Annotated in this window: 59 protein-coding genes, 9 tRNA genes, 1 pseudogene and 2 riboswitches; of the genes and pseudogenes, 47 read left to right on the top strand and 22 right to left on the bottom strand. The window is 42.3% G+C overall.

Annotated features, from left to right (window positions below):
• Positions 1–99: 99 nt before the first annotated feature.
• The 4 genes from EO126_RS09275 to EO126_RS09260 all read right to left on the bottom strand — a co-directional run bounded on the left by EO126_RS09275 (position 100) and on the right by EO126_RS09260 (position 2203).
• Positions 100–190 (bottom strand) — tRNA-Ser (locus tag EO126_RS09275).
• 158 nt (positions 191–348) lie between these two features.
• Positions 349–843, bottom strand: coding sequence for a helix-turn-helix domain-containing protein (locus tag EO126_RS09270; RefSeq protein WP_051018257.1), 495 nt, complete (start codon positions 841–843; stop codon positions 349–351).
• A gap of 235 nt (positions 844–1078) precedes the next feature.
• A complete protein-coding gene (locus tag EO126_RS10985; RefSeq protein ID WP_330939615.1) occupies positions 1079–1165 on the bottom strand; it encodes an Ada metal-binding domain-containing protein in 87 nt (28 codons plus the stop codon).
• 252 nt (positions 1166–1417) lie between these two features.
• Positions 1418–2203, bottom strand: a complete 786-nt coding sequence (locus EO126_RS09260; RefSeq protein WP_127008603.1) for a carbon-nitrogen family hydrolase — start codon at positions 2201–2203, stop codon at positions 1418–1420.
• 200 nt (positions 2204–2403) lie between these two features.
• On the opposite strand from EO126_RS09260, the gene EO126_RS09255 reads away from it, so the two are divergent.
• From EO126_RS09255 to EO126_RS09235, 5 genes are all read left to right on the top strand, one after another.
• Positions 2404–3216 (top strand): polysaccharide deacetylase family protein, encoded by an 813-nt coding sequence (locus EO126_RS09255; protein ID WP_006556224.1) that lies wholly within the window; start codon positions 2404–2406, stop codon positions 3214–3216.
• 16 nt (positions 3217–3232) lie between these two features.
• Positions 3233–4180 (top strand): phosphodiester glycosidase family protein, encoded by a 948-nt coding sequence (locus EO126_RS09250; RefSeq protein ID WP_006556225.1) that lies wholly within the window; start codon positions 3233–3235, stop codon positions 4178–4180.
• Positions 4181–4188: 8 nt separating this feature from the next.
• On the top strand, positions 4189–5097 hold the full coding sequence (locus tag EO126_RS09245; protein ID WP_006556226.1) for a hypothetical protein: 909 nt from the start codon (positions 4189–4191) through the stop codon (positions 5095–5097).
• 114 nt (positions 5098–5211) lie between these two features.
• Positions 5212–5532: a hypothetical protein gene (locus EO126_RS09240; RefSeq protein WP_006556227.1), complete on the top strand. Its 321-nt coding sequence runs from the start codon at positions 5212–5214 to the stop codon at positions 5530–5532.
• 233 nt (positions 5533–5765) lie between these two features.
• Entirely contained in the window at positions 5766–7172 is a 1407-nt protein-coding gene (locus tag EO126_RS09235; RefSeq protein ID WP_006556228.1) for a pyruvate carboxylase subunit B, read from the top strand.
• A 210-nt stretch (positions 7173–7382) separates the two neighbouring features.
• Here EO126_RS09235 and EO126_RS09230 read toward each other — a convergent pair whose 3' ends face one another.
• Entirely contained in the window at positions 7383–8090 is a 708-nt protein-coding gene (locus EO126_RS09230) for a class I SAM-dependent methyltransferase (protein WP_164726735.1), read from the bottom strand.
• Positions 8091–8413: 323 nt separating this feature from the next.
• On the opposite strand from EO126_RS09230, the gene EO126_RS09225 reads away from it, so the two are divergent.
• The 6 genes from EO126_RS09225 (at position 8414) to EO126_RS09200 (ending at position 14517) form a co-directional block, all read left to right on the top strand.
• Positions 8414–9427 carry an ABC transporter permease gene (locus EO126_RS09225; protein WP_127008601.1) on the top strand — a complete coding sequence of 338 codons (1014 nt, stop codon included), beginning with the start codon at positions 8414–8416 and terminating at the stop codon, positions 9425–9427.
• Complete coding sequence (locus EO126_RS09220) at positions 9417–10214, top strand: ABC transporter permease (RefSeq protein WP_127008600.1); 798 nt, start codon at positions 9417–9419, stop codon at positions 10212–10214. Before EO126_RS09225 ends, EO126_RS09220 begins: the two co-directional genes overlap by 11 nt.
• Positions 10215–10293: 79 nt before the next feature.
• Complete coding sequence (locus EO126_RS09215; protein WP_127008599.1) at positions 10294–11856, top strand: ABC transporter substrate-binding protein; 1563 nt, start codon at positions 10294–10296, stop codon at positions 11854–11856.
• A gap of 23 nt (positions 11857–11879) precedes the next feature.
• Positions 11880–13508, top strand: a complete 1629-nt coding sequence (locus EO126_RS09210; RefSeq protein ID WP_164726734.1) for an ABC transporter ATP-binding protein — start codon at positions 11880–11882, stop codon at positions 13506–13508.
• Between the two features lie 149 nt (positions 13509–13657).
• Entirely contained in the window at positions 13658–14044 is a 387-nt protein-coding gene (locus EO126_RS09205; RefSeq protein ID WP_006556234.1) for a metal-sensing transcriptional repressor, read from the top strand.
• A 68-nt stretch (positions 14045–14112) separates the two neighbouring features.
• Positions 14113–14517: an OsmC family protein gene (locus EO126_RS09200; protein WP_127008595.1), complete on the top strand. Its 405-nt coding sequence runs from the start codon at positions 14113–14115 to the stop codon at positions 14515–14517.
• Positions 14518–14608: 91 nt separating this feature from the next.
• Here the strand turns inward: EO126_RS09200 and pyrE are convergent, their stop codons facing one another.
• The gene (pyrE, locus tag EO126_RS09195; protein ID WP_006556236.1) at positions 14609–15196 is read right to left on the bottom strand and encodes an orotate phosphoribosyltransferase; all 588 of its coding nucleotides are present in this window, start codon (positions 15194–15196) and stop codon (positions 14609–14611) included.
• 2 nt (positions 15197–15198) lie between these two features.
• Complete coding sequence (pyrF, locus tag EO126_RS09190; protein ID WP_006556237.1) at positions 15199–15912, bottom strand: orotidine-5'-phosphate decarboxylase; 714 nt, start codon at positions 15910–15912, stop codon at positions 15199–15201.
• A gap of 199 nt (positions 15913–16111) precedes the next feature.
• Here pyrF and EO126_RS09185 point away from each other — a divergent pair, with 199 nt between their 5' ends.
• Positions 16112–16807, top strand: a complete 696-nt coding sequence (locus tag EO126_RS09185; protein WP_127008593.1) for an RraA family protein — start codon at positions 16112–16114, stop codon at positions 16805–16807.
• A 174-nt stretch (positions 16808–16981) separates the two neighbouring features.
• Here EO126_RS09185 and EO126_RS09180 read toward each other — a convergent pair whose 3' ends face one another.
• Complete coding sequence (locus EO126_RS09180; protein ID WP_006556239.1) at positions 16982–17932, bottom strand: 2-hydroxyacid dehydrogenase; 951 nt, start codon at positions 17930–17932, stop codon at positions 16982–16984.
• 498 nt (positions 17933–18430) lie between these two features.
• Between EO126_RS09180 and EO126_RS09175 the strand changes: the two genes are divergently transcribed.
• The 6 genes from EO126_RS09175 to kduI all read left to right on the top strand — a co-directional run bounded on the left by EO126_RS09175 (position 18431) and on the right by kduI (position 25155).
• Positions 18431–19873: a [FeFe] hydrogenase, group A gene (locus tag EO126_RS09175; protein ID WP_006556240.1), complete on the top strand. Its 1443-nt coding sequence runs from the start codon at positions 18431–18433 to the stop codon at positions 19871–19873.
• 169 nt (positions 19874–20042) lie between these two features.
• Positions 20043–20153: riboswitch (SAM riboswitch) on the top strand.
• Between the two features lie 69 nt (positions 20154–20222).
• On the top strand, positions 20223–21368 hold the full coding sequence (locus tag EO126_RS09170) for a 5-methyltetrahydropteroyltriglutamate--homocysteine S-methyltransferase (RefSeq protein ID WP_127008591.1): 1146 nt from the start codon (positions 20223–20225) through the stop codon (positions 21366–21368).
• Complete coding sequence (locus EO126_RS09165) at positions 21358–22077, top strand: AzlC family ABC transporter permease (protein ID WP_127008589.1); 720 nt, start codon at positions 21358–21360, stop codon at positions 22075–22077. Before EO126_RS09170 ends, EO126_RS09165 begins: the two co-directional genes overlap by 11 nt.
• Positions 22074–22400, top strand: coding sequence for a branched-chain amino acid transporter permease (locus EO126_RS09160; protein ID WP_127008587.1), 327 nt, complete (start codon positions 22074–22076; stop codon positions 22398–22400). The genes EO126_RS09165 and EO126_RS09160 overlap by 4 nt, the downstream gene beginning before the upstream one ends.
• Before the next feature lie 451 nt (positions 22401–22851).
• Positions 22852–23880 (top strand): LacI family DNA-binding transcriptional regulator, encoded by a 1029-nt coding sequence (locus tag EO126_RS09155; protein ID WP_164726733.1) that lies wholly within the window; start codon positions 22852–22854, stop codon positions 23878–23880.
• A 102-nt stretch (positions 23881–23982) separates the two neighbouring features.
• Positions 23983–25155: a 5-dehydro-4-deoxy-D-glucuronate isomerase gene (gene kduI / locus EO126_RS09150; protein WP_127008583.1), complete on the top strand. Its 1173-nt coding sequence runs from the start codon at positions 23983–23985 to the stop codon at positions 25153–25155.
• A gap of 169 nt (positions 25156–25324) precedes the next feature.
• Here kduI and EO126_RS09145 read toward each other — a convergent pair whose 3' ends face one another.
• Both EO126_RS09145 and EO126_RS09140 read right to left on the bottom strand, forming a co-directional pair.
• On the bottom strand, positions 25325–25807 hold the full coding sequence (locus EO126_RS09145; RefSeq protein ID WP_127008581.1) for a low molecular weight protein-tyrosine-phosphatase: 483 nt from the start codon (positions 25805–25807) through the stop codon (positions 25325–25327).
• Between the two features lie 64 nt (positions 25808–25871).
• On the bottom strand, positions 25872–26495 hold the full coding sequence (locus EO126_RS09140; RefSeq protein ID WP_006556246.1) for a site-2 protease family protein: 624 nt from the start codon (positions 26493–26495) through the stop codon (positions 25872–25874).
• A gap of 321 nt (positions 26496–26816) precedes the next feature.
• Between EO126_RS09140 and EO126_RS09135 the strand changes: the two genes are divergently transcribed.
• Positions 26817–27560, top strand: a complete 744-nt coding sequence (locus EO126_RS09135) for a helix-turn-helix domain-containing protein (protein ID WP_127008579.1) — start codon at positions 26817–26819, stop codon at positions 27558–27560.
• A 168-nt stretch (positions 27561–27728) separates the two neighbouring features.
• Positions 27729–28664, top strand: a complete 936-nt coding sequence (locus EO126_RS09130) for a hypothetical protein (RefSeq protein WP_127008577.1) — start codon at positions 27729–27731, stop codon at positions 28662–28664.
• Between the two features lie 124 nt (positions 28665–28788).
• On the opposite strand, the gene EO126_RS09125 is transcribed toward EO126_RS09130, so the two are convergent.
• Positions 28789–29031: a hypothetical protein gene (locus tag EO126_RS09125; protein ID WP_006556249.1), complete on the bottom strand. Its 243-nt coding sequence runs from the start codon at positions 29029–29031 to the stop codon at positions 28789–28791.
• A 118-nt stretch (positions 29032–29149) separates the two neighbouring features.
• Entirely contained in the window at positions 29150–29578 is a 429-nt protein-coding gene (locus tag EO126_RS09120; protein ID WP_006556250.1) for a PPC domain-containing DNA-binding protein, read from the bottom strand.
• 815 nt (positions 29579–30393) lie between these two features.
• Between EO126_RS09120 and EO126_RS09115 the strand changes: the two genes are divergently transcribed.
• From EO126_RS09115 to EO126_RS09105, 3 genes are all read left to right on the top strand, one after another.
• Positions 30394–30469 (top strand) — tRNA-Asp (locus tag EO126_RS09115).
• A gap of 27 nt (positions 30470–30496) precedes the next feature.
• A tRNA-Phe gene (locus EO126_RS09110) sits at positions 30497–30572 on the top strand.
• Positions 30573–30589: 17 nt separating this feature from the next.
• Positions 30590–30675 (top strand) — tRNA-Leu (locus EO126_RS09105).
• A 131-nt stretch (positions 30676–30806) separates the two neighbouring features.
• Here the strand turns inward: EO126_RS09105 and EO126_RS09100 are convergent.
• Complete coding sequence (locus tag EO126_RS09100; protein WP_127008575.1) at positions 30807–31136, bottom strand: hypothetical protein; 330 nt, start codon at positions 31134–31136, stop codon at positions 30807–30809.
• A 568-nt stretch (positions 31137–31704) separates the two neighbouring features.
• Positions 31705–31995 (bottom strand): hypothetical protein, encoded by a 291-nt coding sequence (locus EO126_RS09095; RefSeq protein ID WP_127008573.1) that lies wholly within the window; start codon positions 31993–31995, stop codon positions 31705–31707.
• A 259-nt stretch (positions 31996–32254) separates the two neighbouring features.
• On the opposite strand from EO126_RS09095, the gene EO126_RS09090 reads away from it, so the two are divergent.
• From EO126_RS09090 to EO126_RS09025, 14 genes are all read left to right on the top strand, one after another.
• Positions 32255–32632, top strand: coding sequence for a winged helix-turn-helix transcriptional regulator (locus EO126_RS09090; protein WP_127008571.1), 378 nt, complete (start codon positions 32255–32257; stop codon positions 32630–32632).
• A gap of 265 nt (positions 32633–32897) precedes the next feature.
• Complete coding sequence (locus EO126_RS09085; RefSeq protein ID WP_127008569.1) at positions 32898–33524, top strand: trimeric intracellular cation channel family protein; 627 nt, start codon at positions 32898–32900, stop codon at positions 33522–33524.
• A 216-nt stretch (positions 33525–33740) separates the two neighbouring features.
• Positions 33741–35468 (top strand): DUF4127 family protein, encoded by a 1728-nt coding sequence (locus EO126_RS09080; protein WP_127008567.1) that lies wholly within the window; start codon positions 33741–33743, stop codon positions 35466–35468.
• Positions 35469–35613: 145 nt separating this feature from the next.
• The gene (locus EO126_RS09075; RefSeq protein WP_127008565.1) at positions 35614–36717 is read left to right on the top strand and encodes an acyltransferase; all 1104 of its coding nucleotides are present in this window, start codon (positions 35614–35616) and stop codon (positions 36715–36717) included.
• A gap of 222 nt (positions 36718–36939) precedes the next feature.
• Positions 36940–37794, top strand: a complete 855-nt coding sequence (gene dat, locus EO126_RS09070; RefSeq protein ID WP_127008563.1) for a D-amino-acid transaminase — start codon at positions 36940–36942, stop codon at positions 37792–37794.
• 7 nt (positions 37795–37801) lie between these two features.
• Positions 37802–38314 carry a hypothetical protein gene (locus EO126_RS09065; protein ID WP_127008561.1) on the top strand — a complete coding sequence of 171 codons (513 nt, stop codon included), beginning with the start codon at positions 37802–37804 and terminating at the stop codon, positions 38312–38314.
• Positions 38315–38469: 155 nt separating this feature from the next.
• Positions 38470–38573, top strand: a riboswitch (SAM riboswitch).
• Between the two features lie 88 nt (positions 38574–38661).
• The gene (locus EO126_RS09060) at positions 38662–39708 is read left to right on the top strand and encodes a methionine ABC transporter ATP-binding protein (protein ID WP_127008559.1); all 1047 of its coding nucleotides are present in this window, start codon (positions 38662–38664) and stop codon (positions 39706–39708) included.
• Complete coding sequence (locus EO126_RS09055) at positions 39689–40342, top strand: methionine ABC transporter permease (protein WP_127008557.1); 654 nt, start codon at positions 39689–39691, stop codon at positions 40340–40342. Before EO126_RS09060 ends, EO126_RS09055 begins: the two co-directional genes overlap by 20 nt.
• Before the next feature lie 122 nt (positions 40343–40464).
• A complete protein-coding gene (locus EO126_RS09050) occupies positions 40465–41280 on the top strand; it encodes a MetQ/NlpA family ABC transporter substrate-binding protein (protein ID WP_127008555.1) in 816 nt (271 codons plus the stop codon).
• A 103-nt stretch (positions 41281–41383) separates the two neighbouring features.
• On the top strand, positions 41384–41674 hold the full coding sequence (locus EO126_RS09045; RefSeq protein WP_006556263.1) for a YerC/YecD family TrpR-related protein: 291 nt from the start codon (positions 41384–41386) through the stop codon (positions 41672–41674).
• Positions 41675–41681: 7 nt separating this feature from the next.
• Positions 41682–42467: a TSUP family transporter gene (locus tag EO126_RS09040; protein WP_127008553.1), complete on the top strand. Its 786-nt coding sequence runs from the start codon at positions 41682–41684 to the stop codon at positions 42465–42467.
• 19 nt (positions 42468–42486) lie between these two features.
• Positions 42487–43254: an SDR family NAD(P)-dependent oxidoreductase gene (locus EO126_RS09035; RefSeq protein WP_127008551.1), complete on the top strand. Its 768-nt coding sequence runs from the start codon at positions 42487–42489 to the stop codon at positions 43252–43254.
• Between the two features lie 141 nt (positions 43255–43395).
• Positions 43396–44385 (top strand): hypothetical protein, encoded by a 990-nt coding sequence (locus EO126_RS09030; protein WP_006556266.1) that lies wholly within the window; start codon positions 43396–43398, stop codon positions 44383–44385.
• 53 nt (positions 44386–44438) lie between these two features.
• On the top strand, positions 44439–44783 hold the full coding sequence (locus tag EO126_RS09025; RefSeq protein ID WP_006556267.1) for a YkvA family protein: 345 nt from the start codon (positions 44439–44441) through the stop codon (positions 44781–44783).
• Between the two features lie 113 nt (positions 44784–44896).
• Here EO126_RS09025 and EO126_RS09020 read toward each other — a convergent pair whose 3' ends face one another.
• From EO126_RS09020 to EO126_RS09010, 3 genes are all read right to left on the bottom strand, one after another.
• On the bottom strand, positions 44897–45127 hold the full coding sequence (locus EO126_RS09020) for a hypothetical protein (RefSeq protein ID WP_006556268.1): 231 nt from the start codon (positions 45125–45127) through the stop codon (positions 44897–44899).
• A gap of 121 nt (positions 45128–45248) precedes the next feature.
• Positions 45249–45977, bottom strand: a complete 729-nt coding sequence (locus tag EO126_RS09015) for a metallophosphoesterase (protein ID WP_006556269.1) — start codon at positions 45975–45977, stop codon at positions 45249–45251.
• A 74-nt stretch (positions 45978–46051) separates the two neighbouring features.
• Positions 46052–46822, bottom strand: coding sequence for a DUF4931 domain-containing protein (locus EO126_RS09010; protein WP_006556270.1), 771 nt, complete (start codon positions 46820–46822; stop codon positions 46052–46054).
• Between the two features lie 171 nt (positions 46823–46993).
• Here EO126_RS09010 and EO126_RS09005 point away from each other — a divergent pair, with 171 nt between their 5' ends.
• From EO126_RS09005 to EO126_RS08990, 4 genes are all read left to right on the top strand, one after another.
• Positions 46994–47515 (top strand): 8-oxo-dGTP diphosphatase, encoded by a 522-nt coding sequence (locus EO126_RS09005; RefSeq protein ID WP_127008549.1) that lies wholly within the window; start codon positions 46994–46996, stop codon positions 47513–47515.
• Between the two features lie 68 nt (positions 47516–47583).
• A complete protein-coding gene (gene mutY, locus EO126_RS09000; RefSeq protein WP_127008616.1) occupies positions 47584–48708 on the top strand; it encodes an A/G-specific adenine glycosylase in 1125 nt (374 codons plus the stop codon).
• 60 nt (positions 48709–48768) lie between these two features.
• On the top strand, positions 48769–49962 hold the full coding sequence (locus EO126_RS08995) for a metallophosphoesterase (RefSeq protein WP_164726732.1): 1194 nt from the start codon (positions 48769–48771) through the stop codon (positions 49960–49962).
• 194 nt (positions 49963–50156) lie between these two features.
• On the top strand, positions 50157–50954 hold the full coding sequence (locus EO126_RS08990; protein ID WP_006556274.1) for an undecaprenyl-diphosphate phosphatase: 798 nt from the start codon (positions 50157–50159) through the stop codon (positions 50952–50954).
• A gap of 105 nt (positions 50955–51059) precedes the next feature.
• Here the strand turns inward: EO126_RS08990 and EO126_RS08985 are convergent, their stop codons facing one another.
• From EO126_RS08985 to EO126_RS08965, 5 genes and pseudogenes are all read right to left on the bottom strand, one after another.
• Complete coding sequence (locus EO126_RS08985) at positions 51060–51473, bottom strand: arsenate reductase ArsC (protein ID WP_127008545.1); 414 nt, start codon at positions 51471–51473, stop codon at positions 51060–51062.
• Positions 51474–51488: 15 nt separating this feature from the next.
• Positions 51489–53225 (bottom strand): annotated as a pseudogene (gene arsA, locus EO126_RS08980) (arsenical pump-driving ATPase).
• Positions 53225–53623 carry an arsenite efflux transporter metallochaperone ArsD gene (gene arsD, locus EO126_RS08975; RefSeq protein WP_127008543.1) on the bottom strand — a complete coding sequence of 133 codons (399 nt, stop codon included), beginning with the start codon at positions 53621–53623 and terminating at the stop codon, positions 53225–53227. Before arsD ends, arsA begins: the two are co-directional and overlap by 1 nt.
• 102 nt (positions 53624–53725) lie before the next feature.
• Positions 53726–54715: an ACR3 family arsenite efflux transporter gene (gene arsB / locus EO126_RS08970; protein ID WP_127008541.1), complete on the bottom strand. Its 990-nt coding sequence runs from the start codon at positions 54713–54715 to the stop codon at positions 53726–53728.
• A 194-nt stretch (positions 54716–54909) separates the two neighbouring features.
• Positions 54910–55227 carry an ArsR/SmtB family transcription factor gene (locus tag EO126_RS08965; protein WP_127008539.1) on the bottom strand — a complete coding sequence of 106 codons (318 nt, stop codon included), beginning with the start codon at positions 55225–55227 and terminating at the stop codon, positions 54910–54912.
• A 373-nt stretch (positions 55228–55600) separates the two neighbouring features.
• Here EO126_RS08965 and EO126_RS08960 point away from each other — a divergent pair.
• The 6 genes from EO126_RS08960 to EO126_RS08935 all read left to right on the top strand — a co-directional run bounded on the left by EO126_RS08960 (position 55601) and on the right by EO126_RS08935 (position 57467).
• Positions 55601–55676: transfer RNA gene (locus EO126_RS08960), tRNA-Thr, on the top strand.
• Between the two features lie 8 nt (positions 55677–55684).
• Positions 55685–55769, top strand: a tRNA-Tyr gene (locus tag EO126_RS08955).
• A 5-nt stretch (positions 55770–55774) separates the two neighbouring features.
• Positions 55775–55850: transfer RNA gene (locus EO126_RS08950), tRNA-Met, on the top strand.
• 12 nt (positions 55851–55862) lie between these two features.
• Positions 55863–55938: transfer RNA gene (locus EO126_RS08945), tRNA-Thr, on the top strand.
• A 9-nt stretch (positions 55939–55947) separates the two neighbouring features.
• Positions 55948–56024: transfer RNA gene (locus EO126_RS08940), tRNA-Met, on the top strand.
• An 81-nt stretch (positions 56025–56105) separates the two neighbouring features.
• Positions 56106–57467: an amino acid permease gene (locus tag EO126_RS08935; protein WP_127008537.1), complete on the top strand. Its 1362-nt coding sequence runs from the start codon at positions 56106–56108 to the stop codon at positions 57465–57467.
• Positions 57468–57671 lie beyond the last annotated feature (204 nt).

The following is a 57671-nucleotide window of genomic DNA, read 5'->3' as shown; positions in this document are numbered from 1 at the left end:
GAAAAAGTAAGGAGTATGTAAAATAGTAGAGTAAATAATGAAGTTAAAAGCAGACATGAAAAAAGAGCTATCTGATTAATCAGATAGCTCTTCTAGACCTGGCGGAGAGAGAGGGATTTGAACCCTCGGTACGGTATCACCGCACACATGATTTCCAATCATGCTCCTTAAGCCGCTCGGACACCTCTCCATGTCGTGTAACGTACTTTAATAGTATAAGGGAAAGTAAATAACTTGTCAATCACGAAATTATAAATTTACGAAGATTTTGGTGTCGAAAAGATTTTATATTTATATTAAACGGATATTATGTGAACTTGTTGCGTTTTAATCCGGGGCAGGACCGGGTTACGAGTAGTTTTGCAGTTCCAGCTGATAGTAGGCTAAGGTAATTTCTTCTTTTGAAAAATCGAATAACTCTTTAATGGTTACGTCGAGAATATTGGCAAGGGTAATTAATATATCCAGCGTTACACCCTCGATGCGGTAGCCCCGTTCGAGTTTCGAGATGTAACTGACACTAATACCTGTTTCTCTGGCTAAGTCTTTTTGCAACCAACCTTTGCTTTTGCGTAAATGTGAAATCTTACAGCCCAGGCAATGATATAGGGCATCACCGTGCGGATCTCCGTCGCCGGGAACCTTCACGTCAATTCTTGGAGTCCAAAGTTTTGAGAATGCCAGCACACTGTCGTCTTCGTTTAACAGTTTGAAGTGGGCTCGTCGGGCAATCATTCGGCGTGCTGTGCGTTGAGCCAATCTTGAAGATTCAGTGGCTTCAGCAACATGAGGACTTCTTAATTCAGGAGTAACATACTTTTTTTCTTTGTCTTTAGGATTCACCACATACGCCTCCCCGTTGTGGTATATTCTATGCAATAGAGAAGGATAGCCGCAGGATGATGACTGACTCCTACATTGAACATTACAAAGAATATAAACATTTCAAAATTATGTATAATTTATAATAATGTCTATATCATACGCCTTAATTACTGCTTTGTCTAACAGTTTTTGGTTCTAATGGGGAGGTAATTATGCTTATTATGTCTGTGACTGTCATGTTTTCAGCAATTAATTAAGGACGACATACTTTACAAGGTACGTAGCCACTGTTGACTGCCGCATCACGACTATCAAAATACACATGGTTTGCCGGGCTTATTTTTTGAGCTTACTTGCAGCCGTCATAGTGGAATTTTGCCGTTCGTGAATTCCCCGTGTACGCAAAGGCCGGTAAAGCCATAGTGATTAACAATGTCGCTACAGTTACAGATTTAAGAAATAAATTCATACCGGTCACAACCTTTCTTTGTTGTCTATAAAAGAATAGTCAGCCAAATGGGCTGCTATTTAAAACCAAGCATAAGTTGAATGTGAAGGGCAGTATATTTGGTGCAAAGCCGATAAGCTGATTTTAATATAATTCCGGCCGTCTGTCTCTAAACACATTAATCTTATTCCGAATTTCCTGAATGACACTCAAATTAATGGTGCCGATGGCAATTTCTTCGTCTTTACCGAGGTGGAGAATTTCTTCACCCCACGGATCGAGGAGTAAAGAATTACCGGCTGCTTCCACTTTGCCGATGTGACCGGACGAGTTCACGGCACATAAGAACACCTGGTTTTCAATGGCGCGGACTGTGTTCAAAAGTTCCCAATGACGAAGACGTAAGGTTGGCCATTCGGCCGGTACGAAGAATAAATCGACACCTTCCACGGTTGTCTTGCGGATGATTTCCGGGAAGCGAATATCATAGCAAATGACGCTGGAACAAGGAATTTCGTCTAAGAAGAAACGATGTGTATGGTCACCGCTTTGGAAGTACTGATCTTCTTTGGCCGGTGAGAATCCGTGAAGCTTGTCGAATTCTGAGATTACAGTGCCTTTACGGTCAACGATGAAGGTGGTGTTATATACTTTATTATTACGTAAGGTGGCGACTGAGCCGCCCACGATATTGATGTCATGCTTTTTTGCCAGTTCACTGAGCATGGTTTTAGTGCGCTCACCATTTGCATCGGCTTCTTGCGGTAGCTTTTCCGTCATTTTAAAGCCGGTGTTCCAGGTTTCGGGAAGCACGATGATGTCCGGTTTGGATTCTGCTGCAGTATTGATTAATTCTGCCGCGTGGGCGTAGTTTCGTTCAACTTCGCCGGCTGCGATATTCATTTGCAAAAGGGCGATTTTCTTTTCCATAAGATAAAAACTCCTTTCTGATTTTTTACAAATAACTTCATCTGAGTTTATTGCTTTAATGTTATATTTATTATTCGAATATACTTAGAGTATAGGAGCCGATTTGATTCGCTGTCAATAGGCATAGCGCATTTCTTTGTGATATAATATAGAGTGTATAAATGTTTTTAGAAGACAATTGAATAAGTAGGAGGCTTATTATGAAACGTTTCATATTGGTCTTGGGCTTAATGTGGGGGCTTATGATGCTAATCGCCGGCTGTGCGGCCGATACAAAAGAGCCGGCTCCCGATGCGGCAAAACCGGCTGCAGTTAAGACAGAGACTACAGTGGCTACAGCGGTACCTAAAGGGATTCCGGTACTCATGTATCACAAAGTGGGACCCGATGCAGACAATGATGCGGTAATTCGAGAAGACTTATTCCGAGCGCAAATGAAGTTATTGCATGACAAAGGCTTCAATCCGATTACGATGGAACAATTAAATGATTATGTTCGTCATGGTAAAGCAGTACCGGTAAAGCCGGTCGTACTTACCTTTGATGACGGTTATGCCGATACGTACAGTATCGTATATCCGGTGCTTAAAGAATACGGATTTGCCGCTACGGTGTATGTAAATCCGGGTGATGTAGGCACACGGTTGACTTGGGATCAGATTAAAGAAATGCAAAAAGGCGGCGTGACGATTGCCAGCCATGGCTATGATCATGTGCGTATGAACGAATTGTCGGATAAAGAACAGTTGGCTAATATTGTGAAAGCGCAAACGGCTCTTAAAGAGCAGTTGGGTATCGACAATAAATGGTTCTGTTATCCATATGGTCGTCAAGATGATTATACGCAAAAAGTAGCCGAAGAAAATGGTATTTTGCTTGCTGTAACCATGAATCCGGGTTGGGTTCACCAAGGTGATAATCCGTATGCTTTACATCGTATTTGGATAGGTAATGCGGTAGATTTGGCTCATTTTGAAGAGCGTATTACGACTGAGGATTATACCGATTTATAGAAGATAGGAGTAAAGGATGAAACGATTTTTTAGCAGAGGGTGGGTAAAATTTATACTCGTAATGTTTATTTTTACCGCAGTAACATCACCGATTGTTGTGTTGTTCGGCCCTTTTGATAATCTGAAACGAACCGTTGTGGGGGCGATTATGCGTTCGCGTCATCCACAGTATATAACTTGGTTGTTTAATCAAGACGAAATCAATATGATTCTGGGCACCGTAGGTACGGTACGGAGTCAGGACTTATTCAAATTTAAAGCTCGTGAGGATACGACGCTTAAATTGCGTAAGATTGAATCCACTCGTTATGTGGGGTATGTATTGGAGATTCCGGATCCTCGTCGTGTTAAAGTAGCTACGGCTAAAAACATTCAGGAAAAAGGGGAAACAGTAAGTAATATTGCCAAGGATAATGATGCGGTAGCGGCTATTAACGCCGGCGGCTTCCATGATCCGAACGGTACCGGTACGGGTCGTTTGCCATATGGTTTCATTATGCAGGACGGCAATTATGTTATCGGTAAAGATGTAGGACCTGATGAAGCGGTTGATTTTGTCGGCTTTACGAAACAGGGCAACTTGATTGCCGGTACGTATACTAAGATGGAATTGTCCGATATGGATGCGGTTGAAGGGATTACATTCGGACCGCCGCTTATTGTTGACGGCAAAAAGATGATTACCGACGGTGACGGCGGTTGGGGCATCGGCCCGCGTACGGCTATCGGTCAGAAAAAAGACGGTACGGTTATTTTCGTTGTTATCGACGGACGTCAACCGGGCTATTCTACGGGGGCCACGCTTCGTGACGTACAGGATGTACTCTATGAAGAAGGCGCTTACATTGCGGCCAACTTGGATGGCGGATCCAGTACGACCTTGTATTATAACGGCAAAGTTGTGAATAAGCCGGCAGATTTATTGGGTGAGCGGATGATTCCGACTGCCTTTATTGTTGAATAGGAGGGGCTATGGCATCGTTTGGTAAAATAATGACAGCTTTTGCACTGGGCTTGGCCTTGCAGGGCGGCATCTATTACTACTTAGATCAAGTTTACTTCGCCCCGACTACGGATTTTGAAGTAACGGCCAGTGACGGTCAGGAAAAAGACGGTAATTTCCCTGATGTAGGGGACGGTAATAAATATTACTCCGAAGGTCATAAGTATATGGCCGTGGTAACTCAGGATTCCGTTAAAGTTTATAAGTCCGGTGATAAAACACCGACCAATATTGATTTAAAAGGACGTCAGGTAAGCTATTTCGAATGGTTGCCGGATCGTGACTTGGCTATTATGGGCCTTTATGGCGGTACATCGGGCAATGTGGTACTCGCTCGATTTGACCCGGAAAGTCCGGAACATGAAGTGGATACGACCATGGAAGATTTGCCGTCTGACAGCAAAATCGTGGATGCTGCGTTCTCCACAGCGACTAACGTGGTGTACATGAAAATTAAAGTGGCTGATAATGCGTACCGTATTTACCGTACGGATGCGAACTATGATACGCGCCGCGTTTATATGCAGGCATCCAATATCGGTCGTATTGCCGTTTTCTATGATGAAGATATTTTCTTCTATGATAATGTGCGTACCGGTGATGTGTTTATGTTTAACGGCACCGAAGGGGGCTGGCGTGTTATTAATCCGCCGGGCCGTTATCGTTTGATCGGTGTAGATAAAGACAAGGATATTTATATCGCTAAAGTAGATGAGGACGACAAAGCATTATCGGTAATGCAGGGCCGTCTCGGCGTAGGTTTTGAAACGGTAGATACGTTTGCTACACCACAGGATTTAAAAGACATTACGGTTGCTTCCATTCAGAAAACGATTGAAGACAAACGTTCGAGTACCGGCGGTGACAATAAAAAGTAATAAATAGAGCATAAACAGACTTTTGGTGTTAATTATGAGGTTTATGCATAGGTAAGAGAAAAAGGTCTGCTGTAGCAGGCCTTTTCTCGTTTTATAGTTGAAAGGAAGAGTATTATGGCTAAATTTAAAATTCAAAAAGGCTTGAGTGATGCCGATATGTTCAAAAATGTAAAGGAAGAAGAAACCTTTGAGACCGCCATGCTTAAAGGGGAAGCGGCTGCCCGTCGTCCGGCACCGTTAAGAAAGTCGCCGGCAAACAGTCAGGAAGCCTTTTATCGTGAGTTTTTGACGGAAAAAGTGGAAACGCAAATCGGTAAACTTTTATTGGATATCAAGATGGAATATTATAAAGACGGTTACGGTGATTTTTCTATTCAAGTTAAGAAAGATGGTCGCAATATTCTAATTGAAACAGCTCCTAAAAAAAATAAATAATAAATATAAATATATATTTATGAGTAATCCGTATTGTAAATATGTTGACAAAGAAAGTCATTAGTAGTCTAATAGATATGTGAGACGAATACAGAGACTGCCTTTGAGGCAGACAGCAGGTATCCGTCATAAGCGTAATTTAAGAGGATATGAATTGTAAACATCTGTAAAATGTGGAAGGTTTTATGGAGTGGCAGTGAACAATTCATCTCGACAGTGAAGGAGAAGGAGTTATGAAAGCGAAAAAAGTAAGAATCATGGAAACCGTCCTCCGCGATGGTCATCAATCCATTTTGGCAACTCGTATGCGTACCAGCCAGATGTTGCCTGTATTGGAAAAATTGGATGCGGTAGGTTATGAAGCATTGGAATGTTGGGGCGGCGCAACATTTGACAGCTGCCTTCGTTTCTTGGACGAAGATCCATGGCAACGTCTTCGCACGTTAAAAGCTCATCTTAAAAATACTCCATTGCAGATGTTGTTACGTGGTCAGAACTTATTGGGCTACAAACACTACGCTGATGATGTAGTAGAAGCATTCGTTAAAAAAGCTAAAGAAAACGGTATCGATCGTATCCGTATTTTCGACGCTTTGAACGACCCTCGCAACATGGAAGCTGCTATTAAAGCAGGTAAAAAAGCAGGCGTTCATGTACAAGGTACTATGGTTTACACTATCAGCCCTGTACACACCAACCAGATGTTCGTTGATGTAGCCAAAGAATTAAAAGAAATGGGCATGGATTCTTTATGTATTAAAGATATGTCCGGTTTGTTGGCTCCATACGATGCAGTATCCTTGATTCAGGATCTTAAAAAAGCATTGGGCGAAGACATGATGATCGACTTACACAGTCACTTCACTTGCGGTCTTGCCAGCGCTACTTACTTAAAAGCAGTTGAAGCCGGTGTTGACGTAATCGATACAGCTTTAAGCCCATTCGGTCATGCAACTTCCCAGCCTGCAACTGAAAGTATCGTTGAAATGTTCCGCGGTACTGAATATGATACCGGTTTGGATTTAGCCGCTCTTCGTGAATTGGCTGAATACTTCCGTGGCGTTCGCAAAGAAATCGCTGATGAATTCGGCATTACTCCTGCACATGAAGTATTACCTGAAGTTCGTCATTACCAGATTCCTGGCGGCATGTTGTCCAACACTCAGAACCAGCTTCGTGAAATGGGCATGGCTGACAAATTCTTTGATGTTATGAACGAAATGCCTAAAGTTCGTGCTGAACTCGGTTACCCTCCATTGGTAACTCCTACCAGCCAGATCGTTGGTACTATGGCTATGATGAACGTTAACTTCATGGCAAACGGAATGGAACGTTACACTATGACTCCTAGCGAAGTTAAAGATTTGGTACGCGGTAAATATGGTCGTTTACCTGCACCTATCAGCGAAGATATTCGTAAGAAAATCATCGGCGACGAAGAACCTATTACTTGCCGTCCTGCTGACCTTATCCAACCTGAATTGGAAATGTATCGTCAGAAATTGGGCGAACTTGGTTACCAGAATTTCACTGATGAAGACGTATTGTCCTATGCTATGTTCCCTGAAGTAGCTTTACAGTTCTTCGAAAAACACAGCAAACAAGTTATTCTTAAAGAAATCGACCTTCCACGCGAATAATTTGTAACAAATGAACTTAGCTGACAGATTGTCAGTCTAAATAAATAACCATGTTGCTCTAAAGCCTGTACTGTTTGTACGGAACCTTGAGTAACATGGTTATTTTTATATTGGTATTTAATAGTATTTGCCTCATTTGAGGCATAATAGAACGGTTCTCCCGGTTGCAGTTAATACTGCAGCTTAGAGAACCGTTTTTTCCTATAATCCCTATTTCACGACGCGCATCATGAAAATAGGGATTTCTTCGTATTGTAAATTTGTATCTTGTTGTACATAAGGACGCACATCGGGAACAAGACTTACTTCGTGAGCACCCAGTTGTTTACAGGTTTTTAAATCCCAGGCCGGGCGTGTTTCTTGACTAATGGCCAAACTGTTTTTGATGGCCGTACATTCATCGAGAATATGACCGTCTACATTGGCGTGAACATGACCTTCGTTACGGGCAAAGGTTGTTTTGCCGTAGTCGGAATCAAAGTTTAAAATAACACCGCTTGGTTTTAGAACGCGAAGCCATTCCGTATACGCTGCTTTCGGATCCGGCAAAGTCCAGGTGAGATTGCGGCTCAAGACGGCATCGAAGGTGCCGTCCTCATAGGCGAGCTTCGTGGCATCCATTTTTTCAAAGGTAGCCGTGCTATGAAAGGTGGAGGCATTTTGTCGGGCATGATTGACCATTTGCTGAGACATATCAATCCCGGTTACGGTATGTCCGTGATGGCACAGCAAAAATGTGAAGAACCCTGTGCCGGTTCCTACATCTAAGATTCTAAGGGGCCTGTCGAGGGGGATATGCTGAGCCAATAAGGCGTGCCACGCTTTGGCGTTAGGGCTTTTTAATTCTTGTAGACGCAGTTCATTAAAGGCTTCGCTGCGTTTATCCCAATAAGATTCTATTCGTTGATTTATATCCATGACAGACTCCTGTTCGTACAATCTTGTTATTTTGCTGATTAACCGGAACAGTATCCGGTTCATATTATGACATAAAATATTTCTATAGAATAGTATAGAGGAAATTCAAGAGTAAAAAAAGCGGGGGTGGGGGTTATTTTTGAAAAAAGTATCCCCTAGGGTGGCTTTTCAAAGTAGTCGATAGTGGGTACACTAATATAAAGAAGATGAATTTAGCTTGCAATTAAATTTTTTAAATAAAAGTCATATAGGATTTTACACAAGTCGATTTAAAGCTTAGTGATACATATAAAGTTTGACTTATAGATTTAGGGGGTGTGACGGTGCCAGACAAAGAAAATATTGACGTGCATGAATTCAGTCCATCCCATACTAAAAATACGTTACGGCATATAGTTGCTAATCGCTTGCAGCCACTGTGGCAGATATTGGGCATACTTTGGCTCGTAGCCACCATTACTTTTGGTTTAATGCAACTAACCAATGATGATGTAGTTGACCGGGTGTTTACGCAACAGCAAAGCTTATCGCTTGAAGCGCAAGCCGATAAGCGAGCAGAATTAGGTCTTACGGCACCGGTGTGGTTACAATATAGCCGTTGGCTGGGGAGAGGTTTACAGGGCGATTTCGGGCAGTCTATGGTAACCGGGGAGGCGGTAAGCTCCATATTATGGTTAAAGTTGCCGGCCACCTTACTCCTTATGTGCAGTGCCGTGGGAATTACGTTATTGGTAGCTATCCCGTTGGGGCTGTGGACGGCTCATAAAGCCGGTAGCATGGGCGATAAATTCGTGCGAAGCCTTACGCTTTTTGGCAATACTATGCCCAATTTCTTTACAGCCTTATTGCTCCTGTATGTGGTAGCTTTGAAGTTAAATTGGTTGCCCGTTATAGCACGCCATAATGATCCGGCCGCGTTAATCTTGCCTACGTTAACATTAGTTTGGTCCATGAGTGCCAAATATATTCAGCAAGTGAGAGCCCTTGCCTTAGATGAATTGGCTAAACCGTATATTATAGGCCTTCGAACCCGCGGTTTAAGTTGGTTTACGATTCTTACCCGTTATATTTTACGAGCCATAGCCGGCCCGTTGGTAGCCCTTGTAGCTCTATCCTGCGGTTCCCTCTTGGGCGGGGTGACGATTGTAGAAACCATTTTTATGTGGGACGGTGTGGGCAAAATGGCGTTTGATGCCATTACGGCGCGTGATTATCCTGTATTGCAAGCCTATGTGATTTGGTTGGCCGCACTTTATTTAGTATTGAATTGGGGTGCCGATGTTTTGCAAAAAAGACTGAATCGCAGCCAACGTAAGGAGGCCGGCGATGAAATATAAAGATTTTAGCGGTGTCTTTATCGGTTTTATTGTCTTAATCGGGTTGCTGGTTATGGCACCGCAATTATGGCCTTTTGATCCGTATAAACAGGTGTTAACTGATGTGTTGCAGGCACCCGGTGGCACACATTGGTTTGGTACCGATCAATACGGACGTGATGTGTTGGCTCGTGTATTGGCCGGTGGGCGGATTACCGTAGGCCTTACGTTAGGAATTACGGTAACGATTGCCGTCATGGGAACCGTATTGGGGATTGTGAGCGCCTATGCAGGCGGTTTGGTAAGCCAGCTCATCACAACCGGTATTAATGTGTCCCTGGCCGTGCCGTCTTTGGTATTTGCGTTGGCTATTGCCGCGGTGTTGGGCGGCGGCATGGGGAATGCGGCATTGGCTCTTATTTGTGTGGCTTGGCCGAAATACGCTCGTTTGGCACGGAGTTTGACGTTACAAATTAAAGCGGCGCCGTATATAAAAATCTCAGAATTGCAGGGACAGTCTAAGGGCGGTATTTTTTATCATCATATATTACCGCAAATTGCCGGACCTTTGGCAGTAACGGCGGTCCTTGATATTGGTGTGATTCTTATGGAGCTGGCCGGTCTGTCCTTCTTGGGACTGGGGGCGATGCCGCCTATGGCCGAATGGGGCAGTATGCTCAGTTTGAATCGCAGCTTATTACAGACGGCACCGTGGCTCTTGTGGGCCCCGGGCGGCGCGATTGTATTAACCGTGGCGTATTTTCACTATGTGGGGGAAACCTTGCGGAAATATTTGAACAAGCGGTAAGTAATGGACATAGAGATATAGTGTTTATCAGGTCTTTAGAATTAAGTTTTATAGTGGTGTGTAGATATGGAGGTTACTCATGGGATTACAGCGTAGGGCCCAATTGCACGGTTTTTGGCAAAGTATGATCATCATGATGTGTGTTATTATAGGCGTTTTAATCGGCGGTTGCGGTAGCAATGATACGGCTACGGGCAGTAAAATTTTGCATTACGGTACGACGGCGTACGGACCGGCCATGGAAAATGCCGGGTTAAATCCTCATGAATCGTATCAAGGCTGGAGTGCGGTGCGCTACGGTGTAGCGGAAACGCTGGTTCGTTTTAATGATGCTATGGAGGTTAAGCCTTGGTTGGCCGATTCGTGGCAATTTGTTGATGCCCATACGGTGAAACTGCATATTCGGGATAAAGTGACGTTTTCAAACGGTAAGCCGTTAACGGCTGAGGCAGTGAAAGCAAATTTTGAAGATTTGTTGGCCGTTCACAACAGGGCACCTAAAGATTTGGGCATTCAAGCTATGCAGGCAGACGGTCAATATCTTACGATTCGTTCGGCTAATCCGGCCACTGTACTACTGACATACTTGGCAGATCCGTACAGTGCGATTATTGATGTTTCTGAAAAACCGAAAGACGGTCTATATATCGGTACCGGTCCGTTCAAAGCCACTAAGGTTACGGAAAAATCGGTCAGCCTCGTACGCAATGATTCATACTGGGGCGGCAAGCCTAAATTGGACGGTGTTGAAGTAGTACGTATAACGGAAGGCGATACGCTTACTATGGCTTTGCAAAAAGGCGATATTGATGTGGCTCAGGGACTCCCTTATAGCAGCTTAGATTTATTTAAGGATACGAAAGCCTATACCATTAGTTCCATGCCTACATCACGGGTGTATCAGGTAGCTTTCAACTTTGACAGTCCGGCTATGCAGGATAAGGCAGTTCGCGAAGCTATTGCTATGAGCATTGATAAAACCCAGTTTGCCGATGTATTGTTAAAAGGCAACGGTTTGGCTGCCGTAGGTCCGTTCCCAAGCAATACTGCCTTAGGCCACATGAAATTGACGGCTCCGGCATATAATATTGAAGCCGCTAAAAAGCTGTTGGCGGATGCCGGTTATCGCGATACGGACGGTGACGGTTATGTCGATAAAAACGGCCGGCCTCTCACGGTACGTTGGTTGACGTATACCTCGCGTCAAGAATTGCCTGTATTGGCGGAAGCCGCCCAAGCTACGCTTAAAGAAGTTGGTATTAAAGTGGAAGTCAATGCCACCGATGCTTATCGCAGCGTTTTAAAACAGGGCAACTATGATGTGTTTGCCAAGGCTTTTGTTACGGCACCGACCGGAGAAGGTTCGTATTATTTTAAAACGAATGTATTGGCAGATGCCGTAGATAATGTGGGGCATTACAATAATCCGCGTATTCAGGAATTAATGGCACAACTGGATCAAACGACGGAACCGGCAGTGCGTCAGGCGATTTTCCAAGAAATGACTCAGACTGTACTCGATGATGCGGCTTTTATCTACGTGGCCCATCTTAAAATGAATCTTGTTATGAAACATAAGGTCGTTAACTTTAAAGCATCGCCGACCGATTATTATGAACTTAACAAAGATGTAGATATGTAAAGTTGCCGGAAGGGGGTGAAGCGTTGACAGAACCGATTATTTTATTAAAACATTTACGGGTCACGTATGAGGGTCAAACCGTGCTGCAAGATGTGAATCTTACTGTTGCTGCCGGTGAAGCGGTGGCCATCGTGGGTCCGTCAGGGGCGGGAAAAACGACCATATTAAAGACCTTACTGGGGCTATTACCTCCCCAGGCGCAAGTTTCATATGAAGCTGCCAGTCTTTGTGGCACCTCATGGCCTGAATCCGAAACGGCTTGGCACAATTTACGCGGTCGACGCATCACCTATGTGGCACAAGGGGCCATAAGCTCTTTTAGTCCTTTTTTTACCATTGAGGAACAAAGCCGTGATTTGGCGAAAGCAATTGGTCTTGGGTGGCCTAAGGCACTTGCGCGGATTGAATCGCTGAGTGTTGCGTTAGACTTACCGGAACAGGTATTATCCTTATATCCGTCTGAGTTATCCGGTGGTATGGCACAGCGTGTGGCGTTATTATTTGCCTTACTTCCTGAGCCGGATATTTTGGTGGCCGACGAGCCGGCGGCGAGCCTTGATATGGTTCGTCAGTTGCAGGTGGCGGAGCTGTTGAAAAAAGTACAGTGCTTGGAAGGGCTTACTTTAGTTTTTGTTACGCATCAGCGAGAATTGGCTGAGTGCATTACCGATACGATATACGAATTGCGTAACGGCAAGTTAGAAAGCGATATGGCGGCTACTCCGGAAGCGCTTCGACCAAATGGCATAAAAGTTAGTTCATTGGATGTCAGAGATTTTGATGCTTCGTCAATTTTAGAAATCAAGAATCTTTCGGCCTCTTTCGATAGTGAAGATCGTGCCGTATTACATGATGTAAGTTTAACTTTAAAGCACGGCGAATGGGTCGCTTTAGTCGGGCTCAGCGGGGCCGGTAAAAGTACGTTGTTTCGGTGCTTATTAGCTTGGCAGCCGTTTTTTAGCGGTGAGATTTTATATAATCAGAAGCCGTTACAAAATTATTCGGCGGCTGAACTTGGACAAGTCGTACAGCCTATCTGGCAAGATCCGCAAAGCTCTTTTAATCCGCGACAAACGATAGGTTGGAGTCTTGAAGAAATTCTAAAACATGCAAAAAATGACAACAGAACAGGGGATATGCAAGGATTGCAGCCGCAGAATGTGAAGTTTTTATCACAAGAGTGTACCATGCTGTCACCGGAAGATCGAGCTGAATTTGCGGCCGGGGCGACTGGCGGCGAGTCAGGTAAAGCACGCATTGCCGGCTTATTGGCGACCGTTAACTTACCAAGCTCATACAGCAAGCGATATCCGCACATGTTAAGCGGTGGTGAATGTCAACGGGCGGCCTTAGCCCGTGCTATTGCCGGCAATCCGTCAATATTATTGTGTGATGAAATGACCTCAGCCTTAGATGGGCAAACACAGGCCGACGTAATAGCGGTATTGAATAATTTAAAACAAAAAAATCAGCTTGCCGGTTTAGTCATTACGCATGACTTGGCGGTAGTTGAAGCACTATGTGAGTATATATATTTGTTGGATGACGGACGGATTGTAGAAGAGGGCCCTGTTCAGGCTGTTTTGAAGCATCCTCAATCGGAATTGGCAAAACAATTAGTACAAGCGCGTTCCTTGTTGAATCGCAAGTAATACACTTTGTAATCCTCATCGTTGAATGTCGGCAGAGGAAGCGTTTTAAAATAATAAAAACTTTGCGGCATGCGTTTTCAAAATAATGGGTTGCCTTGTCTTATATGTTATAATAAACACATGACGTACTAATACAAGGTGGTGATTGCGTGTCACAAACAGAACATGATAAATTACATGAATTAGGCATTGCTCACAGCCATGAGGCAATGCATGAGCATATACATACACATGAACATTCCCATGAACATTCTCATGAACACGGTCATACCCATTCTCATACGCAAACCAAGGCGGTTATGAATCGTTTGTCACGGATTATCGGTCATTTGGAATCGGTAAAACGTATGGTGGCGGATGGTCGCGATTGCAGTGAAGTTTTGGTGCAACTCGCTGCCGTTGATTCGGCGGTGAAAAGTGTCAGTCGGGTTGTTATGAAGGATCATATTGAACATTGCATCGTTGATGCGGTTAAAGAGAATGATACAGAAACGTTGGCTAAGCTTAACGAAGCGATTGATCGGTTTATAAAATAGCGAAGGCTATGCTTATAATAAACTTTTGAAGTTAATATTTGGCAGATTATTCGTAAGGAGGTAGCAGTATGTCACGAGTTGTAATGCAAGCACATTTGAGAAATGAATTAACAAACGCTAAAAAGAATCACACTGTATTTACTGATGTAGGCAAAGATGTGGGCGGTTTGGAAGAATCTTTTTCACCGGTTGAATTGTTAGCCGATACTTTTGCTTCGTGCGCACTCTCCATTATGGGCCTTATCGGCGGTAAAATGGGCTATGATTTTGTTGGCGCCTATGCCGAAGTAGCGGCGGATGTGAGCTCGGAAGAATTCAGAGTTAAAGAAATTAAAATTGACTTCCATTTGCCAAAAGCTGTTAAAGAAGAAGACCGTAAAAAAATCGAAACTTTACTTCACGAAAAATGTGTTGTTGGTCGCAGCTTGAATGCCGATTTGAAACAGACGGCTACCTTCACGTATGATGAGTAAATAAGCCCCAAATATGTTAAACTAAATACGGATACAAATTAAAATAGGCCGATTCCATAAGGAATCGGTCTATTACGGTTTATAGTATTTCTTATTTAATGTGTTTGCTGCCGCGTTCGGTCATTGGCACATTATCTTTGCAAAGTGGGCATTCTTCAGGTTTGTAAGTAGGAACGGTAAGGTTTAACAAAGCCTGTACTTTTTCGTTTGGAATGCCGAAATCAGCTTTGCCGCCGCTGCGGTTAACCAAGAGACCGACACCAACGATTTCGCCTTGGGAAGCTTTAACTACATCAACTACTTCACGAACGGAACCGCCCGTAGTTACGATGTCTTCAACGATGAGCACGCGGGTACCCGGTTCAATGCGGAAACCGCGACGTAAAGTCATAACGCCTTTTTCACGTTCGGTGAAAATAGCACGGGTGCCTAAGGCTTTACCCACTTCATGAGCCAACAAGATACCGCCGGTCATAGGTCCGATAACAAGTTCTACATTTTGATCTTTGAAACGTTCAGCCAATTCTTGGCAAAGACGTTCTGTATATTTAGGATGTTGAAGAACGTTAAATTTTTCCACATACATTGGGCTGTGGAGTCCGGAGGTCAAAAGAAAATGGCCTTCTAAAATAGCTTTAGTGTCGATTAATAACTGTTTAACTTCTTGTTCTGTCATCATGATTAAATAGCCTCCATTTCTTCAACAATTAAACGAACCGCTTCTTGCGGATTTTCGGCTTTGGTAATAGGGCGACCGATAACGAGTTTGGAAGCACCATCCGCCAAGGCGTTCTTCGGTGTAGCGATTCGTTTCTGGTCATTGGCAGCCGCAAAACTTGGGCGGATGCCCGGTGTAACGATGAGGAAGTCATCACCGCATACTTCGCGAATAGCCTTAGCTTCCAATGGTGATGCTACAACGCCGTCCATGCCGGATTCTTTAGCGAGTTTTGCCAAACGAAGTACTTGATCGCGAATTGGCAATTGACCGCCGATGGCAGTCCAAGCATCATCGTCAAAACTGGTGAGTACGGTTACCGCCAAGAGTTTAGGGCGTTCCACTTGCAGTTTTTCGGCAGCTTCGGTAGCAGCTTTAGCGGCAGCGGCCATCATGACAGGTCCGCCTTGGCTGTGTAAGGTGATAAGTTTGGCACCTAAGCGGGTTAACGATGTTACCCCCTGTGCTACTGTGTTGGGAATATCATGTAATTTCAAGTCGAGAAATACGGATTTTCCCTGTTCTTGCAAATACGTTACGGTTTGCGCACCGGCGGCATAAAATAGTTCCATGCCCACTTTGTAATACGATACGGAGTCACCTAAGGTAGTCACCAAGTTTTTTAATTGCTCCATGGTGGCCACATCAAGGGCTACTATAAGTCTGTCGTCTGCCATCATTAGCCTCCTTTGATTTTATATTCAAATAATTTTTGCATAAAAACGAGGTAAAGTCAATCTAAATTAACTGTGCTTACTTTTATTATACCTCTTTTTGCTTGAAAAGAAGAAAGGATATCTAGTATTATAGATATAGAGATTACTCATAGTAAAAAGTGATATTATATTTTAAATTTAGAAGAATGGAGTGAGAGCAATGGCAGTAGGTAATCGTGTCTATTTAAAACGACCTATGGTAAGTGATGAATTGTTAAAAGAGTATCAGGGAATTCCGGCCGCAAACGTAGCAGATTGCATGGGGCGACTTTGTGCGTTGCATCCACGTATTTCTTTGAAGTCTTCACCGAAACAACCGGTGACGGTGGGGCGTGCGTTGACGGTAAAAACGCGCAGTGGTGATAATTTGATGATTCATAAAGCACTTAATATGGCGCAACCGGGCGACGTAATTATGGTGTCCAATGACGGCGGTACCGAATATCGGGCGTTAATGGGTGAAATCATGCTTGGTTATGCGATTTATAAACAAATCGCCGGCCTCGTTATCGATGGCCCGATTCGCGACAGTGATGCGGTGGCCAACATGAGCCTGCCGATTTATGCAAACGGCACTAATCCGGCCGGCCCTTATAAAGACGGTACCGGTGAAATCAACACACCAATTGCTTGCGGCGGCATTTCCGTTAATCCGGGGGATATTATCGTGATGGACCGCGACGGTGTAATCGTAGTGCCTTGGCAAGATGCGGACGAAATTTTGGGAGGGGCTAAAAAAATCCAAGCCAAAGATGCAGCCAATGTGCATGCAGCTTTGACCGGCGATGCCGATCGTCAGTGGGTAGAGGATTTGCTTAAAGAGCAGGGCACGGAAATCATTGACGACCAGTATTAAGCGTTGATTAATTAGGGAATGATAATATAAAAAGCAACCGATGCTTACGGTGATAACACATTGTAAGTGCGGTTGCTTTTATTTTTATTGATATGATTTTATTGTGGTGCTAAGTTACGTTGTATTTTGTACCGCATGGCATCATGTCAGCGATAATTACACAAATTACAGTAATTATACCAAGTTTTGCGGTTTGCCGGCTTCCCAAGCTTTGATGTTTTCAATAACAATATCCGCTCTTGTTTCGAGAGCTTCTTTGCTGGCAAAAGCTACATGTGGGGTGAGCACGGTGTTTTTCGCATGGCATAATGGATGATCGGCCGGAATTGGCGGTTCCGTTTCGAATACATCGATGCCGGCACCGGCTAAGCGACCTTCATTAAGAGCAGCAGCTAAGGCTTCGCTGTCAACAACAGGACCGCGAGCCGTATTGATAAGTACGGCAGTCGGTTTCATGAGTTTAATCATGTCGGCGTTTACGAGACCTTTAGTTTCAGCTGTTAACGGTGTATGCAAAGAAACAAAGTCGGCTTCGCGGAATAATTCTTCTTTGGAAACGAATTTGACGCCTTTAGCGATGAGGTCTTGTTTTTCACTGCGATTATAGGCGATAACTTTGCAACTGAAAGCAAGTGCGATTTCAGCTACGCGACGGCCGATGGCACCGGTACCCACTACGCCGAAAGTTTTGCCATAAAGTTCAAAACCAACTAAACCGGCTTTAGTGCCTTCATGGCGAGCCTGATGGTCACATGGTACGATATTGCGAATTACAGAAATGGCGAGACCGAAAGCAAGTTCGGCCACGGCATTGGTAGAATAACCGGCTGCGTTACAAACAGTAATATTGCGTTCACGGCAGGCTTCCAAATCTACATGATCTACGCCGGTGAAAGCGATAGAAATCATTTTAAGATTAGGGCATTGGCGGATGATATCGCCGGAGAGTTTTTGATTGGCCAAAATCAATACATCCGCATCTTTAACGCGGGCCAATAGTTTAGTTTGATCCAATTCCTGCGTTTCCGGATAGAAGAATTCATGACCGGCTGCTTTTAAAGGCGCACTGACAGCTTCGATTTTGGCGGCGGATACGCCTAATGGTTCCATTACGATGATTTTCATCTTGTCACCTCGTTTTAAAAAAGTAAGAAAAGGACGTTTGGTATTCAAGGTTCTAGGCTGACTGATTGTCACTATTTCAACCATACGTCGTTAAAAATAATAAATGACTCTGTTAAAATGAATAAATAACTCTATTTTGATTATACGCCAACTGAAAGTTGTATTCAATGATTGAAAATAGATTAAATATATCTTTTGTCAGTAGACAAGAGACGTTTGTTCCGTCCAAAATGATAAGCGACAGATTTATATTAAGCATTCTATAGTATCTGTTGCAAGCGCGTTAAAAAACTTCTCTCAGAGGCGGTATTATCGTATTTTAAGCATAGTAAAATTGCACAATGTTTATCTAATTCCTATTTGAAAGTAGGCCATTTAAGATGCTATACTACAAAGAGACATCACTCACAACCATACAATTTTGGTCGATGTCGGTTCCAACAGAGGTTGGATTATATTGAATACATAACTAGTATTATTTGTGTGAGGTGCAAAACTATGAGTTTCGAAAGTCGATTCCAACATATTGATCGTCGTGTTCCGATTTCAGAGAATAACCCTGCAATCATTCATGATTTAAGTAAATGTAAAAACTGTACATTATGCCGTCGTGCTTGTGCCGACGTTATGAGCGTACTTGACTATTACGATTTAGAATCTACCGGTGATGAACCGATTTGTGTTCATTGCGGTCAGTGCGCAGCCGCTTGCCCATTCGATTCCATGAACGAACGTTCCGAATTGGATGAAGTAAAAGTAGCTATCGCCGATCCTGAAAAAATCGTTGTTATTCAGACTGCACCGGCTGTACGTGTAGGTATCGGTGAAGAATTCGGTTATGAACCGGGTTCCGTTTTAGAAGGTAAAATGATTGGCGCCTTACGTCAACTTGGTGCCGACTATGTAGTAGATACCAACTTTGGTGCCGACTTGACTATCATGGAAGAAGCCAGCGAATTGATTGAACGCGTTGTAAACGGCCATGGCGAATTGCCACAGTTTACCAGCTGTTGCCCTGCATGGGTTAAATTTGCTGAAACTTACTACCCTGAATATTTACCGAATATTTCTACAACTCGCAGCTGTATCGCTATGGAAGCAGCTGTTATTAAAACATATTTCGCTAAGAAGATGAATATCGATCCTGAAAAAATCGTATCCGTGAGCGTGGCTCCTTGTACGGCTAAAAAGTTCGAAATTCGTCGTCCTGAACAGAATAAATCTGCTGCTTACTGGGATAAAGAAGACCTTCGCGATACTGATTACTGTATTACGACTCGTGAATTCGGTAAATGGATTCGTGAATCCGGTATCGATTTCACTCAAGTGGAAGAATCCCAGATGGATAAATACATCGGTGCTGAAACCGGTGGCTCCGTAATCTTCTGTAATACCGGCGGTGTTATGGAAGCAGCTGTTCGCAGTGCTTATAAATTCATTACCGGTGAAGAACCGACTCCTGAACGTTACACTAACCTTCAGGAAGTTCGCGGTATGGAAGGCGTTCGTGAAGCGGAAGTTGAAATTGGCGACAAAAAATTAAAATTGGCTGTTGTTCATGGCGGTAAAAATATCCGTACGTTCTTGGACGACATGAAAGCTAATGGCAAAAAATATGATTTCGTTGAAATGATGGCTTGCCCGGGCGGTTGTATTGGCGGCGGCGGACAGCCACGCGTAAAAATGCCTGTAGCTAACAAAGTTCGCGAAGCTCGTATCAAAGGTATCTACGATATGGACTCCAACATGAAACTTCGTTCCAGCTATGAAAACCCTGAAATCAAAGCTATTTACAGCGAATTCTTTGATAAACCATTGGGCGAATTGTCTGAACAGTTATTACACACTTACTTCACTGACCGCAGCAGCGATCTTGGTGTTCGTAAAGATGTAACGCCTGAAACTTGCCCAACGTCCCCTAAATTCAAAAAGCCTGAATAATAGGGATCGGTCATATTGACTTAGACTTAATAGAGCATTGAAAGCTTGTGCTACACACAGCTTTCGATGCTCTTTTTGTATGTCTATAGTTGACAGGTATCTATTCTTTGAAGTATTATAATATACATCTAACGGGTAATGATTTACCCCAAGGTAGCTATAATTTTATAGATCATCAAGAGCAGCGGAGGGAACTGGCCCGGTGATGCTGCGGCAACCTGCTTTGCAATTTATTTGTAGAGAAAGGTGCTAAGTCCAACGGGAAACCGGCAGATGATAAGACAGTTGGTCGTCATTTGTTGACGACTTTTTTTATTATATCTGCCAAACTTGAGAGGAGATTGAGAATATGAGTAACACAAAACAGACAATTGGGAAAGGTCCGTTTTGCTATGATGTAGTAGGCAGTTTTTTACGATCTGATTCAGTTAAAAAAGCACGCCAGGAAGTAGAAGCGGGCACGCTGAGTAAAGCCGAACTCCGTAAGGTAGAAGACGAAGCGATTCGCGATTTAATCGATAAAGAAGTTAACGTAGGTTTAAAAGCCGTAACCGATGGTGAATTCCGCCGTGCTTACTGGCATTTAGATTTCTTGGAACAACTTGTGGGAGTTGAACGCATTAAAGCCGAACACTGGTCGGTAGCTTTTAAAGGGCATCAACCAAAAGCGGCGATGCTTAAAATTGTAGGGGATATCGACTTCCCGGATAACCATCCGTTCCTTGAAGATTTCAAATTTGTAAAAGCAGCCGCCGGTGATAGAGCGGTTGCCAAATTTACGATTCCGTCTCCATCCATGCTCCATCTGATTTGCTGTGTTCGTGAAGAACATTATGAAGCGATTCCGCAGTATGAAAATGAAGACGCTTTATTTGAAGCCATTGCCAAAGCTTATCGTAAGGCTGTTAAAGCATTCTATGATGCCGGTTGTCGTTACTTGCAGTTGGATGATACCTCTTGGGGTGAATTCTGCGATGAAACGAAACGCAAAGAGTATGCGGCTCGCGGTTTAGATTTAAATCACATTGCCAAAAAATATGTAGAAGTCATCAATTATGCCTTGGACGGTAAACCGGACGATTTGGCTGTTACCATGCATATTTGTCGCGGTAATTTCCGTTCCACATGGTTCTCGTCGGGGGGCTATGAACCGGTTGCGGAAACTCTGTTCGGCCAGTGCCATATTGACGGTTTCTTCTTGGAATATGACTCCGATCGTGCCGGCGGCTTTGCCCCACTTCGTTTTATAAAGAACCAGAAGGTAGTCTTAGGGCTTGTTACTTCGAAGTTCCCTGGACTTGAAAAAGAAGACGATTTGCTGGCCCGTATTGAAGAAGCTACTTTATATGTACCGAAAGAACAATTGGCCTTGAGTCCGCAATGCGGTTTTGCTTCCACGGAAGAAGGTAATAATTTGACTGAAGCAGAGCAGTTTGCTAAGTTGGCCCTTATCAAACGAGTAGCGGAAAAGGCTTGGGGGCCTTATGAAGAATGATGCCTTTCGTTATGCCTTCCCGTTAACGGTACCGATTTGTGCGGGATTCTTATTTCTCGGCATTTCCTATGGTTTATATGCCGTAGGGCAGGGGCTGCCTTGGTATTTGCCGATTATAATGAGTGCCACCATTTTTGCCGGTTCCATGGAATTTGTGACCGTCGCACTGTTAGCCGCTCCGTTTGATCCGCTAGGTGCTTTTATCTTGGCCTTTATGGTCAACGGGCGTCATATTTTCTACGGTTTGACGATGTTAACTCGTTATACATCACTGGGTTGGAAAAAATATCCTCTGATTTTCGGTATGTGCGATGAGTCTTTTGCCATTAATGCAACGGTTAACTTGCCGGAGACTGTAGACCACGGCTGGTTTTATTTACATGTGACGTGGCTAAATTTTGTTTACTGGGTATTTGGCGTAGCCGTCGGTTCCATAGGCAGTCAATTTATTACGCTGAACCTCAAAGGGATTGAGTTTGTACTGACCGCATTGTTTGCTGTTATCTTCTTGGATATGATACTGGGTGGCAAAAACATGGTACCGGGCTTTATCGGTCTTGGTGTATCGCTTTTGATGCGGATTCTATTGGGCCTCGATGTATTCATGTTACCGGCCATGGCACTTATGGTTGTCATATTCAGTGTGCTTTATAAAGTTAAGGTCAAAAATGAGCCTGTTAAAATGAATGAAGGGGGGCCGTTGCCATGACTGCTTGGGAAATGACCCTAACGATCGGTGCCGTAGTACTGGGGACTATGGCTACACGATTTATTTCGTTTATTGTGTTTGCCAAATCGGAAAAACCGCCGGCTATTATCACGTACTTGGGGGATATGTTACCGGCTGCCGTTATGGGCTTATTGGTTGTTTACTCCTTAAAGGATGTTTCACTTACGCAATCGCCGAACGGTATACCTGAGGCTATTGCTTTGATTATATTAGGTATAATTCATTATTGGCGACGTAATTTGTTACTCAGTATAGCCGTTGGCACAATTGTATATATGTTTTTAGTACAACAGCTCTTTTAAAAACTAAAATATTCGATATTTATGTTAAAATGATCGTTTAAAACCATCAAATCGTCATAAATTTGAATTTTTATAAATAAAAGTTACTAAAATTATATAAATTTTTGAGTTCTTATGAACAAAGGACATAGTCCGATTTATTCCCATGACTGTGGGATGAATCGGACTTTTTTATTTTTGAAAATAGAAAATAGCCTGATAAAACGGTCCTATTATGACGATAAAGCATTGTAAATATATTGTAAAAACAATTTTCGTGGTGTGTGATAAGTGTAACGATTTCAGAAAACGATTTCGCAAATCGTTACACAAGCTGAATATTTCAAAATGACATACTTAATTAAGAAGAAAATTGAGAATGCATTAATTAAAGACTAAGTTAAATATTTAATTAATGTTTAACACTCTTTGGGGTGAAAGAGTAGGATTTGATGAAAGTAAGGAGAGTTGCATGGGAAGAGTTACAATAGCCGATGTGGCAGAACGAACCGGATTTTCAAAAACAACGATATCTCGGTTTTTAAACGGTAAGTATGAATTTATGTCCGAAACTACGCGTAAACGTATCAGCGAAGTTATTAAGGATATTGAATATAAGCCAAATCGCATGGCGCGAAGCTTACGGCTTCAACAAAGTCATATGATTGGCGTTATTGTATCAGATATTTCAAACCCGTTCTCGGCAATCCTTTACACCGGTATATCGGAGTATTGTGAACAACATGGTTTCACCTTATTGTTGGCTGATGCCGGCGATAATCCTGAGAAGGAAAAACGCTATATTCAGTCGATGATAGCACAAGGAGTAGACGGTATTGTTATGAATGCAACAGGAGCTAATGTAGAGTATCTCAATGAAGTGAATCGTACGACGCTACCTATTGTATTGGCCGACAGACCGGTTAAAGGTTGTGAATGTGATCTGGTATCTTCGGATACAAAACAGGTGACACGAGACAGTTTGGAAGTATTGCTCGGTAAAGGGTATGAGCGAATCTTGTATGCAACTCGACAAATCGGAACTAACGGCATTCGCCGCGAACGTATTGATGAATTTACCGCCCAATATGAGCAAAAGACGGGACGAACTGCAAAAACACTGGAATATACTAAAAATGATAAGGATGTTTTAGAAGCAGCTATTCTTAAAGAATTTGCCGAGGCTCAAAAAGCCGGTGAACGCTTGGCCTTATTTGCCGGTAACGGTGTGGTACTCAGTGATATGGCTCAGTTGGTACGACATCATAAACTTCGGGTTCCTGATGATTTAGGGCTTTTCAGTTATGATAATTGGTCGTGGATGGATAGTATCGGCCCCGGTATATCAGTCATTGAAAACCCTACGCATCAAGTCGGTCGGGAATGTGCCCGCTTACTGTTAATCAGGATAGCGGAGGGGCAAAAAGAAACAGATTCACCGGATATGGAAGCTCAACGACTTATCTTGCCGGGTAAGATTGTAGAACGCGGTTCATTATAAAGACCGCAACTCTAAGCCCGATAGGGTATAACTAATTTCGGTTTTAATATTTTAGGTTTTTAAAATATTGACATACACAATTTTATCTAAGGAGTGATAAGTATGGATACACGTTACAGTGTAAAACCGCGCGACATCAAACGTTATACGACTGAAGAATTGCGCAACGAATTTTTGACTCAGAACATTTTTAAGGCTGACGAAGTAACAGCTGTGTACAGTCACGTAGACCGCATGGTAACACTCGGTTGTATGCCTGTTAATGAAGTCGTTAACCTTGAAAAAGGCATGGACATCTGGCATACCTTCGGTACACAGTTCTTCTTGGAACGCCGCGAAATCGGTATTTTCAATGTAGGCGGTGACGGTAAAATCGTAGCTGACGGTGAAGAATTCAACTTGACTTATACCGACTGCGTATACATCACGAAAGGCACTAAAACAGTAACTTTCCAGAGTAATGATCCTAAGAAACCGGCTAAATTCTACATGGTGTCCGCTCCGGCTCATACTTCTTACAAAACAACCTTCATTCCAATGGCTAAAGCCAATAAACGTCCTATGGGCGCTATGGAAACTGCTAATGACCGCGTTATCAATCAGTTTATCCATCCGGATGTATTGCAAACTTGCCAATTATCCATGGGCTTAACTCAGTTGAAACCGGGCAGCGTTTGGAACTCCATGCCGCCACATACTCATGAACGCCGTATGGAAGTTTACTTCTACTTCGAAGTACCTCAAGATAATGTGGTATTCCATATGATGGGTCAGGCAGCTGAAACTCGTCATATTGTAATGTACAACGAAGAAGCCGTTATCAGTCCTTCTTGGAGCATGCATTGCGGTGCCGGTACGGTGCTTGATGCGGAAACGGCTCGCATGGCTATTTTGAACGGGGCGGCTTTTGTTGTTTCCCCTGCATTTGATGAAGCTACCATCAAATTGTGCAATCGCTATCGCGTAGCTTGCATGCCTGGTACCACTACCATTCAAGGCGTAATTCAAGCTTTGGAATTAGGTGCCGATATTGTAAAAGTATTCCCTGGCGAAGTAGTAGGCAGCAAGTTTATCAAAGCTGTAAAAGGTCCGTTGCCACAGGCACAGATGATGCCAACCGGCGGTGTCAGCATCGATAATGTAGGCGAATGGTTTAAAGCCGGTGCCGTAGCTGTCGGTGCAGGCGGTGCTTTGACCGGTGGCGGTAAAACTTTGGCTGAAATTACCGAAACGGCCAAGAAGTTTGTTGTTGCCGTAGCTGAAGCAAGAAAATAATTTGTCAGTAATTTATTAAAATATAAATCGCAGAACGCAAGATATAAAAATATCCTCGAAGTATTTCATTGAACATAACAGTTCAACGTACTTCGAGGATTTTTTTAGTTATTTAAGGTAATACCATAGTTGCCGTTGGCTATATTGGTCATCTCAGCAAATATAGTGTCTAAATATCATATTTAGTTCGTATTTCGGTAAGTAACGCTTCGCAGCCTTTACTGATGTCATCATAGGTTTCGTTAAAGTTACCGATATACCACGGATCTTTCACATCGCGTGATTCACCCGCAAAGGAAAGCATTTTCTTTACTTTGTGATCTGAATCGGCACCCAATAAACGGTCTAAATTGCGGCGATTATTTTCATCCATGATAATAATATAATCGGCTGAATTGTAGTCGCTTTTGGTGATTTGACGAGCCGCTCGCGGTGTAAAGGGGATATGCAAAGCACGTAATTTGTTTTTGGTACCGTGATGTGTGTCATTGCCGATTTCTTCACGGCTGGTAGCAGTGGAATCGATTTTGAAATATTCGCTCAAATTTGCCTTTGCCACTAAATCTTTAAAGACGAATTCGGCCATAGGGGAACGGCAAATATTGCCGTGACATACAAACTGTACGTGAATCGGTTTTTTTAGTGTTTTCATAAGCTCCCTTTTTAAAAAATACTACAAACGGCGTTAAGTGCTTTGAAGCACTAAGAGGCTATTTTTATACGAATTGAAGAATCATGGCAAAAAGGCCTAAGATCATTTGCTGTAACGGAATTAACACCCAGGTAAGGAATGGAGTGTAAATAAGCAAAATCAACATTAAAAAGCCGTAACGGGCCCACTGCCAATATTTCATCTGCCAATACGGCGAGAGCATGTTAGACACAATGTGAGCACCATCGAGCGGCGGAATCGGAATTAAATTGAACAAGGCAAAGTTGATATTGATAATAACCATGAGTGAAATAACGGAGTAAAGACCGGATGACACGTCAATATTATGGTTGTTGATGAAAAATAATACGAAGGCCGAGATGAAGGCGATGATGATGTTAGCGGCAGGGCCGGCTAACGATACGAGGGTATCATCTCGTTTTTTGTTTCTAAAATTGGCGGGGTTAATAACGACCGGTTTAGCCCAACCGAAGTGTAAAAGTAAAAGCATAAGCATGCCGAGTAAATCGATATGAGCAAACGGGTTCATAGTAAGACGGCCCATTCGGCGAGGTGTATCATCACCAAGCATATCGGCTACTTTAGCATGAGCAAACTCGTGCATGGCCATAGCAATGATAATAGCCGGTAATGCGGCTACAATACTTAATAGATTAAAGTTAAACATAACTGGCTCCTTTTCATGATGTAATGTAATTAATAGTATACCGTAAAATATCGATGTAGGCAAAGTATTAGCCTATAAAACACAAAATGTTGAGTACTGAGTCATACTGTTGGTATGAGCGACGTACCGACAGTGCGTATGCGCACCAATGGTATGAGTCATTTGCTTGCCCCTCAGCGGTACTCTTTTTATAATAGGGGCAGTAACAGGGAAAACTATGAAGAGTGTGAGCTTATGCGTTTGTATGAAATGCAGCACTATGGGGGAATTTGATCAATATTACGGGGACTGTGTCAGTTAAAATTAGGGGAGCTGGATAGTATGTCAAAAGTCGTAATTCCGATGAAGTTATTGAACCGTTTGTACACGGAAGAGAAGTTATCTACATGGGAGATTGCCAAAAAATTGGGGTGCAGTCAGGATACGGTAGTGCGTCGTTTGCATGCCTATCAGATTCCGGTACGGTCACGGCGCAAAAAACTGCCTGAAGATGAATTGGCTCATTTATATTTAGAAGCCGGTCTTGGGGTAAAGCAATTGGCCGTTCGTTATAAGTGTTCACACACGACGGTAGCGGCGCGGCTTCATGAGATGGGGGTATTGGTAAGTAAAAAAGCTGATTATAAAGAACCGTCAGCATTGACACAGCAACGTATTGTAACTTTATATAACAGCGGTCAAAGTGCCGGCTGGGTGGCTCAACATTTACATATGTCACGTTGGACGGTGCTGAAAACTTTGCGAGATAAGGGCATATTCATCCGGCATAGCAATAAACGAGTGTATTTGAATGTTAAAGAATTGGCTTATTTGTATGAACAGCGTCATATGTCTACGACGGAGTTAGCGGCTTTGTATGACGTTAAGCCGGCTACCGTGGCTGAACGGTTAAAAGAAGAAGGCGTTCGCTTGAGGGGGAATCATTTGGAACTTAATATGTTTGACGTATGTGTACGGTATCAACAGGGACTGAGTCCAATGCAGATTGCCGCCGATTTGGGGTGTTCCTATTCGGCGGTACGGCGTCGCCTGGACTCGTGGCAGGGGTATAAGAAGCGGTCTTGAGTAGCAGATAATAAGAGAAAATAAAAGGGCACTTTATTAAATTTTTGAGAGAATATTATCCTTGATTGATAGGCGAAAGTATTGCATTGATGGGGCTTAATTCGTTATACTAAAGAGTATGGAAGTAAGGTTTTTAAAAAAATTAAGCTTAAAGAAATGGAGTTAATCATGGAGATTGTTCTTGCATTATTGCCTTATTTAGGCGCAGGTTTTATTGCGGCGGTTATTTCCCGCTTTACCGGTGTAGCCTTATCGTTTATCGTAGTACCGACCTTATTATATTGGGGCGCCACACCGACAGAATTGGTATCATTTATGCTGACCTTTGCCGTGTACAACGGATTTACTTCGGAAACACAGGATTTTCGTTTAAATATAAAGGACTTAGTTTTATTTAAAGGCTGGCGTGTAGTTATTCCATTACTTATTTCGTTTGCGTTGGCGTTTGTAATGCCGCCGGCAGCTATTGCCTTCTTTATTTTCTGCTTTATTGCTGAATTAGCCATGAGCATGTACAATCGCTTGCCGGCCGATCAAAAACCGGCACTCGGCGGTGTTGTTCTCAGTGTAGTAACTGCTGCTGTTTGGTGCTTGGTTGGCGTTTTTGCGGTTCGATTCTTACCGGCCAATTTCTACTTCATCTTAGTAGGGCTCGCCATTTTAGGTTTAACCGGTTTTGCCTGGTATGCAAGTGTGCATCGTGATGCTTTCTGCGGCACTTGGAATGCTATTTGGAATTTCTTATTATTGTTCTTAGGCTTGTTTGGTTTGGATATTTCATTGTATTCCAAAGCTTTACGCCGTTCGTTTACCAGCAAGCAGGACGTGATGATTCCGGTGATTTACTTCGTAGCCGCTTTCGTTGGTGTATTGGCACTCTTCGCGTCTGATTTCCTGTTCTCTATGGAAGCTTTGGTGGCAGCAGTTGGGGCCGCTATCGGTATGCGCTTGTTCGGTATGTATGAATTCAGTGCTCGCGGATCTTTCTCCTATGCAGCGATTGCCGTTACCATTTTGGCCGTAGTCAGCTTGTACTTGGTAAGCCCGGTACCACATGGTTTAGTGAACATGGAAATGTTATTTAATACCTACACCGGTCAATAATTAAATAAAAAGTGATTCCGTTAGAATCTGTTTTAAAAAGACTGTTTATAGTACGGATAACATGAGAAAAAGGCTGTTATGCAATTTAATGTTGCATAACAGCCTTTATTTTTGTGTGATTATATTATTTGAAAAATTTACCGGCAATGGCATTTAAACCGGCTTTTACGGTTTCGTTGGCACTGAGTTCGCCGTAGGCATCTTTAAGACTTGCAAAAAGAGTTTGTAATTGATCGGAGTCGAGATTTTTAATATCATCGACACTGTTAATGTTCATACCGTCAATATTGTTTACTACACTTTTGAATTTTTCTTCATCAAGCTTAAAATAAGAGCTAATCATGGAAATTAAGTTTTCGTTCATCATAAAAATACCTCCTTATGTTTCGATTATAACATAAGGAGGTGGGGGTGCGCAGTAATTAAATTTAAAAATATCGATTTAATTTTATTGGCATTCTGTTGGCTTACTTATTTAGTTAGTTTTACTTATCTAGCTGCCATAAGTTTAAATCTGCTTCTTTATCGTAGCCGCGATGAATATCTTCAGGAAGTAAAGTTAAAATCATTTCAGCAGTCACGCTGATAACGGCGCTAGTTAAATGACCGCCATGAGAATTACCTTCTTGGTCGGCGATTGTGATATGAAGATGAGCATAGTAATCATCGTTGAGTTGATCAATGGTGCCGGTAATGGATGTAATTTCGAAATCGCCGGTTAAGCGATGATGGTAATATTTCTTTTCATCAGCATGATAGGTTTCCAATACGATATCGTTAGTGGCCCCTAAACCTTGAATCATTGCTGAAGTTACGCCTTCCTTACGGGCGATGGTTTCAATCGAGCTGACCAATTCTTCGCCGGGATTGAGGCGAAAGGCGATATGAGTGTTGCTAAGACGTTTGTACTGCATAGTTAAGACTCCTTTTTCTCTTGTTAAAAAATAGAATATTAAATTATAAAACTATTTGTATTCTGATAATAGACGGATTATAATTTAATTAAGCATATTAATTATGCTTGATTAGAAATAATGCGGCCATAATTTATTTCTGGTCCTAGGTTTTAAATAATGAGGAGGGATGATTGTGATAGCGAAAATGGTAATAAAAAAACTCGACTCCAAGGAGTCGAGTAAAGTTCGAATAAGATGGCCCACACCGAGCCGCCCAAGGGCATTGTAGATAAATCTTTATTTGAACTTGATACATGTAAATCTAGTAGCGTCTAGAGTAATTCTATTTGATTTAGCAATCGTATCTCTGCGGGAAATATGCAGATCTAGCAATGCCTAAAGCTTAAGCAATTGAGACAGGATAGTCATAATGGTTTGAGAAACATGTAGATTTAGTAGTGTATAAATCAGATAAAAAGTCTAGTTGTTGAAAAAGAAGGTTGTTTGATTGATAGATGTAAAAGTATCTACTTCTAACCACACTAGTTTTACGCTACTCTGTTTGAGAAACATATAAATCTTTTAGTGTCTAACCTTTTTATGTTATAAATAGAGTCTAAATAAAGTCTTGGTCTCTATTAATAGAGAAGTTTGAGAAGTTTAAAAATTTTATTACAGTATGAGATATGTGTGCCTTGTTAACACCTTGGCACTTAAAATATCTCCAAATTTTAATATTCCTCACAAAAAAATGTAAAAAAAATTCATTTTACCTCTTGCGCAGAAAATAAAATCATGATATTATGATTGAGTACCTGAAACAACGGTATTGCGGCCCCGTGGTGTAGCGGTTAACATGTCGCCCTGTCACGGCGAAGATCGTCAGTTCAAATCTGATCGGGGTCGCCATTTTTTTTGCCTCGAAAAAAATAATTTGCCTCGGTAGCTCAGTCGGTAGAGCAAAGGACTGAAAATCCTTGTGTCGACAGTTCGATTCTGTCCTGAGGCACCATTTAATAACAATTCCATGCGGTTGTGGTGGAATGGCAGACACGCCATCTTGAGGGGGTGGTGAGCGTACGCTCGTATGGGTTCAAGTCCCATCAACCGCACCATATCAGTAAATAAGCGCCTTGCGAAACTTTCGCAGGGCGCTCTTTTTGTTTTGACAACACTTTGTCTTGAGGGGTTTGACTACTTTTTGACTACCACTTAAAAAACTTTTTCGAGTAAATCGTTAGTATATTTATTTTTTATCTGTATTTTTCTTTTGATCTTCGTTTGGTTCCGTATTTATAATCACATTCTTTTCTTGCCAACTGCGTACCGCATCATTGACATACGAATCTCTTAACTCATTAGCTTCTTCCGGCGTCATAATGATTTTTTTACGCGGGATAATGATTTCACGATTCGGTGGTACATCTTCGCTGTAAGAATACCCATCATCGGAATCCCATTGATTGATGGTTGCACTGCCGTCCGGATGGCGAATAACTTGCGTTTGCAAATCGGCGAATGCTGTTGATGAACTTATTAATAACAGACCTGATAAAGTGATTATTATCTTTCTCATAGTTTACCTCCCTAAATAAGCGATAAAACTTAATTCCATTATACAATATTCATACAAAAAAGAGCCAGAGGACAAAATTATTTTGCTATTTGTCCTATGACTCTTTAAATAATGATTAAGTTTAACCAAATTAAATAGTTAAAGGCTGTCATGGCAAGGGGCCATCCTGCCATGGCAGCCTTCTTTCATACCCGATTTCAACAGGGAGTATTGTCATGGATTGTTGATTTATCAGGTAAGGTACCAACATTAACTATGATTTCAGTATTGGTACACTTTTATTATAGTAAACTTAAAGTGACTCAAAAAGATATGGGGCAATTAATGAGTAACTAATAAATTTAAGAGTGACAAAGGGGAAAAGTAGAACATTGTGTTTTTTTGCCCCAATTGATATTAAATTGATTCTAAATTGATGCCAAATAAGTTTATTTTTAGTAAACACCAAAAGGCTGTGGCCTCAGGAATCCTGAGTGTCACAGCCTTTCTGTTGTATTTGATACAAGTAAGTGATGACTTAATGGATAGTATGTTTGTTATAGCCTGTTTGTTGTAGCCTTTTGCTATATTATGCCACCGTGTAGATTCTTATTTCCGGAGCGGCACTCCAGAGCGGTTTCAAGCCGGTGAATACATCGTTTTTAAAAAGATTGCTTTCTAAATATGCTTTGGCATGTTCTAAGCTGTCAAAGCCGTGAAGAACTTGAACATCTTTGTCGCGAATTAATAAGTCTTTTATCAAAGCGCCTTCAATGGTGTCAAGGAATGGTTTGCGATAATCGCTGTAAACCTTGGCAGCGGCAGGACGGTTAGACTCATTAATAGTCATGGTAATTTCCAAGTATGCTTTTACATTCATGGTATTTGCCTCCTAATCCATTGTAATAATAAAATTTCAAAACGCTTGCCGGTAAAGCTGCAAGCATGTTGATTGAATCACTCAAATCCTCGGAATCGGCATTTAGAATTCCCAAGTTTTGAGCTTGATTTCATTATAGAAGTTTGACTTTAGCTTGAGAAGATATCAGCAAAATCATGAGTAACTAATAATTTTCATAGTACCTTGAGAGACCTCTGACCATTTATTATAATGAAATACATAGAAAGGATTGGTTAATATGTATCAGCCGAAGTTGGAGAAGGATATCAGGTGTCCTTTGGAATACGGGCTCACTGTGTTTGGCGGTAAATGGAAATCGCGTGTTATTTGTGTGCTTAATGAGAAGGGCACCTTACGGTATAGTTCGATTCGCAAAGAAATGACGAATATAACGGATGCGGTGTTGGCGACAACGCTGAAAGAATTGATTGCGGACGATATGATTCAACGACAGCAATATGATGAGATTCCGCCGCGAGTTGAATATTCGTTAACGGCAAAAGGGCAGTCAGTGGTACCGATTTTGCAACATATATGTCAATGGGCGGGGGCTTATCATACAGTTGATAACGAGCACGTCATGACACAGTGTCAAACTTGCGATTATATTAACTGATTTAAAAGAGTGTAACAGAATGCAGCAGAACCGGTTGCATCCTGTTACACTTTTTTATTTATTTTTCTACGGTTTATTGTACGTATATGCAGGACTAAGAGACTGCAATTGTGTTATAATAAAATAATATATTGAGACATAAAGTTTGAGAGCGTGCCAATCTGGTAGTGTCTAAAACCAATGACCCGAAAAAGATGCAGGGGTGCAGAATAGACAGTTTGGAGACCATTTTTTATTTTGTACAGCAAATTAAGGAGTAAACATCTTGGAATTACTATGGCTTATATTTGACTTGGTAGGCACAATTGCCTTTGCCGTTTCGGGAACGCTCGTAGGTATCGGGCGGCGGATGGATATTTTCGGCATGCTGGTTTTAGCTTTGGCGACGGCTATCGGCGGCGGTATTATGCGTGATTTGATTGTCGGTAATATTCCGCCTAATTCGCTCAGAACCGGCGTTTATGTGACAATCGTTATTGCCGTAACGTTCATTATTTTCCTCGTTTATCGCTTGCGACGCAACCACTATATCGGGACGCGTTGGGTTCGTCAGATGTATTTGGCGGCAGATACCTTGGGGCTCGCTTCATTTACGGTTACCGGTGCCGGTATCGGCATGTACAATTATCCCGATATGCCGGTGTTGAGTGTTATTTTGGGCCTTTTGACAGCTGTTGGCGGTGGTGTCATTCGTGACGTGTTGGCACAGCGCGTACCGTCGGTTTTGCGTGAAGAAGTGTATGCTTTGCCGGCCATTATCGGCGGCATCGTGTATTGCATGTTTTATTATGCCGGTCAGTGGCAGATGGCATCGTACAGCTCGTTTTTAATCGTTGTCATCATTCGAACTTTGGCCATTCGTTATAACTGGAGTCTGCCACGCATTAAATAATTGCGGGGGACAGCAAGTACCGGCGAATATATATTAGGGTGGTCTTAAAAGTTTTACGCTACATATTAGTTAAGTTCGATATGTTTAATTACAACAAAATATGATATAATACTAGAGATTACAAGAGTTTCGATGAAAATCGATATTTGCTATATTTTTGCAAGTAAATTGCACTATAAAATACGAAGTAAGCAGTAGAAGAAGGAGTTGAGTGTATTGAAAAAACGATTTTCCTGGCTGGCAGGGGCTTTAGCGGCTGCTGTTTTATGGGGAACATCGCAGGTAGACGCGGCTACTATTTTATTTGTACCGCAAGACAATCGTCCGGTTAGTTTATCTTACACAGTAGATACGGCCGAAGGAGCCGGTTATACGGTGATTACACCGCCGGATTATTTAATTTCCGGTAAAAACTATCATGGTGAAGCGGATAAAATTTGGCAGTGGGTTGATGAAAATGCCTCCCGTGCCGATGTAATGGTAATTAGTACAGACACTTTGATTTATGGTGGTTTGGTAGATTCCCGTAAACATAATTTATCCTTAAACACCTTGTTGAATCGTACAAAACAAATCGGGGCTTTGCATGATAAATATCCGAATGTGCCGATTTATGCGTTCGGTACCGTTATGCGTTCGCCGCGAGCCAGCGGCGGTGGGGTAGAGCCGTCTTATTATGACCAATACGGACCGACTATTTTCCAGATTGCCGCGTTACAGGATAAAATGGATGCCGGTGATTTGAATCAGGATGAACAGGCTTCGTTGGTACAATTGCAAGCTTCCGTGCCGATTGAGTATTTGCAGGATTGGTTCAATCGTCGTCAAAAGAATATGACCGTAAATCGTGCACTCATTGATGAAACACGGAATGGCGTTTTTAAATATTTCGCCTTAGGCCATGACGATACCAGTACTTTGTCACAGTCCGCTTTGGAAAGTCGTTACTTGAAGTTATACAGTAAAGGTTTAAAAAATGACCGTTACGGCAGCTTCCCGGGTGCCGATCAGTTGGGCTTGTTGTTAATTGCGCGAGCTCATGTAGACCGCAATCATTTAAAACCGTCCTTTGAAGTAATCTATCCGTTAGGCGGAGGCGGTGAAACAGTGCCTCACTATGAAGATCAGAGTGTGGCTAAAACAATTGCGGAACACGTAGAGGCTGTAGGCGGTACGTTAGCCACCAACGGTAAACCGGATATTTTATTGGCCGTGAATACACCGCTCGGTAAGGTAACCGGCGAATCGGAAGCTTTTGAAAATTTCCCGATGATTTCCAACAGTACCAATGCTTTTTTAGACAAGATTCAAACGGCGATTGAGCAGAATGTACCGGTAAGTATTGCCGATATTTCTTACTCTAACGGCGCTGATAATACATTTGTATATGGTTTATACAAACGTGATTTGCTCTATAAAGTTGATGCGTATAACGGTTGGAATACCGCAAGTAATACGGTGGGCTATGCTATTGCTCAGGGCGTTTTGGGCAAAGCTATGCCGACCCAGGCTCATCGCGATATGTTGACGCAACAGTATTTGGACAACTGGGCATACCAAGCCAATATCCGTAAAGATATTTACCGCATGCAGGATTCGATTCGTACCGATAATGTACGCTATACCGGAACATTGAATGACAAGTTGGAAAGCTACATGGGCGAACGAGTTCAAGATTTTGCTGAAAAATATTTAAAAATCAATCCGCGTACCGTGTCGGCCCGTTTCCCTTGGGGACGTTTATTCGAAACCGATATTACGGTATATGATCAACCGGTAGCTCCGTTGCAGAAAGAATTGCGTTTGCAGCGTGAAGCGGAAGCAAGAGCAAAAGCTGAAGCGGAAGCCAAAGCCAAGGCAGAAGCTGAAGCGAAAGCTAAGGCGGCTGCAGCTGCCGCGGCTAACGGCGGTGCGTCTACAACAATTCCGGTAACGCAGGAATAAATAGCAGGCGAATTAATCGCAGCAAAACTCAAATTGCGAAAGTTTAATTGTAATAAGCAATTTGCAGCATGAATTAATAGACAGATATATACGGGACGGAGGGCTTAGTCCTTCGTCCCGTTTGTGTTAGAGAGGAGACACTGTTTTGAAACAGGCCTTTTTACCTGAAATCACGTATATGCGCGGACTTTGTATGCTCGGCGTTATCGGCATCCATGTAGGTTCATTTGCCCTCACTAATCCGCAAGCCAATGTGCAGTTAATCGGATTGTTGGAAATTTTATCCCGTTTTACCGTGCCGGCATTTTTCTTTTTGTCAGCCTTCGGATTGTTTTATCACACTTCGAGCTTTGATACATTCTCGTATAAGGACTTTTTATGGCGTCGTTCGCGTGTCGTTTTGTTCCCTTATACTGCCTGGTCTCTTTTATATATTGCATATGCAGGGGCAACGGCGGGCAATTTCGCCGGCTTAACACCATGTTACTTATTACCGGCCTTGTTTTTCGGTAACGGATATTACCATTTATATTTTATGGTAATATTGCTGTGGTTTTACTTGCTAATGCCTTTGTGGCGAGTTATGGTGCGTGGTATTTTGAAAAAGCCGATCCTTTGGTTATCGCTTATCTTTGTGGTGCAAGTGGCGTTTAATTTCTGGTCGTCTTATTATAGCGGTCAGATAACGTTTCAAAATCACTGGCTGCAATATGCCTATTCCATGAAGCTTAATTATTGGGTTGCTCATTATATTTGGATTTTCCTTTTGGGGGCCGTAGTGGCGGAACGCTATGAAGAAACCCGTGAATTATTGTGGCGTTATCGCGGCCTTTTAACCATCGTCTTTGCCGTTTCGGTGGCTTTGATGATGGGCAGTTATTTCTACGTGCTCAATGAACGTCATTATACTTTGTTGGAAGCGATTTATACGATTCATCAGCTGAGTCCGATGGGCATGTTATACACGGGCGCAGCCACGCTGTTCTTCTTGTTTTTCTTCATTGCTACGCCTATGAGCAGTATGAGTCGCGGCATTTGGGAACAAATCGGTGATACATCATACGGTATTTATTTGATTCATCCGTTCATGCTGATTATTTTGACGGCCGGCATGTATGTGGCGCAATTGCAATACACGGCTTTGGTAGTTATCGGGCTGTATGTCTGCACGGTTTGTATGTCGTATTTAGGCACGTTGGCTTTGAAAAAATTACCGCAACCGGTGCGAAGAATTTTATTGGGCCGTTAAAAGTTATCGTTTCGTTAAATTTTACCGGACTGTCGATTTTATTGAGACGTTAAATTTACATGTTTTAGTGAAAAAACTTTTTGTTCATAAAAAATTATCTTCACTGTGGGCAAGTATCCGTTGACTGTGCTATAATCGTTACATAAGCAATATTTGATTTTTGTTGGATGTCCCCGAAGTGTTAAATTTCGGGTTACCACATATGATATGCGAGGTGTTCTTATGAAAGAGTTAACCTATTTTAACGGTGAATTTGTAGAACCGGGTTCCAAATGTGTGAGTCTGGATGATCGCGGTTATTGTTTTGGTGATGGTGTGTATGAAGTAACACGCGTGTTTGACGGTCGTTGCTTTGCTTTTTCCTATCATCAGGACAGATTGTATCGTTCCATGCGTTTTATGGATTTTCCGGTAAAAATGCGTCCGGAAGATTTGCAGGAATTGCATGAAATCATGATTGAACAGAGCGGTATTACGGACGGTTATATTTATTTGCAAATTACTCGCGGCGTAGAACCTCGTCATCATGCGTATGATCGTTCCAAATTGGAACCGACCATGTACATGTATATTCGCCCGATTAAAGAAGATTTAAGTAAATTGGGCGAAGGCGTTAAAGCAATCAGTTTGCCGGACGAACGTTGGCTTAATGTAGATATTAAAACATTGAACCTCATTCCGAATATTTTGGCACAGACTAAAGCGGAAAAGAAATTCGCGTATTCCGCTGTTTTATTCCGTGATGATATTTGTACGGAAGGGGCAACTTCCAATGTGTTTGCCGTTAAAGACGGTATTCTTTATACCCATCCGGCCAATAATTTAATTTTAAAAGGGATTACTCGTCAGCTCGTTGTTACGCGTGTAGCTCCGACCGCCGGTGTGTCCGTTATTGAAAAAGAATTTGATCGTGAATTTGTTGAAAATGCCGATGAATTGTTCTTTACCGATACTATCGGCGGCATTATTCCGATTACTACCTTTGATCGCAAACCGGTTGGCAACGGCCAGGTGGGCCCTGTAGCCACTAAACTTCGTGCCGGTTATGAAAAGTTATTGGCAGAAGGGTTGGCTTAATTAGTTTATGAATACCCGAATTATTACGGGGACCGGATTATTATTGGCGCTGGCTTTGTTAAGTCAAAGTCTGCGCCTTATTATTCCGCTACCGAATATGGTGAGTATGTTTTTAATAGGCTCTTTGGTGGGGCTTTGCATGTTGTTAGCCGCCATGCGTTACGGCGTGGTGAGTGGTCTCGTTATTGCCTGGGTAACGCCGATTATCGCATTTATGCAGTCCATGTTACCGTTTGCTCCGTTTGTGCCCATTGTGGCGATAGGAAACTCGGTGTTCGTCGTTCTGGGCTTTTTATTGCGGAATCAGTCGCTTTGGTTACAGACGGCCGTGTGCAGTGTGGCTAAGTGCGTTGTCTTATATTGCAGTTTTGCTTTGTTGTTTATGAGTTTTGCTATACCGTATCCGATTGCTAAAGCCGTTTTATTTATGATGAGCTGGCCGCAGATAGTAACGGGTACATTAGCCGTTATAGGGGCACGGTTCCTCATGAGTCACGGCTCTATAGGGCCTTATAAATAACTATTGGTAATCTGTGATTAGCTTAATACGCATTCTTGCATGGTTATACAAGAATTCTATAGGTAGCTATACAAAAGCCTTATAAGTAGTCTGTGAGTATTCTATTGACAGTCATTAGCTACAGTGTTATGATTTTATCACGCAAAAAATACATAGGTTCATCAAGAGTTGACTGAGGGACTGGCCCTATGAAGTCGCGGCAACCATCCGGTAAGGAACGGTGCCAATTCCAACGAAGCTTGGCTTCGACAGATGAAGAAACAGTAACTCTTCATCTGTATGAAGAGTTTTTTTATTATGTTAATATATATTTCAAATAGAGCGTTAGAGAAAAGGAGAGCGATCACATGATTGAACTTACGCACATTAGCAAAGTTTATGACGGTCCGAATCGCGTAGAAGCGTTAAAAGACATTAGCCTTTCAGTTAAAGAAGGCGAAATCTTTGGGGTTATCGGTCAAAGTGGGGCCGGTAAATCGACCTTGATTCGTTGTATTAATATGCTGGAACGACCTACGTCCGGTTCCGTTGTTGTAGACGGCGTAGATCTTACTAAATTAAATGAAAAGGACTTACGGGAACAGCGGAAAAATATTGGCATGATTTTTCAGCACTTCAACTTATTATCTTCCCGTACGGTTTATGATAATGTAGCCTTCCCGTTGGAATTACAGGGGATGAGCAAAGCGGAAATCAAAGAACGCATTTTGCCGATCCTTGATATCGTAAAATTGGGCGATCGTTTGAATAACTATCCGTCCCAATTATCCGGCGGTCAGAAACAGCGTGTCGGTATTGCCCGTGCTTTGGCCAGCAATCCGAAAGTGCTTCTTTGCGACGAAGCTACGTCCGCTTTGGATCCGCAGACAACCAAATCCATTCTGGAATTGCTTAAAGATATTAATGAAAAACTGAAATTAACCATCGTGCTCATTACGCATGAAATGCAGGTTATCAAAGAAATCTGCGACCGTGTAGCCGTAATTGAAGGCGGGGTTATTTTGGAAGAAGGCCGTGTAGTCAATGTATTTACCGGTCCTAAAGAAAAAACTACGAAAGAATTCGTTAGTGCCATTATCAGCCACAAATTACCGGAAGAAGCTTGGCGTCATCTCAATGTACAGCCGGATTGGCAAGACGGTTTACATCCGATTATTCGCTTGAATTTTACCGGTGATGTAGTTGATGAGCCGGTTGTGGCGGGCGTGATTCGCCGCTTCGGACTCAACGTAAGTATTCTCTTCGGCGGTGTCGATTACATTCAAGACACGAGCTTCGGCCATTTGATTATAGTGCTGGATGGTGACAGAACCAATGAAGAGCAGGCTATTCAATACTTGAATGAATTGCCTATTGGAAGCGAGGTGATCGGCTATGTCGCAACAAATTATTAATATGTTGATTCAAGGTTTAGGCGAAACCTTGCAAATGACGATAATTTCTACGGTAGTATCCATGATTGTGGGCATACCGTTGGGCGTTATTTTGGTAATTACCGGCAAAGGCCATATTTTAGAAAATAAAGCAGTAAATGCTACATTAGGTTCGGTTGTGAATGCATTCCGTTCCATTCCGTTTATCATTTTGATGGTAGCGATTATTCCGCTCACACGTATTATTGCCGGTTCTTCCATCGGGACTACGGCGGCTTGCGTACCGCTTACGATTGCGGCTATTCCGTTCCTCGCTCGTTTGGTGGAAACATCGATTCGCGAAATCAACAGCGGCGTTATTGAAGCGGCACAGGCGATGGGGGCTTCGCCAATGCAGATTATCCGCAAAGTATTGTTGCCGGAAGCGTTACCGACAATTATTGACAATATTACCGTTTTGGTTGTTAACTTAATCAGCTATTCCGCTATGGCCGGTGCTATTGGGGGCGGCGGTCTCGGGGATATCGCGATCCGTTACGGTTATCAGCGTTTCCAAGGCGATGTAATGTTGGCGACGATCATCATCTTGATCGTATTGGTTCAATTGATTCAGTCTTGCGGTGATTTCTTATCCCGTAAAGTGAATAAACGCTAATAATCCGGTTCGTTAATTGAGTTCGAATCGCTGCAGTTTGATTCGGTCGATTAATCGGCAGAAGTATTGGCACCTGATTTTTTTGAAAAGAGAGAATAAGAGAGAAAGAATGGGGGAAACACATGAAACGATTAGTATTTTTATTGGCAGCGATTGCTACGCTGGCGTTGATGTTAGTTGGTTGCGGCAGTGACAGTAAGGACAGTGCGGCAACCGACAATAAGGAAATTTTCGTAGGTGTAACGGCCGGGCCGCATGCACAGGTTATGGACTTTGTAGCCAAAGAAGCAGCGAAACAGGGCATTAAAGTGAAAGTTGTTGAATTTAACGATTATATTCAACCGGATGTGGCGTTGGCACAAAAAGAATTGACCGCCAACTCCTATCAGCATCAACCGTTCTTGGATAATATGGTCAGTGAACGCGGTTTAAAATTAGTTTCAATCGGAAAAACCATTCTTTTGCCGATGGGCCTCTATTCCAATCAGTATAAAGACCTTTCCAGAGTACCGAACGGTGCGAGTGTAGCGATTCCGAATGATCCGACCAACGGTGGACGTGCTTTATTGTTATTACAGCAAGCAGGCCTGATTCAGTTGAAGGATGGCGGTTCGCCGAAATCAACGGTAGCGGATATTACGTCTAATCCTAAAAATTTACAAATTAAAGAGTTGGAAGCGGCCCAGATTGCCCGTTCCCTCAATGATGTAGATATTGCCTTGGTAAATACAAATTACGCACTCAATGCGGGTCTTAATCCGTTAAAAGATGCGGTCGTTGTTGAAAGTAAAGATTCGCCGTTTGCCAACGTTTTTGTTGTTCGTGAAGGCGATGAAAATAATGAAACAATCAAGAAATTGTTAGCCGTATATCAATCGGATGCAACGAAGAAATTCATAGATGATACCTTCAAGGGTTCTATTATTCCGGCATTCTAACCGGATGAAAAAGACTTTTTTACTTTTTAGTGCGAAAGTCTTTTTCTTTTGCCTGAATATGTAATATAATAAAATTATATATTTAAGCAAAGGGAGGATTCTTATGAGTGTCAATGAAAAACTTCGTAATCCTTTGAATAATCAATTGTTTGAGGCCATCTTGGCATTAAAAACAATCGATGAATGCTATGAGTTTTTTGAAGATATTTGCACCGTCAATGAATTAAAAGCGTTGGCACAACGCTTGCAAGTAGCTCGGATGCTCGAAGCCGGCGAAAGCTATGATAATATCGTGGAAACAACGGGGGCCAGCACGGCTACCATCAGTCGTGTAAAACGCTGTTTAGTATATGGAGCGGATGGTTACAAAACAATCTTGGCACGCTTGAAATGAGGCTTTTATGGATATAAGTATAATTAATCCGGCGTTAACGATGCCGTTGTTGTTATTTTTGGCAGGGGCGTTGGCCGGATTTGTAGACTCCATTGTAGGTGGCGGCGGTTTGATTTCCGTGCCGGCGATGCTACTTACCAATTTGCCGCCCAGTGTGGCCTTGGGGAGTAATAAATTATCCAGCGTATTCGGTGCTTTGACGGCGGCGATTACGTATGCTCGCTCCGGCATGGTGGAATGGTCCTTGGTTAAGCGTTTAATGCCCATTACGTTTATCGGCTCGCTGCTCGGGACCTGGCTGGTTATCAGTATTCCACCTTTATATTTAAAGCCAATCATTATTGTGCTCCTCATCAGTGTGTTGACCTTTGTTTTATTCAAAAAAGACTGGGGTGCGGTGACGACCTATGCGGGAGCCTCGAAGAAAAAGCTTGTTTTATTGGCTTTGGGCTCTTTGGTAATCGGCTTTTATGACGGATTTGTAGGACCGGGGACCGGCACATTTTTAATCTTTATGTTTATTTATGCCGGGTTTAACTTTTTGTATTCCTCGGGGAATGCGAAGTTTTTAAACTTTACCAGTAACCTCGCTTCTCTAATCCTGTTTTTGAGTTTGGGCCATGTGGATTATGTATTGGGCCTCTCGGCAGCGGCCGGACAAATTGTCGGGGCCACGTTGGGGGCTCGTTTGGCCATTAAAAAAGGCGTGGGTTTGGTGCGTTTTGTATTTATTGCCACCACGGTAAGTATGCTTTGTAAGTTAACGTATGACTATATCGTAGCGCAATGGTAGCGAAGGAAGGTGAGATACTATGCCGATTAACAATGAAAATCAGGTGGCTCTTATTAGTGGCGGTACGTCCGGCATCGGCTTCGCAACGGCGCAGTTATTATTGAAAAAAGGTTGGAGCGTTGTAATTAACGGGCGCAATGAACGTGCCGGTCAGGAAGCGGTTGTTAAATTGCGTCGTATTTCCTCTAAAGTACGCTTTGTACAAGGCGATGTAAGTAAAGTTATGAATTGTCGCCGTATTGTTGATGAAACTTGTCGCTTGTTTGGTGATATCAGTGCTTTGGTGACGGCTGCCGGTTTTTATAAGGAAGAATTGATCGATGATGTGACCGAGCAGGATTTTGATGAAATGATCGGTACCAATGTAAAGGGAACCGTATTCTTATGCCAGGCTGCGGCACCTTGTCTCAGACGCACGAAGGGCAGTGTGGTAACCGTTTCCAGTGATGCGGGCATACAGGGAAATGTGGCCTGTTCGGTATACGGTGCTTCCAAAGGGGCTATTGTAAGCTTTACCAAATCATTGGCCCTTGAAATGGCGGTTCATAAAGTGCGTGTTAACTGTGTATGTCCCGGTGATGTGGATACTTCACTGGTAGCAAAACAGTTGGCCGACAGCAACCAAACATTTGAAGAAGCTATGGAAGAAATGGCTATGCATTATCCGTTGGGGCGCATTGCCAAACCGGAAGAAATCGGCGAAGTTATTGCTTTTTTACTCAGTGAAAAGGCCTCGTTTGTAACAGGCGCCGCATGGACAATCGACGGAGGCTTAACCAGCTGGTAAGATAATTGTATAATTTATATAGTTAAAAAGAGGAATTTTATTCCTTAATATAGAAATAGTCAGAATGAGGGTTTATAATTAAAGTGAACTCTATTAATATGTCATGTATTAGACTTTACAGGTGATAAAGGAGCGATATAGATGGAAGACGTAAAAGATTTGATGACTCATCCGGAAGGAACGTTAGCAGCCGTAGAAGCAGAATTAGCGGATCGCGATGCTGAAATTGAAAACATCTGCCGTTGGGCGGCCGCACGTGCCGGCGTACTCGTGATGGCACCAAAACTTAGTACAACCGCATTGATTGCCAATGATGCGTATATGGTAAGTCGTATTGCTGCCGTATATGGTCATACCGCAACAGCCGGTGCTATTATCGGTTTCCTCGGCGGTCTCGGCGGCAGTGTAGTAAGTGCATTGTTGACTTCTGTATTCCCTAATCCGAAAGTTAAAATTCCGTTGGCTATTTGCTTAACATACGCCGTAGGCAAATGTGCTAAGATTTGGGTAGAAAGCGGTATGCCTATGCCCGGCGATTTCTCTGAATACAGAGAACGTTTAATGGAAATTGTTGAACATAACAAAACAACGATTGCTGCATTGGTGGATTCACCGCTTAAAAACAAACCGCTGGGCGATGAAAATAAAGATTTCTTAGCCGAAGCCGGTGTGGGCAGTGATGAATTTTTAGGCCTTAACAGCTTTAATTTCGGTAGCTTGTTAAATGGCGATTTATTGGAAAGCTTCGGCTCCATTAAAAATGTAGTCCTTGGTGTTGCCAGTGCTGCCGTAGCCGGTATTGCCGGTAAAGCGCTTGCCAATTCCGATAACGAATATATTGCCAATGCTAAACATGCTTTATCCGGTATCGGTGCCTTATTGGCTACGGTAGGCTCCACGGCTCTTGATTTGGCAAGCGGTACGGCTACCTCCGCTATTAAATCTACCGGCGAAGCAAAATCTACGGTGCTCGGCAAAGTAAGCGATATTTTAACATCAGCCGGCAATACTAAAGATGATGTGGTAGAAAGCGTAAGTGATTTCGTTGCTTCCGCAGGCGATAAAAAAGACGAAGTTGTGGAAAAAGTAAGTGATGTTGTAAAAGGCATGAAAGACAATTTACAGAAATAATTAACCACGGCACTTAGTATAGGTATACGAGAATTATAGGAGTGAGCATCAAAATGAATCCGTTAAAATTATTGAAGTATGCGAAATTCTTTTCGTCATCTAAATTTTTAAGTTTTGCCAGTGGTGTCGGTAAAAATGTCGCCTTCTTACGTCGGGCGTTCATCTTGTTTTATTGTTTCCGTGACCCTGACACCCCTAAATACGTTAAAGCCGTCATTGCCGGCGCTTTAGGGTATTTAATCTTGCCTATCGATCTTGTTTCCGACCGCATTCCGTTTATCGGTTGGATTGATGATGCGGCAGTGATTGCGTTGGCTTTTAAAGTGGCTAATCGCTCGATTAAACCAATGCATCGCGAACAAGCTCAAAAAATGGTTCCGTTCGGATCTGAAGAATAAGCTGAATAAAAAGGCATCTTGTGAGGAGTTCTCGCAAGATGCCTTTTTTGTTTGTATTGATGTGTAATTAATTAGATCGCTATGCACTCTGTTAAAACAGAATCGGGGATTTATTAAAACGACCGTTTGCCCAATTTGGGATGGCTGCATGGTTTGAGTGTCAAGGTATCGATGAGATGAGCAGCTTCATCGAGGCTCACATCCTCATAATTGCCGTGACGTTCTAAAATACACATGGGTGAGTCAACACCGACTTCACCGGCCGGCAAATAAATATATTCTTCATTAGCTATATCGCCGAAGATATAGCCTGCTTGTAAATGTTCACGATGAATGCGACTCATAAAAAGAATCTCCTTATAAAATATGAAAACTAAAGTGCCTTAAGATAAATATTATTGCAGAGCTCAATTTGCAAAGCCCGATATGTCAAAGCACAATATGTCAAAGTACAATATATCAAAATTATAAAATCTGTTTTAATTTAAAATCCATATAGTCCGCAGATACAAGATGTAACTGTGTATTGTCAAAGGTTTTCGGAATGCGGTCAAAAGAATTTTTATCGTGTAAATGTCCGAAAATGCAATGATCAACTTTATATTTGGTTAACAGCTCGGTAAAACCGCTGGGTTCGTTTTTATCATTGAATGGGGGATAGTGCAAGAGCAGAATTCGAATCGCCTCTTGCTCTGATGATTCAGCGTTTTCGTTTTGGTGAAGGGCCTGTTCCATTTCTTGAAGGGCCGCTTCGGTGCGCAACAATTCGCGAGTATAAATGGATGTATCGTTTTCTTCGTCAAAGGACGTATCGTTGGGACAAAGATAACCGCGAGTGCCGCCGAAGGCAATGTTTCCGATGGCCAAGCCGTGACCTTGTAAAAAGGTTAATTCATGTTGCATGGCCGTATCCATTTTCTTGGCACTGCTCCACCAATAATCATGGTTGCCGCGGATTAAATAAATTTGGCCCGGCAGTCGGGCAATTGTTTTTAAATCAGACACTGCCTCCGCCAGGCGCAAAGCCCATGAAGTATCGCCCACTACAAAGACTATATCGTCATCGCTTACTTGTTCTTGCCAAGACGCTATGAGGCGTTCGCGATGATTTTGCCAATGAGGACCGAATACATCCATTGGCTTGGTAGGCGGTTCGCCTGAGAAATGAAGATCGCCAATGGCAAAAATTTTCATGGTATCTCCTAACTAACTAAAAATCATGTGTGATTAAATGATAACTGTAATTCGGCTGAATGGTAAAGTCACACTTAATCAATAAAAAAGTCATGGTTCAGTTCATTTTTAATTTGTTCAACGCGTTCCTTATTGCTGATTTGGCTGATTGAATAGCCGATATACAGCGGTGAGGTAACATAACGAGGTACTATTTTAACATACTGTGAACCGGTCTGTAAATCGTAGAAGAACAGATTGTACGAACCGCTGTGTCGTGAAAAGTCTGTTAAAATATAGTGCAGAATTTGTTGAATTCGTTTAGCCATTACGGCACGGGATGTTTTTTCGTTGAATTCCATATTGAATTCGAAAAAGCCGATAATCGGTTTATCGGATAAGGTAATTTTTAAATTTGAATCTTCTTTCAGAATAGGGCCGTCGAAATGGTGAACTTTAATGTCTTCACGATAATCGTAATCATATAAGCCTATAATTTGACTGTGCGGATGGCGAATTGAGCCGCCGGACATAGGCCCGTAGTTTTTAAAATACAATACGGATTTAAACTCTTCGCGAGCCATGGTTTCCTGCCATTTACGCAAAGAAAAATCAAGAACCTCTGTGGCTTTATCCGGTGAATAACGCGAAAATTCACTGAAACAATCGTGGGTTTCGATGATAACGGTAGGCCAAGTTCGATCAAGGACGGGATATTTGTTCATAAGCCAGATAATATCGCCCTGCGTTTCCAAAATGTCGGTCAATTTGTCAACGGCACAGAAGGGGCAAGCCACTTCGCGGTGGCGGATGTTTTCCGGCTTGGTGCGGCCCATGGCTATATTAAATATTAGTGGTTCATTCATTTGTACACCTCTCTTACTTTAATACTAACACAGTATTGACCTTTTGGGCAGTGTGATATAATTAATTTGATAATGATTTTAGCGAAATATGTCGAAATAACTTTTTAAAGATATGGAAATAATTTTGCGAAACAACTGAGAATTATTTTTGAAAAAAGAAGAGGCAACAGCATGAGACCGACAACATTATGTTTTATTATAAATCATCAACAAGAAATCTTATTGGGCCGTAAAAAACGCGGTTTAGGTGCCGGCAAGGCTAACGGTTTCGGCGGAAAGCGCGAGGACGGCGAAACATTCCGTCAGTGTGCGGTGCGCGAATTGTTTGAAGAAACGTCTTTGTTGGCTAAGCCTGAGGACTTGGAGACGGTGGCTATATTAGATTTTCAATTTCCTTATAATGAGGAATGGACGCATGTAAATTATGTGTATTTACTGCGTAATTATGAGGGTTTGCCTATGGAGACGGAAGAGATGGAGCCGTTTTGGACATCGTTTGACAAAATCCCTTATGATACAATGTGGGCCGGTGATGCGGACTGGATTCCGCGGGTTTTAAACGGCGAACTTTTGAAAGGTAAACTCGTGTTCGGTAAGAATAATGACGGCATTATGCAAATGCAGATAACGAAGGTGACGGAGATTCCCGAGTTGGAATCAGTGGAGGCAATGAAGGCGTGGCTCGAAGCGTAAATAAAGATAAAGTTTTAACTGAAAATATAACTGAAGTATCTTCGAAGACGGAGACAGAATCCAATCAGATGGCGGATGAAAAGAAAAGTAAGGTTGAGGCCGATTGGGTAAGGACGCTTCTTGCCTGGTACGATGCCAATAAGCGTGATTTACCGTGGCGTAAGACTAAAGATCCGTATCGTATTTGGGTGTCGGAAATTATGTCGCAGCAAACGCGCATTGAAGCGATGAAGCCGTACTACGAGAATTGGATGGAACAATTCCCGACGAAGGAAGCTTTGGCGGCTGCGGATGAAGATACGGTAGTAAAGGCATGGCAAGGTTTGGGCTATTATTCCCGTGCTCGTAATTTGCGCCTCGGTGTGCGTGAAGTGATGAGCAAATATGGGGGTGAGATACCGCGCACCCGTAAAGAGGTGGAAAGCCTTAAGGGCGTTGGGGCTTATACAGCCGGCGCCATTTTGTCGGTTGCGTTTAATCAACGCGAAGCGGCTATTGACGGTAATGTGCTGCGTGTGTATGCTCGGTTGTATGCAGTGCGTGATGATATTATGCGTACGGCCGGTAAAAAGGCGATTGCTACCTTAGTTGATGAGACATTGCCCTATGATCGACCGGGCGATTTCAACCAATCGCTCATGGACTTTGGTTCCGGTATCTGTATTCCGAAGGCGCCACGCTGCGAAGGTTGTCCTTTACGGCGTTGGTGTCAGGCGGATGCTTTGGGGATTGCCGCTGAGTTACCGGTGCGTATTGTTAAAAAATCAGTGCCTATTATTTCGATTGTAACCGGGCTCATCCGTAATGCGCATGGTGAATACTTATTGCATCGTCGACCGGCTAAGGGTCTTTTGCATTCTATGTGGGAGTTTCCCAATGTTGAAGTGCCGAGGGATGTTACGATGCAAGATAAAAAAGAATTGCCTTTGATCGGTGTAAAGCCTTTGAAAGAAGAATGGAATTCAATGTTTCGAGGGGGTAAACTTACCTGGCACAGTAAGGCAATCACTACGTTGCGGCATGTGTTTTCCCATCGCTGTTGGGATATGGAAGCCTATGAAGCAGAACTTACGGGTGAGGCTTCTTCGGCAATGGTTACCGATGATGAATGGTGCTGGGTTTCGTCGGATGATTTTACTGAGTTCCCCTGGGCAGGTCCACATGGCAAGTTGACCGTATTTTGCCAAAATTAGTATATGAAAAAAGATGGCTGAGAATAAAGAGATTAAAGATTGAGAATGGCAGGTGAAAGAATGTCGGCACGTTTAATATTTTTTATCATAACGACGATTATAATCTTTTTGATAGTATTCGCCAATTCCTATTTAATTGTGCGTTTAACTAAAATGAAGCGCCGTTCGGCGTGGTTTTGGCGCTTAGTGTTGCTTCAAATCACAGCTATTGTGGGGACAACGTATTACCAGATGGCACAGGTGCAATTGCTGGGGACGTCCATGTACGAATTTTGGCGTGCTTGGGCTACCGGTACGTACGGCCTTTTAATGGGGCTCGGTGTCGGTTTTGCCATATTGATCCCTTTGGGAATTGTCATGGCGGCGGTGAATTGGCGTGCTAAAAAAACAACGGCTGAAGAACAAGATAGTCGTCGCCAATTTTTGCGTAAAGCCATTTGGGCCGTACCTGCTGTTACGGCCGGCGGCGGTGTAGTCAGAGCTTATGAAGGGGCGAAAGAACTCCAAGTAAATCACATTGATTTGGTATTTCGCAGTTTGCCGGAGTATTTAAAAGATTATAAATTGGCTCAAATCAGTGACGTGCATATCGGACCGTTCATTGATTTGCGTGATTTTGATAAAATTACGCAGGCTGTTTTAAATGAAAAGCCGGATCGTTTAGTTATTACCGGCGATTTAATAGATGACCTTGATTTTTTAAATCTATTGTGCGGACGTTTGGAAGAATTGTTTCCGAAAATTCCCGATGGCATAGATTATATTTTGGGGAATCATGAATATTTTAAAAATCTACCCCTTGTTTTAGAGGCTTTCAGCAGCATCTCCATGCGTATGCATCGGAATTCATCGCTTCGTTTAAGCGGCGGATCCTGGCCGGTGTATTTGGCCGGTGTTGAATATTCGTTTGATCGCAGCGGCGAGCAGCGAGAAGTTTATCTTCAAGAGGCTTTGGACAATATACCGTCGGAGGCCTTTACTATTTTATTGGCTCATCATCCTGATTTTATGGAAAATGCTTTTGCCCATAATATACCGGTAACACTGTCCGGGCATACTCATGGCGGACAAATTGTGGTGGGCGGTACGCCGCTCGTACCGGTAGGCACTAAATATTTTAAAGGCATGTATCGTGACGGAGACAAATACGGTTATGTTAATAACGGAACAGGCCATTGGTTCCCGGTTCGTTATAATTGTCCGCGAGAAATTACGATTTTTACCTTTAAAGAAGGAAAAGTATCAAAAGTGTAACAAAAGTATTAAAAAAAATTAAAATATTGGGTAAAGCTGTATTTTGGCATTGTCTAATTTAACCAAAAAGTCTATAATGATTGAGTTGTTAAATGACAAAACCGCATAGCGAAAGCGGTTATCATGTAAGTGAAGAAGAATGATTATGATGGAGGCCGGCCATAGAGCGGCCAGTTGGTAGTCGAGGTGAACTAATGGATCAAAATATTATTGCCTTTATACTTGGTATCGTAGAAGGGGCAACAGAATTCTTACCGGTATCCAGTACCGGGCACATGATTTTAGTAGGTGACTTTTTAGGATTTACCGGCGAACGTGCCAGTGTATTTGAAGTATTTATTCAGTTAGGTGCCATTTTATCTGTATTTTTCTATTATCGCGAAAAATTCATGAGCATGCTTCGTCGTGAAAACTGGATTCGCAATGACCGATTATCTTTGGCGCATATCTTTTTCGGTATGTTGCCGGCTATGGCCATCGGCTTTTTAGGTCATTCTTTTATTAAAAATTATCTCTTCTCGGCAGGTACGGTTATTATCGGCTTGATCGTAGGCGGTTTATTCATGCTTTGGGCTGAAAAACGTCATAAACCGATTACTGTTGATAATGTTGACCAGTTGAGCATGTATCAATGTCTTCAAATCGGTTTGTTCCAAGTATTGGCTTTATGGCCGGGTTTTTCCCGTTCCGGTTCTACTATCGCCGGCGGTTTAATGCTCGGTGTCAGCCGTAAAGCGGCAGCTGATTTCTCTTTCATCATGGCAGTACCAATCATGTTGATTGCTTGTATTTATGATTTGCTTAAAATCATTGATCAGTTGCAATGGTCGGACTTCGTTATGTTCGCCATCGGTTTTGTAACAGCCTTTATCTTTGCTTACTTGTCCATCGTATGGTTCTTGAAATTCTTGAATAAATCATCCTTGGCAGGATTTGCATATTATCGTTTTGTAATCGCTGTTATTGCTTTTGCATATTTCTTCCTTTTCTAATAAAAAAGAGTTGAAACCGATTTTAAATTATAATAGCCGTGTGCATTGTTTAAACTTACAATGCACACGGCTATATTTTTTGCCTCATAAAAGCAAGGCTGCTTTTTAGTTTATTATCTTAGTTGGCGGCTGTCTTAATTCTTCTGCCAACTTTAATATTTTAGACTCTATGGTTTTAATGGTCTGTATAAACTCGGCGTCATCCTTACCGGTAGGATCATCAAGCCCCCAATCTTCGCGACGTTTTGCGGGAAGGTTGGGACAGGCTACATTACAGCCCATGGTAACAACCATGTCGACCGGTGGAATTTGCGATAAAAGTTTACTGAATTGTGTTTTTTCCATGTCAATTCCGTAAAGTTCTTTCATTAGACGCACGGCATCCTGGTTGATTTTAGGCTTTGTTTCCGTACCGGCCGAATAACACTCCAATACATCACTTGCTAAGTGGCGACCCAATGCTTCCGCAATTTGGCTACGGCAGGAATTGTGAACACAAATAAATGCTATTTTTAACATATGATGGCCTTTCTGTTACAAAGATAGTAATTTTTCATTCTTGATATCGTCGGCACTCCAAGCGATAACTGCAAAATGACCTTTTGTATGAGTGTCTATTTTATTTAACCACGATACTTCGTTGTCTGCTTTGGCAGCTAAGATTGGATTGGTAGTATTTAGTTTGTAAAAAGATTGGTTCATAACCCACCACTTAGTGGCAATGCTGGCACGGATTAAATCATCTTCTAAACGCAATGCTTCATAAACAGGCGTTGCTTCGGGTAAGGTAATAATAATGACTTCGGTCTCGGTACTTTTAAGACGTGGTAATAATTTTTTTACGGATTCCGGAATTTCGCCTTTGGTACGTTGAATCTCGTGATTATAGCTTTGTGTAGATTCCAATAGAAGCAATGTATGACCGGTCGGAGCCGTATCGATGATTACAATTTGGTCATCCGCTTTTTCTACGATTTCGGCAAATGCTCTAAAAACGGCAATTTCAAGCGTACAAGGGGAGCGTAAATCTTCTTCGATATAGGCAATATTGCTGTCGCTTAGACCGGAGTTGCGCGCCTTGGTGAGAACTTCATCCTGATATTTGGCAAGCTCAGCGGCTTCATCAATATGGCTCATGGTGATATTTTGGTTTTCGTCGAGGACGAAGTTGAGGTGAGCCGCCGGATCGGTAGTAGCCAGGTGTACTTTTTGCCCACGTGCAGCCAGCTTCAAGGCTATGGAGGCGGCAATCGTAGTTTTGCCTACACCGCCTTTACCCATTGTAAAAATAACGCGCTTTCCGTTCGTTTCAAGATTGTTAACGACATCATCTAAATCAAAGAGTTTATTGGTGTTTAAATTTTCATTAACGACTGCAATGTGGTCCTCGTTTAACAGGGAGCGTACATTAGCGAGACCGGTAACATTATACGCTCTTAGCGGTACCATATACATGGTGAGTTCTTGCAATTCGCTTGGAATACTTGCTAAAGCAGCTTGTTGTTTTTCAAAAAGTTTTTGAGATATTTTGTCGTCGGCTGTAGTCAAAGCGCCGTTTACAATTAATATTTGATTTTGAACACCGATTTCCTTGAGTTCTTTAGACGCGCGGGTGGCTTCTTTGAGTGGAGCACTTTCCGGACGAGTAACTAAAACTAAAGTAGTAAGCTTGCTATCGGCTAAAGTATCTACCGCTTGTTTGTAAATCGATTTTTTGCCTTCAAGTCCCGATAATTGACCGAGACATGATGCGCCATGAGTGCTTTCGCTGATAAAATTACTCCAGGCGGACGGAAGTTGGAGCATGCGCAAGGTATGTCCGGTGGGTGCGGTATCAAAAATAATATGGTCGTATTCCGATTCTATGGCTTTGTTGGTGATAAAATTAGAAAATTCGTTGAAGGCCGTAATTTCTACGGTGCAGGAACCGGAAAGTTGTTCCTCCATATTATTTAAAACCGCATCCGGTAGTTTACCGCGATAAGGAGCGACAACACTTTCACGATACTCGGCGGCTGCTTGAATCGGATCTAGGTTGGCTACAAAAAGATTCGGTACATCGGGAATTTGCATCGCTTTATTGGTAAGCTCCATGGCGAATACGTCTTGTAAGTTTGAAGCCGGATCCGTACTGATCAAAAGAACTTTTTTACCGTGATCGGCCAAAGATCAAGCCGTAGCGCAGGCCATACTGGTTTTGCCTACGCCGCCTTTACCGGTATAGAAAAGATATTTGGTTAAATTGAGGACTTGCGGATTAAAACGATCCATTAGCAACAACCTCCTTCACAACAACAAGAGTTTGAGTCATCTTCGTTTTTTGAAGCGTATTCTGAGCCTTGTGCACAAGTTTGTAATGTTTCGGCAGGTAGATTGAGCCATTCGGTTAATTCTGCATTTGTCGGATATCTTCCGGACAGAACTAAATCTCCGTCCAATAGAATAGCAGGTAAGGCATCAGGACCTTTTTCATTAATAAATGTGTTTATGGTTGTATCGTTAACGAACTCCATTGGTGCATTGGTAAGGTTGAAGCGGTCAACTTGAATATTATTCTGTTTCAAAGTTTCAATAACTGTAGAAATACGTAATAACTCAGGATCGACACCTACACCGCAAAGACCGGTAGCACAACACATAGCGGGTTCAAAAATTTTTACAGATTTCATAAGATTTACCTACTTTCTTTTATTAATATTAATTGCGCCTTGATATATGGGCGAAATAGCTAAACTAAGCAGTTAAAATAACAGCTAAACTAAAAAGTGAAATTATTCTTCGCCGGAAGTGGGAAACCAGTGGCGTGTATTGTTGGCGATTTTTACTAACAGTAACATAACCGGTACTTCGGTTAATACGCCGACGGTGGTAGCCAAGGCGGCGGCGGAGCTGGTGCTGAATACGGCGATGGTGACAGCCACGGAGAGTTCAAAAAAGTTAGAAGCACCAATCATGCCGGCCGGTGCAGCTACATTGAATGGCAGTTTTAAAATTCTGGCAGCAAAGTACGCAATGAAGAAAATCAAGAATGTTTGCAAAATTAAAGGAACTGCAATTAACACAATGTGCAGCGGATTATTAATGATGGTTTCGTCTTGAACTGCGAAGACAAGTATAAGTGTCATTAAAAGTCCTATTGTAGTAATTCCGTCGAATTTTCTGACAAAAATGTTATTGAAATAATCGGCACCTTTATTTTTTATAACAAGCGAGCGTGTGAGTAAGCCGCCCGTAAGCGGGATTACGACGAAAAGGATGACAGATAATATCAAGGTATCCCAAGGTACTTCTACATTGGATATGCCAAGCAAAAACTTTACGATAGGAACGAAAGCGACTAATATAATTAAATCATTGGTTGCTACTTGTACGACGGTATAAGCGGGGTTACCTTTAGTGAGCGTACTCCACACAAATACCATGGCCGTGCAAGGGGCGGCACCCAGTAATACGGCACCTGCCAAATATTCGGTAGCAAGGTCGGGTGTGATGTAAGTTTTAAAAATTCCAAAGAAAAATATAGAAGCAATAGCATACATGGTAAAAGGTTTTATGAGCCAATTGGTTATCCAGGTAAGGAATAAACCTTTAGGATTTTTGCCGACATTTTTTACACTTTGGAAATCAACTTTCATCATCATGGGATAAATCATCAACCAAATAAGGATGGCCATGGGTATGGATACTTTGGCATATTCAAACTGATTTAAGAAAGCGGGAATTTCGGGGATGAACTTTCCGATTAATACGCCTATAATCATACAAAGAATGACCCATACCGTTAAATATTTTTGGAAAAATCCATGTTTGTTTGTAATTTTTCTTGCATTGTTGGTACTCCTATAAAAAAATGCTATGCGTCATATAGAAGAATTTCTATGTGAAGGACGATTTATATGTCCATTCCATAAGGGAATGGACATGTAAGCTAAAACTTGGTTCGGATTTAGCCGATTCAAGTAGTTTCCCCCTTTTTGTGGTAGATACAATCATCGGTATCACATAATATATTGCCTAATTGACTATAAAAGTTTTTAAGGCTGTTTTGATTCAATGAATAGTAGGTCCACTTGCCCTCCGGGCGAGAATTTACAATGCCTGCTTTGATTAATACTTTCATATCATGGGATAAGGTGGGTTGTGTTACATGAAATTCTTCCAGGATTTCACAGGCGCAAAGTTCACCGCATGAAAGCATGTCGATAATTCGTAAGCGTTTTGGATCGGCAATCGCTTTTAAAATTTTGGCATTATCCAGATATTTTTCATCCATTGGTATAACCTCACATAGAATAGTTTTTATGTGTAGTATATTCCTCACATAGAAGAAAGTCAATGAGAGAAATCATGATTTGAGGTAAAAATATGAGTGTGGTTAATGTAGGGAATCGATTTAAAGGATAGATATATAAGGAGTTCTGATTTAGGAAATGGTAATTACCAAGGATATGTTGGATCGGATGTAATGTGATTGTCAGAAAAATGTAAATATTTTTGTAAAAAAATACTTGCGTAAAAATATTACCTATGCTATTATAATAAAGCGCTATACGGGAGACGTAAGCGTTGAACAAAAAGTCAATCTGAGCTAAAAAATCTATTGACAAGTTGTTCAGGAATATGTATAATATTCCATGTTGTGGTATGCTGGCGTAGCTCAATCGGTAGAGCAGCTGACTTGTAATCAGCAGGTTGTGGGTTCAATTCCTATCGCCAGCTCCATTGTTTTTGGAGGGATTCCCGAGCGGCCAAAGGGAGCAGACTGTAAATCTGCCGTCTTCGACTTCGAAGGTTCGAATCCTTCTCCCTCCACCATTCATCGCGGGGTGGAGCAGTTGGTAGCTCGTCGGGCTCATAACCCGAAGGTCGCAGGTTCAAGTCCTGTCCCCGCAACCATTCATTACGTATGCTGGTGTAGCTCAGTCGGCAGAGCGTATCCTTGGTAAGGATAAGGTCACCGGTTCAATCCCGGTCACTAGCTCCATATACACTTGGCGGCATAGCTCAGTTGGCTAGAGCAATCGGTTCATACCCGGTGTGTCCGCGGTTCAAATCCGTGTGCCGCCACCACTATTTATTTAGTTGGTAACTCACATATCAATGTGAGTTTATTTTTTTAACAAATTTAGTGTTTTGGAGGTGGGCATTTGTATGCGTGAGAAGAAGGAGTTAGCTAGGGGGCTGAAAAATCGACATGTACAGTTATTGGCTATAGGGGGAGCCATCGGTACAGGTTTATTTTTAGGGTCGGGCCGTTCGATTCATTTGGCGGGACCGTCCATTTTATTGGCTTATATCATTACAGGTCTAATTTCATTTTTCATGATGAGAGCCTTGGGGGAATTATTATTATCTAATACGGATCATCACTCATTCGTAGATTTCGTTGAAGAGTACATCGGACCGGGTGCCGCCTTTGTTACGGGTTGGACCTATTGGTTCTGTTGGGTATCGCTCGCAATGGCTGACGTTACGGCTGCCGGTGTATATATTCAGTACTGGATACCGAATGTAGAGCCATGGATACCGAGTCTTTGTATTTTGCTCATTCTGTTCGCTTCGAATTTAATGGCAGTCAAAATTTTCGGTGAATTGGAATTCTGGTTTGCCTTAATTAAGGTTATTGCTATTTTAGGCTTAATCGGCGGTGGCTTATATTTAATTTTTACAGGCTATCAAACAGATGTGGGTCCCGTTAGTTTCTCTAATTTGTGGAGTCATGGCGGTTGGTTCCCGAACGGTTGGGAAGGTTTTGTTTTATCGTTCCAAATGGTTGTATTTGCTTTTACGGGGATTGAACTTGTAGGCTTAACGGCCGGTGAAACGGAAAATCCTAAAAAGGTAATTCCACAGGCTATCAACAATATTCCGATTCGTATTATTATTTTCTACGTTGGTGCCTTGGCGATTATTATGAGTATTTACCCTTGGACGGCCGTAAATGCCGATTCCAGTCCGTTCGTTCAGGTGTTTAAAGCGGCCGGTATCGTAGCGGCAGCCGCTATCGTTAACTTCATCGTGTTAACGTCCGCAGCATCTGCTTGTAACAGTGGTCTCTTTAGTACAAGTCGCATGGTGTATACGTTGGCTCGTGAAGGAAATGCACCGCGTCGTATGTTCCGCCTTCGTTCCAATCAAGTGCCGATGAACGCCGTTGTATTCTCCGCTTTGGTTATTTTTATAGCCGTTATCATGCAGTACATTATGCCTGAAAATGTATTTATTCTAATTACCAGTGTGTCTACGTTCTGCTTTATTTTTATCTGGGCTATTATTTTGGTTTGCCATATGAAATATCGTAAACAGCATCCTGAAGTGGTTAAAGCAAATCCGTTCAAAATGCCGTTATATCCGGTTATGAACTATGTGATTTTAGCTTTTTATGCATTAGTTTTGATTTCGTTGGCTTTTAACAGTGAAACACTTATCGCGTTACTCTTTACGCCGGTTTGGTTCGGCATGTTGTGGTGTTTCTACAAATTACAAACATTAAAACAGAATTACGGCAACTAAATTTTTATAAAACCCTAAAATCTCCTGTAGATTTTAGGGTTTTTAATGTTAGATTCTTTTCATTACTGATTTTTTGTATTATAATTAGGGCATATAGGTTATTATTTTTGTGAAGGAGGCTATTACTTCAATGGCAAAAGCAAAATTTGAACGTACTAAACCGCATGTTAACATCGGTACTATCGGTCACGTTGACCATGGTAA

The organism is Veillonella seminalis (assembly GCF_003992065.1).
Classification (GTDB): Bacteria; Bacillota; Negativicutes; order Veillonellales; family Veillonellaceae; genus Veillonella_A; species Veillonella_A seminalis.
Note: the sequence above shows the minus strand (reverse complement) of the source record. Positions and strands in the feature narration are given on the sequence as shown.

Excerpts from the sequence above, each read along its gene's own strand:
- EO126_RS09095 (WP_127008573.1), bottom strand. The coding sequence starts at position 31,995 with ATGAATGTAAAAGCATACTTGGAAATTACCATGACTATTAATGAGTCT.
- EO126_RS09260 (WP_127008603.1), bottom strand. The coding sequence starts at position 2,203 with ATGGAAAAGAAAATCGCCCTTTTGCAAATGAATATCGCAGCCGGCGAA.
- EO126_RS09130 (WP_127008577.1), top strand. The coding sequence starts at position 27,729 with ATGGAGATTGTTCTTGCATTATTGCCTTATTTAGGCGCAGGTTTTATT.
- EO126_RS08965 (WP_127008539.1), bottom strand. The coding sequence starts at position 55,227 with ATGGATGAAAAATATCTGGATAATGCCAAAATTTTAAAAGCGATTGCC.
- EO126_RS09185 (WP_127008593.1), top strand. The coding sequence starts at position 16,112 with ATGGCAGTAGGTAATCGTGTCTATTTAAAACGACCTATGGTAAGTGAT.
- EO126_RS09230 (WP_164726735.1), bottom strand. The coding sequence starts at position 8,090 with ATGGATATAAATCAACGAATAGAATCTTATTGGGATAAACGCAGCGAA.
- EO126_RS09040 (WP_127008553.1), top strand. The coding sequence starts at position 41,682 with ATGGATATAAGTATAATTAATCCGGCGTTAACGATGCCGTTGTTGTTA.
- EO126_RS09035 (WP_127008551.1), top strand. The coding sequence starts at position 42,487 with ATGCCGATTAACAATGAAAATCAGGTGGCTCTTATTAGTGGCGGTACG.
- EO126_RS09090 (WP_127008571.1), top strand. The coding sequence starts at position 32,255 with ATGTATCAGCCGAAGTTGGAGAAGGATATCAGGTGTCCTTTGGAATAC.
- EO126_RS09240 (WP_006556227.1), top strand. The coding sequence starts at position 5,212 with ATGGCTAAATTTAAAATTCAAAAAGGCTTGAGTGATGCCGATATGTTC.
- EO126_RS08935 (WP_127008537.1), top strand. The coding sequence starts at position 56,106 with ATGCGTGAGAAGAAGGAGTTAGCTAGGGGGCTGAAAAATCGACATGTA.
- EO126_RS08990 (WP_006556274.1), top strand. The coding sequence starts at position 50,157 with ATGGATCAAAATATTATTGCCTTTATACTTGGTATCGTAGAAGGGGCA.
- arsB (WP_127008541.1), bottom strand. The coding sequence starts at position 54,715 with ATGATTATAGGCGTATTAATCGGAAAGTTCATCCCCGAAATTCCCGCT.
- EO126_RS08985 (WP_127008545.1), bottom strand. The coding sequence starts at position 51,473 with ATGTTAAAAATAGCATTTATTTGTGTTCACAATTCCTGCCGTAGCCAA.
- kduI (WP_127008583.1), top strand. The coding sequence starts at position 23,983 with ATGGATACACGTTACAGTGTAAAACCGCGCGACATCAAACGTTATACG.
- EO126_RS09215 (WP_127008599.1), top strand. The coding sequence starts at position 10,294 with ATGGGATTACAGCGTAGGGCCCAATTGCACGGTTTTTGGCAAAGTATG.
- EO126_RS09030 (WP_006556266.1), top strand. The coding sequence starts at position 43,396 with ATGGAAGACGTAAAAGATTTGATGACTCATCCGGAAGGAACGTTAGCA.
- EO126_RS09165 (WP_127008589.1), top strand. The coding sequence starts at position 21,358 with ATGAAGAATGATGCCTTTCGTTATGCCTTCCCGTTAACGGTACCGATT.
- EO126_RS09160 (WP_127008587.1), top strand. The coding sequence starts at position 22,074 with ATGACTGCTTGGGAAATGACCCTAACGATCGGTGCCGTAGTACTGGGG.
- mutY (WP_127008616.1), top strand. The coding sequence starts at position 47,584 with ATGGCGGATGAAAAGAAAAGTAAGGTTGAGGCCGATTGGGTAAGGACG.
- EO126_RS09180 (WP_006556239.1), bottom strand. The coding sequence starts at position 17,932 with ATGAAAATCATCGTAATGGAACCATTAGGCGTATCCGCCGCCAAAATC.
- EO126_RS09045 (WP_006556263.1), top strand. The coding sequence starts at position 41,384 with ATGAGTGTCAATGAAAAACTTCGTAATCCTTTGAATAATCAATTGTTT.
- EO126_RS09025 (WP_006556267.1), top strand. The coding sequence starts at position 44,439 with ATGAATCCGTTAAAATTATTGAAGTATGCGAAATTCTTTTCGTCATCT.
- EO126_RS09140 (WP_006556246.1), bottom strand. The coding sequence starts at position 26,495 with ATGTTTAACTTTAATCTATTAAGTATTGTAGCCGCATTACCGGCTATT.
- EO126_RS09010 (WP_006556270.1), bottom strand. The coding sequence starts at position 46,822 with ATGAATGAACCACTAATATTTAATATAGCCATGGGCCGCACCAAGCCG.
- EO126_RS09060 (WP_127008559.1), top strand. The coding sequence starts at position 38,662 with ATGATTGAACTTACGCACATTAGCAAAGTTTATGACGGTCCGAATCGC.
- EO126_RS09220 (WP_127008600.1), top strand. The coding sequence starts at position 9,417 with ATGAAATATAAAGATTTTAGCGGTGTCTTTATCGGTTTTATTGTCTTA.
- dat (WP_127008563.1), top strand. The coding sequence starts at position 36,940 with ATGAAAGAGTTAACCTATTTTAACGGTGAATTTGTAGAACCGGGTTCC.
- EO126_RS09235 (WP_006556228.1), top strand. The coding sequence starts at position 5,766 with ATGAAAGCGAAAAAAGTAAGAATCATGGAAACCGTCCTCCGCGATGGT.
- EO126_RS09145 (WP_127008581.1), bottom strand. The coding sequence starts at position 25,807 with ATGAAAACACTAAAAAAACCGATTCACGTACAGTTTGTATGTCACGGC.
- EO126_RS09200 (WP_127008595.1), top strand. The coding sequence starts at position 14,113 with ATGTCACGAGTTGTAATGCAAGCACATTTGAGAAATGAATTAACAAAC.
- EO126_RS09175 (WP_006556240.1), top strand. The coding sequence starts at position 18,431 with ATGAGTTTCGAAAGTCGATTCCAACATATTGATCGTCGTGTTCCGATT.
- arsD (WP_127008543.1), bottom strand. The coding sequence starts at position 53,623 with ATGAAATCTGTAAAAATTTTTGAACCCGCTATGTGTTGTGCTACCGGT.
- EO126_RS09055 (WP_127008557.1), top strand. The coding sequence starts at position 39,689 with ATGTCGCAACAAATTATTAATATGTTGATTCAAGGTTTAGGCGAAACC.
- EO126_RS09255 (WP_006556224.1), top strand. The coding sequence starts at position 2,404 with ATGAAACGTTTCATATTGGTCTTGGGCTTAATGTGGGGGCTTATGATG.
- EO126_RS09120 (WP_006556250.1), bottom strand. The coding sequence starts at position 29,578 with ATGCAGTACAAACGTCTTAGCAACACTCATATCGCCTTTCGCCTCAAT.
- EO126_RS09065 (WP_127008561.1), top strand. The coding sequence starts at position 37,802 with ATGAATACCCGAATTATTACGGGGACCGGATTATTATTGGCGCTGGCT.
- EO126_RS09050 (WP_127008555.1), top strand. The coding sequence starts at position 40,465 with ATGAAACGATTAGTATTTTTATTGGCAGCGATTGCTACGCTGGCGTTG.
- EO126_RS09245 (WP_006556226.1), top strand. The coding sequence starts at position 4,189 with ATGGCATCGTTTGGTAAAATAATGACAGCTTTTGCACTGGGCTTGGCC.
- pyrF (WP_006556237.1), bottom strand. The coding sequence starts at position 15,912 with ATGGCAGACGACAGACTTATAGTAGCCCTTGATGTGGCCACCATGGAG.
- EO126_RS09250 (WP_006556225.1), top strand. The coding sequence starts at position 3,233 with ATGAAACGATTTTTTAGCAGAGGGTGGGTAAAATTTATACTCGTAATG.
- EO126_RS09020 (WP_006556268.1), bottom strand. The coding sequence starts at position 45,127 with ATGAGTCGCATTCATCGTGAACATTTACAAGCAGGCTATATCTTCGGC.
- pyrE (WP_006556236.1), bottom strand. The coding sequence starts at position 15,196 with ATGATGACAGAACAAGAAGTTAAACAGTTATTAATCGACACTAAAGCT.
- EO126_RS09015 (WP_006556269.1), bottom strand. The coding sequence starts at position 45,977 with ATGAAAATTTTTGCCATTGGCGATCTTCATTTCTCAGGCGAACCGCCT.
- EO126_RS09135 (WP_127008579.1), top strand. The coding sequence starts at position 26,817 with ATGTCAAAAGTCGTAATTCCGATGAAGTTATTGAACCGTTTGTACACG.
- EO126_RS09005 (WP_127008549.1), top strand. The coding sequence starts at position 46,994 with ATGAGACCGACAACATTATGTTTTATTATAAATCATCAACAAGAAATC.
- EO126_RS09170 (WP_127008591.1), top strand. The coding sequence starts at position 20,223 with ATGAGTAACACAAAACAGACAATTGGGAAAGGTCCGTTTTGCTATGAT.
- EO126_RS09125 (WP_006556249.1), bottom strand. The coding sequence starts at position 29,031 with ATGATGAACGAAAACTTAATTTCCATGATTAGCTCTTATTTTAAGCTT.
- EO126_RS08995 (WP_164726732.1), top strand. The coding sequence starts at position 48,769 with ATGTCGGCACGTTTAATATTTTTTATCATAACGACGATTATAATCTTT.
- EO126_RS09155 (WP_164726733.1), top strand. The coding sequence starts at position 22,852 with ATGGGAAGAGTTACAATAGCCGATGTGGCAGAACGAACCGGATTTTCA.
- EO126_RS09100 (WP_127008575.1), bottom strand. The coding sequence starts at position 31,136 with ATGAGAAAGATAATAATCACTTTATCAGGTCTGTTATTAATAAGTTCA.